The following is a 56,341-nucleotide window of genomic DNA, read 5'->3' on the forward strand; positions in this document are numbered from 1 at the left end:
CGTCCGCCATGCCGCCGGGCGCCTGCCATGCCGCTGGGCGCTCGTCCTAGCCATCGCCCGCCCGCCACGCCGCAGGGCGCGCGCCTCAGTCGCCGCCCGCCCGCCTCGGCTGTTGAAGCCGTGAAGCGCGCCTCAGCCTCTGAACGCCCGCCACGCCGCCGCCCGCCTCGGCTGTTGAAGCCGTGAAGCCCGCCCCAGCCCCGGGCGCCCGCCATGCCGCCGGGCCCCCGCCCCAACCCCCGGGCGCCCGCCCCCGCCTCATCCGCCCAACACCCGAGCGAACGCCCCCGCCTTCTGCTTCACCCCGCTGCAATCCGTCGCCGCGTCCTCCCGGGACGGGACGTCCTTCTCGCACTGCCGGTCGCGGAAGGTGGACCACATCGAGACCCAGGCGATGTGCTTCTCCTCGGCGAAGGAGCGCACCTGGGCCGCGTCCTCGAGCGTGAAGGTCTCGCCGGCGATGTCGTTGGCGCCGATCATCGAGGTGAGCGCCATTCCCTCCCAGGCGGCGGCGTTCGACAACCCGAAGACCTTCTTCAGCTGGGTGTGGGCGGCCTTCGCGGCGGTGAGGGCGTAGTCGCCCATGTCGCCGGTGTAGGACTCGGCGTAGTTCATCGTCATGAGGTTGACGGTCGAGACCTGCACGTCGTGCACGTTCGCGGACTCCAGCAGGGCCAGGCCGTGGGAGTCCAGCCCGGACGGCATGACGGGCAGCGTGAAGGACACCTCCAGGCCGGGGCGCTGCTTCTGAAGCCGCGCGATCGCCCGCGAGCGCAGGTCGACGGAGGCCGAGTCGGTCAGCGTACGGCCCTCGATGTCGAAGTCGGCCCGGGTCGAGCCCGCCGCGTCCAGGGCCTTCCCGTACGCGTCCGCCAGCGCGGAGGGGTTCTCGCAGGTCGTCGCCAGTTCCTTGCCGGAGGCCCCGCCGAAGGAGACGCGCACCGTGGCGCCCGACTTCCTCAGCTTCCCGATCCGGGACTTCACCTCCGCGTCGTCCATACCGAACATGCCGTCCCACTGAGGTGTGCAGTCACGGGCGCCGGAGATGACGAAGGCGAGGTTGTACGTCGCGGGCGAGCCCGCGGAGTCGGTGCCCGAAGCCGTCGTCGCGCTCACGTACGGGGCGTACGAGGTGCTGGACTCCGGGGCCTTGGGGGCCGCGTCCGAGGTGCCGTCGGACATCGAGGAGCAGCCCGTGGCGGCCAGGGCGAACAGGCAGGTGAGCCCGGCCACCGGCGTCAGGAAACTCCTCATTGCGCATGCACCAGCCCTCGTGATGTCCGTCCGGGAATCCAAACACGGCGGGATCCCGGTCCGGAGAGAGCCTGCCTCCGGACCGGGAACCGCGTTCCGAGCCTGCCATCGAAAGCCGCGTCGCCGGGGCACTTCCGTCAAGCGCCACCCCCGCCTGCCACAATGGGCCGGTGACCCGCGCATCCCTGGAGAAGCAGCCGCACGACGTCGCCTCGATGTTCGACGACGTGGCGGAACGGTACGACCTGACCAACGACGTGCTGTCCCTGGGGCAGGACCGGCGGTGGCGGAAGGAGGTCGCCAGGGCGGTCGACGCCCGGCCTGCGCAGAAGATCCTCGATCTCGCCGCCGGCACGGCCACCTCCTCGCTGCCCTTCACCCGCGCCGGCGCCTACGTCGTCCCCTGCGACTTCTCGCTCGGGATGCTCCAGGTCGGGAAGCGGCGGCACGCCTGGCTGCCGTTCACGGCGGGCGACGCGACGCGGCTGCCTTTCAAGGACGACACCTTCGACGCCGTCACCATCTCCTTCGGGCTGCGCAACGTGCAGGACACCGAGACGGCCCTGCGCGAGATGTACCGGGTGACCCGGCCCGGCGGCCGGGTGGTCATCTGCGAGTTCTCGCACCCCACCTGGGCGCCGTTCCGCACCGTCTACACCGAGTACCTGATGCGGGCCCTGCCGTCCGTGGCGCGCGCGGTGTCCTCCAACCCGGACGCGTACGTCTACCTCGCCGAGTCCATCCGGGCCTGGCCCGACCAGCCCGCGCTGGCCGGGCTGCTGCGGACGGCCGGCTGGTCGAAGGTGGCCTGGCGCAACCTCAGCGGCGGAATCGTCTCCCTGCACCGGGGTTTCAAGGGCTGACGGCCGCGCGGGCCGTCACACGGGACTGGCCGCGTACGGATCGCCCGGTTCGTCGAGTTCGCGCTGGAGGCCGCCCGTGGGCGGTCGCGGGACGCGCGGCTCGCGGACGCCTCCGCCGCCCTCGCCCGTGCCGAAGTCGAACCACACGTACACCAGGGAGTCCCGCGGCACCTCGGCACCGGGCTGCGGGTACTGGCGGACGACGTAGTCGACGACCGTGAGATGGAAGTCCGGGCGGTCCGGCGCGTTGAGGAACAGGCCCCGGGCACGGGCGGTCTCGCGCGCGTCCACGGCCATCAGCCCGACCAGGCGCGGCACGCGTACTTCGGGCGTCTTGGGTGTCATGTACACAGACGTCACCCCCAGCGGTACTGGCAGGGTAACCGGCCAGGGGTGCCACCCGGAAGCGTCAAGTGTCTTTCTGTGACACTCGATTACACACAGTAATCGGTCGCGGTCACAGCTCCAGCCGGTAGCAGTGCCCCTGCCGCTGCGACACCGGCGTCACGAAGGTCTGCGCCAGCCGCATGCCGAGGCGCTCGGTGACCGCGATGGACCGCTTGTTGCGGGAGTCGACCATGGCCACCACGCTCGTCAGGCCGGTCGCGCGCAGTCGCTCCAGGGTCATGTGGGCCGCCGCCGTGACGTATCCGCGGCCCCAGTGTTCGCGGCCGAGCCGCCAGCCGATCTCGATCTCGCCCGTGGGGCCCCAGTCCCGCTCCCACGGCTGGGCGCCGGTGAAGCCGATGACGCGGCCGGTCTCGTCGAGCATCGTCCACAGGCAGAAGCCGCGTTCGGCGTCGTGCCGCCGCTGACGGGCGGTGAGTTCCTCGTAGACGGAAAGCTCCGCGGGACTGCCGCCGTGGAACTCCATGACGTCCGGGTCGGCGAAGATCCGGTGCCAGGCCACGGCGTCCTCATCGGTGGGCACACGCAGACGTACGACGGGGAGAGCTCGGTTCACGGGGCAGCCCTTCAGCCGGGTGATCAATTCTGCTGCATAGACTGCCCATGTCCAGTGCCGGTCGGCACGCAGATTCCGAACCTTGGGGAGATCCCGCTGTGACCGTGACTGAGCCCCTCTCCGAGAACACCGCCGATGTGATCGTCGTGGGCGCGGGGCCGGCCGGGTCCACCACCGCCTACCACCTCGCCCGGGCCGGACTCGACGTACTCCTGCTGGAGAAGACCGAGTTCCCGCGGGAGAAGGTCTGCGGCGACGGCCTCACCCCGCGCGCCGTCAAGCAACTCGTCGCGATGGGCATCGACGTCTCCGAGGAGGCCGGCTGGCTGCGCAACAAGGGCCTGAGGATCATCGGCGGCGGCGTCCGCCTCCAGCTGGACTGGCCCGACCTCGCCTCCTTCCCCGACTACGGACTCGTGCGCAAGCGCGACGACTTCGACGAGCAGCTCGCCCGGCAGGCGCAGAAGGCGGGCGCGCGGCTGTTCGAGCGCTGCAACGTGTCCGCGCCCCTCATCGACGACCGCACCGGCCGCATCACCGGGGTCAAGGCCAAACTGGGTGAGGAGAAGCGCGAGGTCACCTTCCACGCGCCGCTCGTCGTCGCCGCCGACGGCAACTCCACCCGGCTGTCCCTGGCGATGGGCCTGCACCGCCGCGAGGACCGCCCGATGGGCGTCGCGGTGCGCACCTACTTCACCAGCCCGCGCCACGACGACGACTACCTGGAGTCCTGGCTGGAGCTGTGGGACCGGCGCGGCCCCCAGGACCGGCTGCTGCCCGGTTACGGCTGGATCTTCGGCATGGGCGACGGCACCTCCAACGTCGGCCTGGGCGTGCTCAACACCTCCGAGTCCTTCAAGGAACTGGACTGGCGCGAGGTGCTCAAGGCCTGGTGCGCGTCGATGCCCGAGGACTGGGGCTACACCCCGGACAACATGACCGGCCCGATCCGCGGCGCCGCCCTGCCCATGGCCTTCAACCGCCAGCCCCACTACACGCGGGGCCTGCTGCTCGTCGGCGACGCGGGCGGTCTGGTCAACCCCTTCAACGGCGAGGGCATCGCCTATGCGATGGAGTCCGGCCAGCTCGCCGCCGACGTCATCGTCCAGGCCCACTCCCGGGCCACCCCGGCCCAGCGCGAGCTCGCCCTGCGGCGCTACCCGCGCGTCCTGAAGGACACCTACGGCGGCTACTACACGCTGGGCCGCGCCTTCGTGAAGCTCATCGGCAACCCGAAGGTCATGCAGATCGCCGCCCAGCGCGGGCTGACCCACCCGCTGCTGATGAAGTTCACCCTCAAGCTCCTGGCCAACCTCACCGACCCGACGGGCGGCGACGCGATGGACCGCATCATCAACGGTCTGAGCAAGGTGGCCCCGAAGGCGTGAGCACACGCGGGGACGACGGTGGGGCCGGCTCGTTGGCGAGCCGGCCCCACCGTGTCATACGAGGGTGAAGCGGGCGAATCGGGAAAGCCGGAAGGGCCGCTGCCCCCGAGCGGCTGCGGCCCTTCAGTCCGTTACGGCTGTCCGCGGGTGTCCTCAGAGCACCCGGACCGCGCCGGACGGCGGGTCGTAGGACAGCGGGCGCTCGACGACGCCCGTGGACGGGTTCTGCGCACCGACGAACATACCGTTCCCGACGTAGACACCCACGTGGTACGCGCTGCCCGCGCCGCCCCAGTAGAGGATGTCGCCCACTTGGAGGTTGGACAGCGACACCTGGGTGCCGGCGGTCGACTGGTCCTGGGAGACACGCGGCAGGCTGATGCCCACCTGCTTGAAGGCGGTCTGCACCAGGCCGGAGCAGTCGTAGGCGGACGGGCCGGTGGCGCCGGAGACGTAGGCCTTGCCGACCTGGGACTTGACGAACGAGACCACGGCCGCGGCCGAACCGGTCGCCGTGGACACGCTCGCGGAGGTGCTGCCGACGCTCGCCGAGGCGCTGAGCGTCGGCCGCTCGGCCGTGCGCGAGGCACGCAGGGCGGCGGCCTCGGCGGCCTTCTTCCGGGCGGCCTCGGCGGCCTTCTTGCGGGCCTCCGCCTTCTTCTTGGCGTCGGCGAGGTCCGCCTTGGCCTGCTTCGCGGCGTTTGCGGCGGCCGCGTCGCGCTCGGCGCCGAGTCGGTAGTTGGCGGCGGCCTGCTCCGTGGCCTCCGCCGACTGGGCCACCTGGGCGGCCAGGTCGGAGGTCAGCGTGGGCAGTTCGAGCGTCTGGGTCACCGGCTCGGCGGCGTTCGCCGACGAGGCCGACGTGCCGGCCACTGCCAGGGTGCCGAGGACGCCGCCGGCAACACCGGCCCGCATCGCGACTCTCGACGCGTTACGGCGAGGCTTCCGGTGGCTGCGTATGTGAGCGGTGTGGGACATGGGAACAACCGGTACCAGGGGCTCCTTCATATCTTCAAGAAACGTGTGCTGCGCCACATTTGCTCAATGGGGCGGCCAAAACCCGGGGCCGAGTTTCCTTATTGACGCCGTAACGGACATTGCGGGCGTGCGTGATCATGCCTTTGATCATGGTCTTTCGCTGTTACGCCCGAATTGCCCTCGGCCTACCATCCGTGCGGATCGTTGGCCAAGCCCGACTCTCAGACTCCTCTCATGAACGTGACGGAGGTCACGGAACGGTCACCGCTCCGCGGCGCGTCCGCGCGGTGGACTCACTGGTCCCATTTGTCACTTGAGTCCCATTGGTGAAACTGCGCCCGAGCAGCCTCCCAGGTCGCACATCCGACTTGTGAACGGGTGAACGTGTCCACATCTCGCGTCGCCGTCCCCCTGATGTGTGAAAAGCAGGCCCATATCAAGGTCTTGACACCGTTCGCCACTTTGCGTCGGGCGCTGGGCATCTGATAGTGCACACCCCCTCCGACCTGCAAATACGAGGTAAAATGTGACCAGTAGTGATCACGCGGGTGCTTCGCGTGCGAAGATCACCGCTCATCCGACTTGATGATCGTTCGTCAGGTGGTGGAGATCACAAAGCTCATGCAATACCCCGTGTCGCAGATCACAGAGCGTCGGGCATAAGATGCGAGGCAGTTGGGCTTGTGACCTGCTTCACATGTTCTCGATCTTGGCCGGACGAGCCGGGAGCGGGGGACGGGTGAGGCGGCCGTGGGCCCGGCGACCGCCAGCAGTCAGTGCCGACTGAGAGGAGCGAGGAGCGGTGAACGCTTATGCGCCCATCCTCGTACTGGGAGCCCTCGGGGCAGGCTTTGCGATCTTCTCCGTGGTCATGGCCACGCTGATCGGACCGAAGCGGTACAACCGCGCCAAACTCGAGGCATACGAGTGCGGTATCGAGCCGACCCCCACGCCGGCCGGCGGCGGGCGCTTTCCCATCAAGTACTACCTGACGGCGATGCTCTTCATCGTCTTCGACATCGAGATCGTCTTCCTCTACCCGTGGGCCGTCAGCTTCGACGCCCTGGGTGTTTTCGGGCTCGTGGAGATGCTGCTCTTCGTGCTCACCGTCTTCGTCGCGTACGCGTACGTATGGCGGCGCGGCGGCCTGGAATGGGACTGAGGGGCCTTTAACGACATGGGACTCGAAGAAAAGCTGCCGAGCGGCTTCCTGCTGACCACCGTCGAGCAGGCCGCGGGCTGGGTGCGCAAGGCGTCCGTCTTCCCGGCCACCTTCGGCCTCGCCTGCTGCGCGATCGAGATGATGACCACCGGCGCCGGCCGCTACGACCTGGCGCGCTTCGGCATGGAGGTCTTCCGCGGTTCGCCCCGTCAGGCGGACCTGATGATCGTGGCCGGCCGGGTCAGCCAGAAGATGGCGCCGGTCCTCCGGCAGGTCTACGACCAGATGCCCAACCCCAAGTGGGTGATCTCGATGGGCGTCTGCGCCTCCTCGGGCGGCATGTTCAACAACTACGCGATCGTCCAGGGCGTCGACCACATCGTCCCGGTCGACATCTACCTGCCGGGCTGTCCGCCCCGGCCCGAGATGCTGATGGACGCGATCCTCAAGCTGCACCAGAAGATCCAGTCCACCAAGCTCGGCGTGAACGCCGAGGAGGCCGCCCGCGAGGCGGAGGAGGCCGCGCTCAAGGCCCTGCCCACGATCGAGATGAAGGGGCTGCTGCGATGAGCGACGGACACGGCAAGGACGTGAACGGGTCCGCGAACGGGGTGAACCCCGAGAAGGACCTGTCCGCCGACAACCTCCCCGGCCAGCGCGGCCAGGGCGGCGAGGAGATCCGCGTCCAGCGCGGCATGTTCGGCGCCAACAACGGCGGCGACACCTCCGGATACGGCGGCCTGGTCCGCTCGGTCCGGCTCCCGGGACCGGCGAGCCGTCCCTACGGCGGCCCCGGCGGAGCCTTCGACGAGATCGCCGACGAACTCGAGGGCGCGCTGGAGGAACAGGGCCTCCTCCCGGAGAACGCGATCGAGAAGACGGTCGTCGACCGCGGCGAACTGACCTTCCACATCGAGCGCGAGCACCTGGTGCGCGTCGCCCGCACCCTGCGCGACGACCCCGCCCTGCGCTTCGAGCTGTGCACCGGAGTCAGCGGCGTCCACTACCCGCACGACAAGGGCCGCGAGCTGCACGCCGTGTACCACCTGCGCTCGATCACCCACAACCGGCTGGTCCGCCTGGAGGTCAGCGCCCCCGACGCCGACCCGCACATCCCGTCGCTGGTCCCCGTCTACCCGACCAACGACTGGCACGAGCGCGAGACGTACGACTTCTTCGGGATCGTCTTCGACGGCCACCCGGCCCTGACGCGGATCATGATGCCGGACGACTGGCAGGGCCATCCGCAGCGCAAGGACTACCCCCTCGGCGGCATCCCCGTCGAGTACAAGGGCGCCCAGATCCCGGCTCCGGACCAGCGGAGGTCGTACTCATGAGCACGCACACCCCGTCGTCGGCCTCCGCGCGCGAGACCACCGAGGGCACGGTCTACACGGTCACCGGTGGCGACTGGGACGAGGTCGCCCGGTCCGCAGCCCGCGCCGACGACGAGCGCATCGTCGTCAACATGGGCCCCCAGCACCCGTCCACCCACGGAGTGCTCCGCCTGATCCTGGAGATCGACGGCGAGACGGTCACCGAGGCCCGCTGCGGCATCGGCTATCTGCACACCGGCATCGAGAAGAACCTCGAGTTCCGCACGTGGACGCAGGGCACCACCTTCGTCACGCGCATGGACTACCTGACGTCCTTCTTCAACGAGACCGCCTACTGCCTCGCCGTCGAGAAACTCCTCGGCATCGAGGACCAGATCACCGAACGCGCCAAGATCATCCGGGTGCTCCTGATGGAGCTGAACCGGCTCTCCTCCCACCTGGTGTGCATCGCCACCGGCGGCATGGAGCTGGGCGCCACCACGATCATGATCTACGGATTCCGCGATCGTGAAATGATTCTCGACCTCTACGAGCTCATCACGGGCCTGCGGATGAACCACGCGTACATCCGGCCCGGCGGACTCGCCCAGGACCTGCCGCCCGGCGCGGTGGACCAGATCCGCGAGTTCGTGAAGAAGATGACGAAGAACCTCCCGGAGTACGACAAGCTCGCCACCGGGAACCCCATCTTCAAGGCCCGTATGCAGGACGTCGGCTACCTCGACCTGGCCGGCTGCATGGCCCTCGGCGCCACCGGCCCGATCCTGCGCTCCACCGGCCTGCCGCACGACCTGCGCAAGACGCAGCCCTACTGCGGCTACGAGACGTACGACTTCGACATCCCGACCGCCGACACCTGCGACTCCTACGGCCGCTTCCTGATCCGCCTGGAGGAGATGCGCCAGTCGCTCAGGATCGTCGAGCAGTGCCTGGACCGGCTGGAGCCGGGCCCGGTCATGGTCGCCGACAAGAAGATCGCCTGGCCCGCGCAGCTCGCCCTGGGACCGGACGGACTCGGCAACTCCCTCGACCACATCAAGAAGATCATGGGCACCTCCATGGAGGCCCTGATCCACCACTTCAAGCTGGTCACCGAGGGCTTCCGCGTCCCGCCGGGACAGGCGTACGCGGCGGTCGAGTCGCCCAAGGGCGAACTCGGGGTGCACGTCGTCTCCGACGGCGGCACCCGCCCCTACCGGGTCCACTTCCGCGACCCGTCCTTCACCAACCTTCAGGCGATGGCGGCGATGTGCGAGGGCGGCCAGGTCGCCGACGTCATCGTCGCCGTCGCGTCCATCGACCCCGTGATGGGAGGCGTCGACCGGTGACCACCAGTTCTTCGGAGCAGGGCGTCAGCCTGGGCATGCCCGAACTGCCCGCGCCCGACTACCCGGACGACGTCCGCACCCGGCTCGAGCGGGACGCGCGCGAGATCATCGCCCGCTACCCGGACTCCCGGTCCGCACTCCTTCCGCTGCTGCACCTGGTGCAGTCGGAGGAGGGCCACGTCACGCGCACCGGAATGCGGTTCTGCGCGGACGTGCTCGGCCTGACCACGGCCGAGGTCACCGCGGTCGCCACCTTCTACACCATGTACCGGCGCAAGCCGTCCGGTGACTACCAGGTGGGCGTCTGCACCAACACCCTGTGCGCCGTGATGGGCGGCGACGCCATCTTCGAGGCCCTCCAGGAGCACCTCGGCGTCGGCAACGGCGAGACCACCGACGACGGCAAGGTCACCCTGGAGCACATCGAGTGCAACGCGGCCTGCGACTACGCGCCGGTCGTGATGGTCAACTGGGAGTTCTTCGACAACCAGAACCCGGCGAGCGTCAAGCGCCTGGTCGACGACCTGCGCGCGGGACGGCCGGTGACGCCCACGCGCGGCGCGCCCCTGTGCACGTTCAAGGAGACCGCCCGGATCCTGGCGGGCTTCCCCGACGAGCGCGAAGGGGCGACGGAGGCCGGCGGCAGCGCGGGACCCGCCTCGCTGGTGGGCCTCCGCCTGGCCAAGGGGGAGGCCGCACCCGCGCGCGTGGTCCACCCGCGCGATGGCCGGCCGCACGACGGCGGACCGCAGGACGCGGCCGTGCACCTGAGTTCGCACGACGCGCCGCAGGCCACATCGGCCTCCGATCCGTCCCATCCGCAGGGACCCGTCGGAGACGTCGGAGAGGAGGGGGAGGGATGACCTTGGCACCGGAAATCGACGAGAGCAGCCCCGAGAAGCTGCTCGTGCCCGTGCTGTCGGCCTTCTGGGACGAGGACAGGTCCTGGACGCTGGACGTGTACCGGAGGCACGAGGGGTACGAGGGACTCCGCAAGGCGCTCGCCATGTCGCCGGACGACGTGATCGCGTACGTCAAGGACTCCGGTCTGCGCGGCCGCGGCGGCGCGGGGTTCCCCACGGGAATGAAGTGGCAGTTCATTCCCCAGGGTGATGGCAAGCCGCACTATCTTGTTGTCAACGCCGACGAATCGGAGCCCGGGACCTGCAAGGACATCCCGCTCCTCTTCGCGAACCCGCACAGCCTCATCGAGGGCATCGTCATCGCGTGCTACGCCATCAGGTCGTCGCATGCCTTCATCTATCTGCGGGGTGAAGTCGTCCCCGTACTGCGGCGGTTGCACGAGGCCGTGCGCGAGGCCTACGCGGCCGGCTACCTCGGCGAGAACATCCTGGGCAGCGGCCTCGACCTCGAACTCACCGTGCACGCCGGCGCCGGCGCGTACATCTGCGGTGAGGAGACCGCGCTGCTGGACTCGCTCGAAGGCCGCCGTGGTCAACCGCGGCTGCGTCCTCCCTTCCCCGCCGTCGCGGGCCTCTACGCGTGCCCGACTGTGGTGAACAACGTCGAGTCCATCGCGTCGGTTCCCGCGATCCTGCACAACGGCAAGGAATGGTTCCGGTCGATGGGCAGCGAGAAGTCCCCCGGCTTCACGCTCTACTCGCTCAGCGGCCATGTCGCCAACCCCGGCCAGTACGAGGCCCCGCTCGGCATCACGCTGCGTCAGCTGCTCGACATGAGCGGCGGCATGCGCCCCGGGCACCGGCTGAAGTTCTGGACGCCGGGCGGCTCCTCGACGCCGATGTTCACCGACGAGCACCTCGACGTGCCGCTCGACTACGAGGGCGTGGGCGCCGCGGGCTCGATGCTCGGCACCAAGGCCCTCCAGTGCTTCGACGACACGACCTGCGTGGTGCGGGCGGTGACCCGGTGGACCGAGTTCTACGCCCACGAGTCCTGCGGCAAGTGCACGCCGTGCCGTGAAGGAACGTACTGGCTGGTGCAGCTGCTGCGGGACATCGAGGCCGGCAAGGGCGTCATGTCCGACCTCGACAAGCTGAACGACATCGCCGACAACATCAACGGCAAGTCCTTCTGCGCCCTCGGTGACGGTGCCGCCTCCCCGATCTTCTCCTCCCTGAAGTTCTTCCGCGAGGAGTACGAGCAGCACATCACGGGCCGGGGCTGCCCCTTCGACCCGGCCAAGTCCACGGCCTGGGCCGATCGCACGGAGGTGAAAGCATGACCGTGACCACCAACGCTCCCGCGGGCGGGGGAGAGGCGGCGGTCCCGCCGGAAGATCTCGTGACGCTGACGATCGACGGGGTCGAGATCAGCGTGCCCAAGGGCACCCTGGTCATCCGGGCCGCCGAACAGCTCGGCATCGAGATCCCCCGGTTCTGCGACCACCCCCTCCTCGACCCGGCCGGCGCCTGCCGCCAGTGCATCGTCGAGGTCGAGGGCCAGCGCAAGCCGATGGCCTCCTGCACGATCACCTGCACGGACGGGATGGTTGTCAAGACCCAGCTCACCTCCCCGGTCGCCGAGAAGGCCCAGCACGGCGTGATGGAGCTGCTGCTCATCAACCACCCGCTGGACTGCCCGGTCTGCGACAAGGGCGGCGAGTGCCCGCTGCAGAACCAGGCCATGTCGCACGGCAACGCCGAGTCCCGCTTCGAGGGGAAGAAGCGGACCTACGAGAAGCCCGTGCCGATCTCCACGCAGGTGCTGCTCGACCGGGAGCGGTGCGTGCTGTGCGCCCGCTGCACCCGGTTCTCCAACCAGATCGCCGGCGACCCGATGATCGAGCTGATCGAGCGGGGCGCGCTCCAGCAGGTCGGCACCGGCGAGGGCGACCCCTTCGAGTCGTACTTCTCCGGCAACACCATCCAGATCTGCCCCGTCGGGGCGCTCACCTCGGCGGCGTACCGCTTCCGCTCCCGCCCCTTCGACCTGGTCTCCTCGCCGTCGGTGTGCGAGCACTGCTCGGGCGGCTGCGCCACCCGCAGCGACCACCGGCGCGGCAAGGTCATGCGGCGGCTCGCCGCCAACGACCCCGAGGTCAACGAGGAGTGGATCTGCGACAAGGGGCGCTTCGCGTTCCGGTACGCGCAGATGAAGGACCGGCTGACCACGCCCCTGGTGCGCAACCCCGAGGGCGAGCTGGTGCCGGCGTCCTGGCCGGAGGCGCTGGAGATCGCCGCCCAGGGCCTGCTCGCCTCGCGCGGGCGGACCGGTGTCCTCACCGGCGGCCGGCTCACCGTCGAGGACGCCTACGCGTACAGCAAGTTCGCGCGCGTGGCGCTCGACACCAACGACATCGACTTCCGCGCGCGCGTGCACAGCGGCGAGGAGGCCGACTTCCTCGCCTCCCGGATCGCCGGCCGCGGCCGGGACCTCGACGGCAGCGGTGTCACGTACACCGCGCTGGAGAAGGCGCCCGCCGTGCTGCTCGTCGGGTTCGAGTCCGAGGAGGAGGCACCCGGCGTCTTCCTCCGGCTGCGCAAGGCCTGGCGGGGGCACGGGCAGAAGGTGTTCGCACTGGCCACGCACGCCACGCGGGGCCTGGAGAAGACGGGCGGCACCCTGCTGCCGGCCGCGCCGGGCACCGAGAACGAGTGGCTGGACGCGCTGGCGGGCGGCGTCGGACTGGAGGAAGACGGCACCCGGGCCGCCGAGGCCCTGCGGGCCGAGGGCTCGGTCATCGTCGTCGGCGAGCGGCTCGCCGGAGTGGCCGGCGGCCCGACCGCCGCCGTACGGGCCGCCGCAGCGACCGGCGCACAGCTGGTGTGGATCCCGCGCCGGGCCGGCGAGCGCGGCGCCGTCGAGGCCGGCGCGCTGCCGTCGCTGCTGCCGGGCGGGCGCCCGGCCACCGACCCGCGTGCGCGGGAGGAGGTCGCCGCGCTCTGGGGCGTCGCCGAACTCCCGCACCGCTACGGCCGCGACACCGGGCAGATCATCGAGGCCGTGACGGGAGGCCAGCTCCAGGCCCTGCTGGTCGCGGGCGTGGAGATCGCCGACCTGCCCGATCCGGCACGCGCGCGCGCGGCCCTGTCCGAGGCGGGCTTCGTGGTGTCGCTGGAACTGCGGCCCAGCGAGGTCACGGAACACGCGGACGTGGTCCTGCCCGTCGCCGCCGTCGCCGAGAAGGCCGGCACCTTCCTCAACTGGGAGGGCAGGATCCGCTCCTTCGAGGCCGCGCTCAAGCCGGAGCAGATGACCCGCACCCTGTCGCCCACCGACGCGCGCGTGCTGCAGATGCTGGCCGACGCCATGGACGTGCACCTGGGCCTGCCGGACCTGCGGACCGTGCGCGCGGAGCTCGACCGGCTCGGTGCCTGGACCGGACCGCGCGCCGACGACCCGGTGCACAGCGCTGGCGCGGCGCCGCGCCCGGCCGCCGGGGAGGCCCTGCTCGCGGGACACCGGCTGCTGCTCGACCAGGGTGTCCTCCAGGAGGGCGACGAGGCGCTCGCCGGGACCCGGCACGCCGCACGCGCACGCGTGTCGGCCGCCACGGCCGCCGAGGCGGGCGTCGCGGACTCCGCCGCGCTCGCCGTGACCGGTCCCGCCGGCACGGTCGAACTCCCGCTGGAGATCACCGAGATGCCCGACCGGGTGGTGTGGCTCCCGCTGAACTCCGTCGGCGGGGGTGTCGCCTCCGACACCGGGGCGCTGCCCGGCTCCCTGGTCCGTATCGGCCCGGCGACGTCCTCGACCGAGGCCCCCAAGGAGGTGGAGGCATGAGCCCGTACCTCGCCGCTGAGAACCTGTCGATGTTCGGCACCGATCCCTGGTGGCTGGTCGTCGTCAAGGCGGTGTTCTGCTTCGCCTTCCTGATGGTGACGGTGCTGTTCTCCATCGTCTGGGAGCGCAAGGTCGTCGCCTGGATGCAGCTGCGCATCGGCCCCAACCGGAACGGGCCCTGGGGCATGCTCCAGTCGCTCGCCGACGGCGTGAAGCTGATGCTCAAGGAGGACGTCGTCGTCAAGCGTGCGGACAAGGTGGTCTACGTCCTCGCGCCGATCGTCGCGGCCATCCCGGCCTTCATGGCGATCGCGGTGATCCCCTTCGGGCCGGCGAACAACGAGATCTCGATCTTCGGTCACCGCACCGCGATGCAGCTGACCGACCTGCCGATCGCGATGCTCTACATCCTCGCGGTCGCCTCCGTCGGCATCTACGGCATCGTGCTGGCGGGCTGGAGCTCCGGATCGACCTACCCGCTCCTGGGCGGACTGCGGTCCTGCGCGCAGATGATCTCCTACGAGATCGCCATGGGCGCCGCGTTCGCCTCGGTCTTCCTGTACTCGGGCTCGATGTCGACGTCGGCGATCGTCGAGCAGCAGCACGACCGCTGGTACATCCTGCTGCTGCCGGTCTCGTTCATCCTCTACATCGTGACGATGGTCGGGGAGACCAACCGCGCGCCGTTCGACATGCCGGAGTCCGAGGGCGACCTGGTCGGCGGCTTCAACACCGAATACTCGTCGATCAAGTTCGCGATGTTCATGCTCGCCGAGTACGTGAACATGGTGACGGTCTCCGCGGTGTCGACCACGCTCTTCCTGGGCGGCTGGCGGGCCCCCTGGCCGATCAGCACCTTCTGGGAGGGCGCCAACCACGGCTGGTGGCCGCTGCTCTGGTTCGTGATCAAGGTCCAGCTGCTGCTGTTCTTCTTCATCTGGCTGCGCGGCACGCTCCCGCGGGTCCGTTACGACCAGCTGATGAAGCTCGGCTGGAAGGTCCTCATCCCGGTCTCCGTGGCCTGGCTGATGCTCGTCGCGACCGTCCGGGTCCTGCGCAACGAGAACTACGGCTTCGCCGACATCGCCCTCTACGTCGCCGGTGCCGTGCTGGCCGTGCTGGTCCTGTCCTTCGTCGCCGACATGTTCCGCGAGCGGACGAAGAGCGCCGAGCAGCCCGAAGCCCAGCCGGCCGCCTTCGACGCGATGGCCGGCGGATTCCCCGTACCGCCGCTGCCGGGGCAGGAGCTGCCGCCGGTGCCGCGGCGCCGCTCGCGCCGCGAGCGGGAGTTGATTGTCAGTGGCGGGTCGGACACTGCCAGTGACGGACCTCTGGATGGAAAGGAGGCGTCCGATGGCTGAGGAGCCCAAGGAGACCAAACCCGGTTTCCAGAACCCCGTGGCCGGCTTCGGCGTGACCTTCAAGGCCATGTTCAAGAAGCGGCTGACCGAGCAGTACCCGGAGCAGCAGAAGACCACGGCTCCGCGCTTCCACGGACGGCACCAGCTCAACCGCCATCCGGACGGCCTGGAGAAGTGCGTCGGCTGCGAGCTGTGCGCCTGGGCCTGCCCCGCCGACGCCATCTACGTGGAGGGCGCCGACAACACCGACGAGGAACGCTACTCGCCGGGCGAGCGGTACGGCCGCGTCTACCAGATCAACTACGCCCGCTGCATCCTGTGCGGCCTGTGCATCGAGGCGTGCCCCACGCGCGCGCTGACGATGACCAACGAGTTCGAACTGGCCGACTCCAGCCGCGCCAACCTCATCTACACCAAGGAGCAGCTGCTCGCCGGTCTCGAAGAGGGCATGGTCGACACACCGCACGCCATCTACCCGGGGACGGACGAGCAGGACTACTACCGCGGCCTGGTGACGGAGGCCGCGCCGGGCACGGTGCGCCAGGTCGCCGTCTCCAAGGGAGAACAGGGTCACTTGGCAGGCCCTTCGAGCGCGGCCGAAGAACAGGGGGCTGACGCATGAGCGCGCAGCTCGCCGCCTACTCCACCTCCACCGGAGAGGCTTTCCAGTTCTGGGTACTCGGCACCGTCGCGGTGATCGGCGCCCTGTGCACCGTCTTCATGAAGAGGGCCGTGCACAGCGCGCTGTGCCTGGCCGCCACCATGATCGTCCTGGCGGTGTTCTACCTCACCAACGGCGCCTACTTCCTGGGCATCGTGCAGATCGTCGTCTACACCGGCGCGATCATGATGCTGTTCCTGTTCGTGGTGATGCTCGTCGGCGTGACCGCGGCGGACTCCCTGAAGGAGACCATCAAGGGCCAGCGCTGGCTGGCCCTGCTGTGCGGGCTCGGCTTCGGCGTCCTGCTCGTCGCGGGCATCGCCAACGCCTCCCTGAAGGAGTTCAACGGCACCGGCAGGGCCAACGCGGGCGGCAACGTGGAGGGCCTGGCCTCCCTCCTCTTCACCCGGTACGTCTTCGCCTTCGAGCTCACCGGCGCGCTGCTGATCACGGCCACCGTCGGCGCCATGGTGCTCACCCACCGGGAGCGCACCGAGCGGGCCAAGACCCAGCGCGAGCTGGCCGAGCAGCGCGTGCGCGAGGGACGGCACGTACCGCCGCTGCCCGCGCCCGGCGTCTACGCCCGGCACAACGCCGTGGACATCGCCGGACTGCTGCCCGACGGCACCCCGTCCGAGCTCACCGTCAGCAAGACGCTGCGCGAGCGCGGGCAGATCCGTGACGTCTCGGCCGAGGCCCTCAACGACCTCAAGGCCCTGGAGCAGCGCGCCGCGGAACGCCTGGAGCGCACCGCGATCGAGCCGACGGCCTTCAAGCGGCCCGAGGAGGCGTCGAAGTGAACCCTGTGAACTACCTCTATCTCGCCGCCCTGTTGTTCACGATCGGCGCCACCGGCGTGCTGATCCGGCGCAACGCCATCGTGGTCTTCATGTGCATCGAGTTGATGCTGAACGCCTGCAACCTCGCGCTCGTCACCTTCTCGCGGATGCACGGCAACCTCGACGGCCAGATCATCGCGTTCTTCACGATGGTCGTCGCCGCGGCGGAGGTCGTGGTCGGGCTCGCGATCATCGTGTCGGTGTTCCGTTCCCGTCACTCGGCCTCGGTCGACGACGCCAGCCTGATGAAGCTGTAAGGGGTCGGAAGAATCGTGGAGAACCTGATTGCGCTGCTGATCGCGGCGCCCCTGCTCGGAGCGGCCGTCCTCCTGGTCGGCGGGCGGCGACTCGACGCTGTCGGCCACTGGCTCGGCACCCTGCTCGCGGCCGTCTCCTTCGTGATCGGCCTGGTCCTCTTCGCCGACCTGCTCGGCAGAAGCGCCGACCAACGGACCCTGACCCAGCACCTGTTCAGCTGGATCCCGGTGTCCGGCTTCCAGGCGGACGTCACGTTCCGTCTCGACCAGCTGTCGATGACGTTCGTCCTGCTGATCACCGGTGTCGGCTCGCTGATCCACCTGTACTCGGTCGCGTACATGGAGCACGACGAGCGGCGCCGCCGCTTCTTCGGCTACCTCAACCTGTTCCTCGCGGCGATGCTGGTGCTCGTCCTCGCCGACAACTACCTGCTGCTGTACGTCGGCTGGGAGGGCGTCGGTCTCGCCTCCTACCTGCTGATCGGCTTCTGGCAGCACAAGCCCAGCGCGGCGACCGCGGCGAAGAAGGCCTTCCTGGTCAACCGGGTCGGCGACATGGGCCTGTCCATCGCGATCATGCTGATGTTCGCGACGTTCGGCACCTTCGCCTTCGGACCGCTGCTCGGCACCCACGCCGAACCCGGTCTCGTGGGCGGCGCCACCGAGGGCAAGCTCACCGCGATCGCGCTGATGCTGCTGCTCGCCGCGTGCGGCAAGTCCGCCCAGGTGCCGCTGCAGTCCTGGCTCGGGGACGCGATGGAGGGCCCGACCCCGGTCTCGGCCCTCATCCACGCCGCGACCATGGTGACGGCGGGCGTCTACCTCATCGTCCGCTCCGCGGCGATCTTCAACGCGGCGCCCGACGCGCAGCTGGTGGTCACCGTCGTCGGCGCGGTCACGCTGCTGTTCGGTGCGATCGTCGGTTGCGCGAAGGACGACATCAAGAAGGCGCTGGCCGGCTCGACCATGTCGCAGATCGGCTACATGGTGCTGGCCGCGGGCCTCGGCCCCATCGGCTACGTCTTCGCGATCATGCACCTGGTGACGCACGGCTTCTTCAAGGCCGGGCTGTTCCTCGGCGCCGGTTCGGTCATGCACGGCATGAACGACGAGGTGGACATGCGCAAGTACGGCGGGCTGCGCGCGTACATGCCGGTCACCTTCATCACCTTCGGCCTCGGCTACCTCGCCATCATCGGCTTCCCGGGCCTGTCCGGCTTCTTCTCCAAGGACAAGATCATCGAGGCGGCCTTCGCCAAGGGCGGCACCGAGGGCTGGATCCTCGGCGGCGCGGCCCTGCTGGGCGCGGCCATCACGGCGTTCTACATGACGCGCGTGATGCTGATGACGTTCTTCGGCGAGAAGCGCTGGCAGCCCGACGAGAACGGCAACGAGCCGCACCCGCACGAGTCGCCGAAGGCCATGACGATCCCGATGATCGTGCTCGCCGTCGGCTCGGTCCTGGGCGGCGCGTTCTTCAGCATCGGCGACCGCTTCCTGCACTGGCTGGAGCCGGTCACCGGGCACAGCGAGGGCAACTCGCCGCTCAGCGCGTGGACGGTCACCGGCGCGACGATGGTGTGCCTGGTCGTCGGCGTGGCCATCGCCTGGGCCCAGTACGGCCGCAAGCCGGTCCCGGTCGTCGCCCCGCGCGGCTCGCTGCTCACCCGGGCCGCCCGGCGGGACCTGCTCCAGGACGACTTCAACCACATCGTCCTGGTCCGCGGCGGCGAGCACCTCACGCGGTCCCTGGTCTACGTCGACCACACCCTGGTCGACGGAGTCGTCAACGGCACGGCGGCCTCGGTCGGCGGCCTGTCCGGGCGGATGCGCCGGCTGCAGAACGGCTTCGCGCGCTCCTACGCGGTCTCGATGTTCGGCGGTGCGGCACTGCTGGTCGCCGCGACCCTGCTGATGAGGGCGGTCTGATACCGATGTCCTTTCCTCTGCTGACAGCGACGGCGGTGCTCCCGGCTCTCGGGGCCATCGCCACGGCCGCCGTGCCGGCCGCCCGGCGCACCGCCGCGAAGTGGCTCGCGCTGGTCGCCTCGCTGGCCACGCTCGCGCTGGCCGTCACCGTCCTGGTCCGCTTCGATCCGGGCGGCGCCCGTTACCAGCTCACCGAGTCCCATTCCTGGATCTCGTCCTTCGGCGTCAGGTACGAGCTGGGCGTGGACGGCATCGGGGTGGCGCTGATCGGGCTGACCGCCCTGCTCATCCCGTTCGTGATCCTGGCCGGCTGGCACGACGCCGACCCGCTGGAGACCGGAAGCCGCCGCTGGCGGCCGACGCAGGGCTTCTTCGCCCTGATCCTGGCCGTCGAGGCGATGGTGATCATCTCCTTCGAGGCCACCGACGTCTTCCTCTTCTACATCTTCTTCGAAGCCATGCTGATCCCGATGTACTTCCTCATCGGCGGCTTCGGGGACCGTGCCCATGAGCACGGCGAGGAGACGGCGTCGACCCAGCGGTCGTACGCGGCGGTGAAGTTCCTGCTCTACAACCTGACCGGTGGTCTGATCATGCTGGCCGCGGTGATCGGGCTGTACGTGGTCGCCGGGAGCTTCTCGCTCACCGAGATCGCGCAGGCCCGCGCCAACGGCTCGCTGCACATGGCGACCGACGTCGAACGCTGGCTGTTCCTCGGCTTCTTCTTCGCCTTCGCGGTGAAGGCGCCGCTGTGGCCGCTGCACACCTGGCTGCCCAACGCGATGCAGGAGTCGACCGCTCCGGTCGCCGTCCTCATCACCGCGGTCGTGGACAAGGTGGGCACCTTCGCGATGCTCCGCTTCTGCCTCCAGCTGTTCCCGGAGGCGAGCAAGTGGGCCACGCCGGCCATCCTCGTCCTCGCCCTGATCAGCATCATCTACGGGGCGCTGCTCGCGGTGGGCCAGCGGGACATCAAGCGCCTGATCGCGTACGCGTCGATCTCGCACTTCGGCTTCATCATCATGGGCATCTTCGCGATGACCAGCCAGGGCCAGTCCGGAGCGACGCTCTACATGGTCAACCACGGTCTGTCGACGGCCGTGCTCATGCTGATCGCCGGCTTCCTGATCTCCCGGCGCGGTTCCCGGCTCATCTCCGACTACGGGGGTGTGCAGAAGGTCGCTCCGGTGCTCGCCGGCACGTTCCTGATCGGCAGCCTCGCCACCCTGTCCCTGCCGGGACTGGCGCCCTTCGTCAGTGAGTTCCTGGTGCTGGTCGGCACGTTCACGCGCTATCCGGCGATCGGCATCGTCGCCACCTTCGGCATCGTGCTCGCCGCGCTGTACACGCTCGTCCTGTACCAGCGGACGATGACCGGCCCCGTGAAGCCGGAGGTCTCGGCGATGCCGGACCTGCGGGTGCGGGAACTGGTGGTCGTGGCACCGCTGGTGGTGCTGCTGATCTTCCTGGGTGTCTATCCGAAGCCTGTCACGGACATCGTCAACCCGGCGGTCCAGCAGACCATGTCCGACGTACACAAGACCGACCCGAAGCCCGCAGTGGAGGCGGCCAAGTGAGCGGAGCAGCCGTCCACAGCCTGTGGACAACCGCGGCCGACCCGATCTCGAAGATCGAGGCGCCGAAGATCGAATACGGGCAGTTGTCGCCCACCCTGATCGTCGTGGGCGCGGCGATCGTCGGAATGCTCATCGAGGCGTTCGTCCCGCGCAGGTCGCGCTACTACGCGCAGGTGTTCGTGTCCGTCGTCGCGCTCGCCGCCGCGTTCGCCGCGGTCGTCGCGCTCGCGGCGGACGGATACGGCACCACCAAGGCGCACATCGCGGCCATGGGGGCCATCTCCGTCGACGGACCCTCGCTCTTCCTCCAGGGCACGATCCTGCTGGCGAGCCTGGTCTCCCTGTTCACCTTCGCCGAGCGGCGACTGGATCCGGCGGCGCACGGCAACCGCGTCGACTCCTTCGCCGCGCAGGCGGCGGCGGTACCGGGCGGCGAGAGCGAGAAGGCCGCGGTCAAGGCCGGTTTCACCACCACCGAGGTCTTCCCGCTCCTGCTCTTCGCGGTCGCCGGCATGCTGGTGTTCCCCTCGGCCAACGACCTGCTGACCCTGTTCGTGGCCCTGGAGGTCTTCTCCCTGCCGCTGTACCTCCTGTGCGCGCTGGCCCGCCGCAAGCGGCTCATGTCGCAGGAGGCCGCGGTCAAGTACTTCCTGCTGGGCGCCTTCGCCTCCGCGTTCACCCTCTTCGGCATCGCGCTGCTGTACGGGTACGCGGGCTCGGTGTCCTACGCCCGGATCGCGCAGGTCGTCGACGGCAACGTGCCGAACGTCGACCCGGCACTCGCCAACACCATGGGCAACGACGCGCTGCTGCTCATCGGCGCCGCGATGGTCGTGATGGGTCTGCTGTTCAAGGTGGGCGCGGTCCCGTTCCACATGTGGACGCCGGACGTCTACCAGGGCGCTCCGACCCCGGTCACCGGGTTCATGGCGGCGGCCACCAAGGTGGCGGCCTTCGGCGCGCTGCTGCGGCTGCTGTACGTCGTCCTGCCGGGCATGCGGTGGGACTGGCGGCCGGTCATGTGGGGGGTCGCGATCGTCACCATGCTGGGCGGTGCGATCGTCGCGATCACGCAGACCGACATCAAGCGGCTGCTCGCGTACTCGTCGATCGCGCACGCGGGCTTCATCCTCGCCGGTGTCATCGCGACCTCGAAGGACGGCGTCTCGTCCGTCCTGTTCTACCTGGCCGCGTACTCCTTCGTGACGATCGGCGCGTTCGCCGTGGTCACGCTGGTGCGCGACGCGGGCGGCGAGGCGACGCACCTGTCCAAGTGGGCGGGGCTGGGCCGGCGTTCCCCGCTGGTGGCGGCCGTGTTCGCGGTGTTCCTGCTGGCCTTCGCGGGCATTCCGCTGACCTCCGGCTTCGCCGGGAAGTTCGCGGTGTTCAAGGCGGCGGCCGAGGGTGGCGCGGTGCCGCTGGTCGTGATCGGTGTGATCTCGTCGGCGATCGCGGCCTTCTTCTACATCCGCGTCATCGTGCTCATGTTCTTCAGCGATCCCCACCCGGAGGGTCCGACGGTGGCGGTGCCGTCCCCGCTGACGATGACCGCGATCGGCGTGGGCGTGGCGGTCACGGTGGTACTCGGCGTGGCCCCGCAGTACTTCCTGGACCTGGCCGACCAGGCGGGAGTGTTCGTGCGCTGAGGCAGCGCGGAACGCGGTGTCCCGGCCCCCTGACGGGGCCGGGACACCGCGTTTCAGCGTGCTCGGACCTACTCGCCCTTGCCGTGGCGCGTCCTGATCCCGGTGAGGTCCAGGTCCACGGAGAACGGGGCGTCCACCTTCATCCGCCCCCTGAAGATGCCGACGCTGGTGTAGGAGCCGGTCGTGGGTTCCAGTTCGAAGACATGCACCGCGGCGCGGCCGCCCTCGTTCTCTACCCGCCAGTAGTGGGGGATCTTGGCCCGCGCGTACTTCAGCGGCTCGGTCTCACGATCCCGGGAGACGGAGTCCGGTCCGACGACCTCGACGACCAGTACGACAGCTGTCGCGGGGACTCGGGTCCGTTCGTGGCTGCCCAGGGCGTCGCTCCGTACGACGGCCACATCCGGTTCGGGTCTGTTCTGCCGGTCGATGTCGACGGTGAACCTGCAGAACGCCTCGAGCTCGGGCGGCGCGGCGCTGTCGAAGTGCCGGGCGAAGAAGCTCATCGCGCGCTCGTGAAAGACCGAGTGCGGGCACGGAAAAACCGGACTCGCGTCGATCAGCTGGGTATGTGCCGGCAGGTTCGGGAGGCCGTCCAGATCATCAGCGGTCCATCCACCCTCAGGGGGGACCGGCCAGGCGGGCTCGGCGGCATGCGGTGCGGCGTTCATCGCTCCCGCAGGAGGCAGTCTCGCCGGTTCATTCACACCGGCGGGCGGATACGGACGAGTCTCCCGCGTACGTGTGAACGACTGTCGTGCCGGTGACCGGGGGTGATGGGGCCGGCCTGTGGACAAGTCCGGGGGTGTCCGTGCGGGCCCCTATCGTGGAGGCAGTGGTCGAGGAGCGAGGTGTGGGGGACGAGGCGATGGGTGGGACGGATGGTGTCATCGACATGTCAGTGACGGAGAGCGAGGCGCTGGCGACGCTGCGCCGGGTCTTCGGGTACGAGGACTTCCGGGGCGAGCAGGAAGCGGTCGTCGAGCATGTGGTGGCGGGCGGCGACGCCGTCGTGCTCATGCCCACCGGTGGCGGCAAGTCGCTGTGCTACCAGCTTCCGTCCCTGGTCAGGCCCGGTACGGGCGTCGTGGTGTCGCCGCTCATCGCGCTGATGCAGGACCAGGTGGACGCGCTGCGGGCGCTGGGCGTGCGCGCCGGGTTCATGAACTCCACGCAGGACTTCGACGAGCGCCGGGTGGTCGAGGCGGAGTTCCTGGCCGGCGAGCTCGACCTGCTCTACCTGGCACCGGAGCGGCTGCGCCTGGACACCACACTCGACCTGCTCTCCCGCGGCAAGATCTCCGTCTTCGCCATCGACGAGGCGCACTGCGTGTCCCAGTGGGGCCACGACTTCCGCCCCGACTACCTGGCGCTGTCACTGCTGGGCGAGCGCTGGCCGGACGTGCCGCGGATCGCGCTCACCGCGACGGCCACCCACGCCACGCATCAGGAGATCACCCAGCGGCTGAACATGCCGGGGGCCCGGCACTTCGTGGCCAGCTTCGACCGGCCCAACATCCAGTACCGGATCGTCCCCAAGGCCGACGCCAAGAAGCAGCTGCTGACCTTCCTTCGCCAGGAGTACCCGGGCGACGCGGGCATCGTGTACTGCCTGTCGCGCAACTCGGTGGAGAAGACGGCCGAGTTCCTCACCCGCAACGGCGTCGAGGCGGTGCCGTACCACGCGGGCCTGGACGCGGGCACCCGCGCGGCGCACCAGTCCCGCTTCCTGCGCGAGGACGGCCTGGTCGTGGTCGCCACCATCGCCTTCGGCATGGGTATCGACAAGCCCGACGTCCGGTTCGTCGCCCACCTGGACCTTCCCAAGTCCGTGGAGGGCTACTACCAGGAGACGGGCCGCGCGGGCCGGGACGGCCTGCCGTCGACGGCCTGGATGGCCTACGGCCTGAACGACGTCGTACAGCAGCGCAAGCTCATCCAGTCCGGTGAGGGCGACGAGGCGTTCCGCCGCCGGGCCCAGGCCCACCTGGACGCGATGCTCGCCCTGTGCGAGACGGCCCGGTGCCGCCGCGGCCAGCTCCTCGCCTACTTCGGCCAGGAACCGGGCGCGGCCGGCTGCGGCAACTGCGACACCTGCCTGACCCCGCCCGAGACCTGGGACGGCACGATCGCGGCCCAGAAGGTGCTGTCGACGGTGGTGCGGCTGAAGCGGGAGCGGGGGCAGAAGTTCGGCGCGGGCCAGATCATCGACATCCTGCTCGGCAAGCGCACCGGCAAGGTGATCCAGTTCGACCACGACCAGCTGTCCGTGTTCGGCATCGGCGACGAGCTGACCGAGGGCGAATGGCGGGGTGTCGTACGGCAGCTGCTGGCACAGGGGCTGCTCGCCGTCGAGGGCGAGTACGGCACGCTGGTGCTGACCGACAGCAGCGGGTCGGTGCTGCGGAGGGAGCGGGAGGTGCCGCTGCGCAAGGAGCCGAAGAAGCCGGCCGCGTCGCGGGCTTCGGCCGCCCGGGACGACCGCAAGCCCAGGGCGACGGCGGCCGAGCTGCCCGAGGAACTGCTTCCCGCCTTCGAGGCCCTGCGCGCCTGGCGCGCCGAACAGGCCCGCGAGCAGGGCGTCCCGGCGTACGTCATCTTCCACGACGCCACGCTCCGGGAGATCGTCACGATCTGGCCGACGTCCGTGGCACAGCTCGGCACGGTCGGCGGCGTCGGCGAGAAGAAGCTGGCGACGTACGGGGAGGGCGTGCTCGCGGTGCTGGAGTCGCTGGCCGGCCCGTCCGGCGACTCCGCCGCGGTCGGCACGGGGACGGCCGGATCAGGAACGGCCGGGACAGGGACGGCCGGCGTGGGCGAGCCGGAACCGGTGGAGGGCCTGCCCGAGCCGGAACCGGACGACTGGATATAGCCGCGCCGCGCCGGTCACGGCGAGGGGCCGCTGCTCAGCCCAGTGCCGTCAGGCCGGGGGCGAACGTGATCAGGAGCGGGAGCAGCGGCACCAGGGCCGCGACCGCCGTGGTCAGCGCCCGGCGCCTGCGGTCCAGCCGCGGCGGGGGCTCCAGCAGGCGGTCCACCCGCTCGCTCAGCAGCCGGTTGCTGGAGGCGCAGGACAGTACCCCGCGGTGCTGGTTGAGCTCGATCAGGGCGAGGGCCGTGGTGAGGTGGCCGTGGCGGCGGGAGGCCGAGTCGTCGGCGGCCAGTTCGACCAGGCGGTGGGTCTGCTCGCAGAACTGCGTGAACAGCGGGATGTGCGGGAAGCCGGTCGCCAGCGCGGTCGACAGGTGCAGCAGCCAGTCGTGGTGGGCGCGGGCGTGGCCGCGCTCGTGCGCGAGGACGGCGTCGAGCTGGTGGCCGGTGAGCCGGTGCAGGGCGCCGGTGGTGACGACGAGCTGGGGCGGGTGACCGGGCATCCACCAGGCGTCGGGGTACTCGTCCTCCAGCACCAGCAGCGGTCCGCGGGCCGACGGAAGGCCCGCGGGCAGATCGGGGGCGCGTTCGCGCAGGTGCGCGAGGGCCAGGCCGCGCCGGCGGCGGGCCTCGACGAGCTCGCGGGCGAGCATCGCGGTGGTCCAGGCGGCGCCGCCGGCCAGCAGCAGGGTGAGGCCGGCGGCCCAGACCGGCGCCACCGAAAGGTCGTAGGCGGCCGTCACGGCCGGCGGCGCGGGGGCGAAGACCCGGTCGTGAACGGTGCCGAAGACGGCCGCGGTGCCCAGCACGAGCCCCGCGAGGCAGCACAGCAGGACGGTGGCGACCAGGCACTGCCACACCCACAGCGCGACGACGGGCTCCCGTTCGGGCCACCCCGCCCGGGCCAGTGTGCGGGGGACCGGCACGGCGAGCGTCAGTGCGACGGCGCTCAGCAGGAGCAGGCAGGCGGTCATGCCTCGGACTCCGGATCCTCGTCGGAGGTGGGCGGGTGTCGGGGTCGTGCGGTGGAGCGGTGCTGTGCGGCCGGCCGGCGCGCCGGGCGCGCACGGCCTGCCGCCAGTATGACGGCCACGGGCACCGGGAGTCAGGGGTCCGCCACCACCAAATCCCCGGCGTGGGAAGGGCCGCAGGGCTCCTCTCAGCCCGAGACGATCCGCCCCGTCACCTCCCCGAGCCCCACCCGCGTGCCGTCCGCGCCCGGTGCCCAGGCCGAGAGCGTCACCACGTCGCCGTCCTCCAGGAACGCCCGCTTGCCGTCGGGGAGCTCCAACGGCTCCCGGCCGTTCCAGGTCAGCTCCAGCAGCGAGCCGCGCTCGTGCTCGGCGGGTCCGCTCACCGTGCCCGAGCCGTACAGGTCGCCCGTGCGCAGGGACGCGCCGTTGACCGTCATGTGGGCGAGCTGCTGTGCGGCCGTCCAGTACATGGTGGAGAAGGGCGGCTCGGACACCACGTGGCCGTTGATCGCGACGGAGATCCGCAGGTCGTAACCGCCGGGCTCGTCCGCGGAGTCGTCGAGGTAGGGCAGCAGCGGGTGCGTCCGCCGCGGCGGGGCCACCCGCGCCTCCTCCAGTGCGTCCAGCGGAGTGATCCACGCCGACACCGACGTGGCGAAGGACTTGCCGAGGAAGGGCCCGAGCGGGACGTACTCCCAGGCCTGGATGTCGCGCGCCGACCAGTCGTTCAGCAGGCACAGCCCGAAGACGTGCTCGCGGAAGTCGCCGAGCGCGACCGGCTGCCCCATCCGCGAGGGCGCGCCCACCACGAAGCCGACCTCCGCCTCGATGTCCAGCCGGACCGAGGGGCCGAACACCGGCGCGGGATCCGTGGGAGCCTTCCGCTGGCCCGACGGGCGCAGCACGTCCGTGCCGGAGACCACCACCGTGCCGGAGCGGCCGTGGTAGCCGATCGGCAGGTGCTTCCAGTTGGGCGTCAGCGAGTCCTCGGCGTCCGGGCGGAAGATCTGCCCCACGTTCCGGGCGTGGTTCTCCGAGGCGTAGAAGTCGACGTAGTCCGCGACCTCGAAGGGGAGGTGCAGGGTCACCGAGGACAGCGGGTGCAGGAAGGGCGCGACGGTCTCCTGGTGGGCCGGCACCGTCACCCACGACGTCAGCGCGCGCCGCACGTCGGACCACGCGGTGCGGCCCGCGGCCAGCAGTGGGTTCAGGGTCGGCCGCGCGAGCAGGCCGGCGTACGGCGAACCGAGTGCCCGCGCCGCCGCCCCCGCGTCGAGCACGTGGTCGCCGAGCCGGACGCCCACGGTCCTCTCCGATGACCCGGCGCGGGAGAAGACGCCGTAGGGAAGGTTGTGCGGACCGAAGGGGTCGCCCTCGGGGACCTCGAAGGGGGGCATGGGTACTGCCTTCCTTTCCGGAATTCCATGTGATCGGGCCACACGTTACGGGGGCGTCGCATGTCTTGGGCAGTGTCTAAAGAGTTTGCAATGTCCGAATTGGCCTTGTGGGAGGGGGCAATTCCGGCTTAGCGTCCTCTGGGGACGCGGACGGGGTGGGTCCGCTCCATAGGGGGGACACGTGGGGGGACCCGTGGCCAGGAATGCCGTCAGTGTGCCTTTCCGGGCCGACCGTGAGGTCCCGGGCCTGATCGTGAAGTTCGGCGACTACCCGCTGCACCACGGCGGGGTGGGCGCGATCCGCAGCCTCGGCCGTCTGGGCGTGCCGATGTACGCGATCACCGAGGACGCCTACACACCGGCGGCCTCGTCCCGTTATCTCAAACGCGCGTTCGTCTGGCCGACCAGGGGCACGGAGGGCGCGGACCGTCTGGTGGAGGGCCTGCTGCGGATCGGCCGCCGCATCGGCCGGCCCACCGTCCTGGTGCCCACCGACGAGGAGGCCGCCGTCCTGATCGCCGAGCACCAGGGCGAACTCGAAGGCCACTTCCTCTTCCCGCCCGTCGCCCCCGGTCTGCCGCGGCGCCTGGCCAGCAAGCAGGGCCTGCACGAACTGTGCGTGGAGCACGGCATTCCGAGCCCCACGGCCGCCTTCCCGCAGTCGTACGACGACATCGTGGCGTTCGCCGAGAAGGCCCGCTTCCCGGTGGTGGCCAAGAACCGCGAGGCGTTCGTCCGGCGCAGCAGCCCCGCGGTGAACGGCACCACGAGGATCAACAGCCGCGAGGGCCTGCTGGCCCTGGCCCGGGACTGGGGCGAGCGGCCGGGCGTGATCCTCCAGGAGTATCTGCCGCGGGAGGAGGCCGAGGACTGGATCGTGCACGCCTACTTCGACCGGAACTCGGTCCCGCTCGCGATGTTCACCGGCGTCAAGGTCCGCTCCTGGCCGCCGCACGCGGGCATGACGGCGAACGCGTACGTCGTCGACAACCCGGAACTCGCCGACCTCGCCGCGCGGTTCATCAAGCAGATCGGCTTCACCGGCATCGTCGACCTCGACCTGCGTTTCGACCGGCGCGACGGGCAGTACAAGCTCCTCGACTTCAATCCGCGCATGGGCGCGCAGTTCCGCCTCTTCGAGAGCGAGTCGGGCGTGGACGTCGTCCGTGCCATGCACCTCGACCTGACCGGGCGGCCCGTCCCGGAGGGCGAGCAGCGCGTCGGCCACCGGTACGTCGTGGAGAACATCGACCTGCCCGCCCTGCTCGCCTACCGCCGCAGCGGCTACACCACGCCGCACGCGCCGGCGAGGGCGAGCGGCACGGAGCTGGCCTGGCTCGCGGGCGACGACCCGCTGCCGTTCCTCACGATGCTCGCCCGCTTCGTGCGGCCGGGCGCCCGGCATCTCTATCAGCTGTGGCGGACCAACCGCCGCGGCGGCACGACCGGTTAGGGCGGAGCACGACCGTGTGCGGGCGGCCCGTCCCGCCGCCCGAGCCGGCCCACGAAGTGACGTGAGTGCGTCCTGGGGAGGGACTTCGTGAACCAACCGGTGGCAGTCATCGGTGCCGGGCCGTTCGGCCTGTCCACCGCCGCCCATCTGCGCGCCCGGGGCATCCCGGTCCGCGTCTTCGGAGAGCCCATGGTCGCCTGGCGCGACCACATGCCCGCCGGGATGCTGCTGAAGTCGACCCCGGCCGCCTCCGGCATCGACTGCCCGCAGCGCGGCCACACCCTCGCCGACTACTGCGCCGCGGCCGGCATCGGACCGCTGGTGACCGACGAGGACATCATCCCGGTGGAGACCTTCATCGCCTACGGCGAGTGGTTCCAGCGCAGGCTGGTGCCCGAGCTGGAGGGGGTGCGGGTGGTGTCGGTCGACCGGCGGCCGGGCGGCGGCTTCGAGCTGAAGCCGGACTCCGGGGAGCAGTTCACCGCCCGAGCGGTCGTGGTGGCGACGGGCTTGTCGGGCCTGTCCCATCTGCCGCCGGAGCTGGCCGCGGCGGTGCCGGACGGCCCCACGCCCACCGGGCCGCTCTCGCACAGCTCCCAGCACCACGACCTCGGCCGGTTCGCCGGGAAGGAGCTGATCGTCGTCGGCGCCGGCCAGTCCGCGCTGGAGACGGCGGTGCTCGCGGCGGAGGCCGGCGCGCGGGTGCGGGTGGTGGCGCGGGGCCGAGGCGCGGTCGCCTTCGGCGCCCCGCCCTGGGAGCAGCCGAGGTTCCGGCCCGAGTCGCCGTTCGGCCGCGCCTGGTCGCTGTGGGCGCTGAGCTACCACCCGCAGCCCTTCCGGTACCTCCCGGCCGGGGTCCGCCACCATCTGGTCCGCCGGGTCCTCGGCCCGCTCGGCGCCTGGTGGCTGCGCGAACGCTTCGAGTCGGCGGTACCGGTCCACGAGGTGAGCGGCATCGTGCGCGCCGAGGTCACGGGCGGGCGTCCGGTACTGACGGTGCGCACCCTCGCGGGCGAGAGCCGGGAACTGGAGGCGGACCACGTCATGGCGGCCACCGGCTACCGCGTCGACATCGCCGCGATGGGCTTCCTCGGCCACGAGCTGCGCACCGGACTCGCGGTCAGCCGTGGCGCCCCGAGGCTCGGCGCAGGCTACGTCTCCTCGGTACCCGGCCTCTACTTCACGGGGTTGCCGGCGGCGGCCTCGTACGGGCCGGTGATGCGGTTCGTGTGCGGCACGGAGTACGCCTCGCCGCGGCTGGCCGCACACCTTGCGGTGGCGCACGGTTGAGGGCCACCTCGTCCGCGGTGCCGAAGCTCCCTCATCGGTAAGGGAGTTGAATGAAGGGAGCCGGGAGCACGGTGGCCGTCGCGGTCGTCCGGCTCCGGTCGAGTCGGCGGGCCGGGGCATCCGTATTCTCTGATCATGGCCGCCCTCGCATATGCCCTCATCGCCACCGACCTGGACGGGACGCTGCTGCGCGGCGACCACACCGTGTCCGAACGGTCCCTCGCCGCGCTCGCGGGGGCGGCGGCCGCCGGTGCCAGGCACCTCGTGGTGACCGGCCGGCCGGCACCGAGAGTGCGGGAACTGCTCGACGTCCTCGGCACCACGGGGCTCGCGGTGTGCGGGCAGGGCGCACAGCTCTACGACGCCGGCAGCGACCGCCTGCTGTGGTCGGTCACCCTGGACCGGGAGGAGGCCGAGACCGCGCTCGGCAAGATCGAGGCCGAGGTGGGGGAGGTGTACGCCGCGGTCGACCAGGACGGGGTCGAGGGGCTCACCCTCATCGAGCCGGGGTATCTCATGCCGCACCTGGCGCTGCCCGCCGTACGGGTCGATCGGCGCGACGACCTGTGGCGCGCGCCCATCAGCAAGGTGCTGCTGCGTCACCCGGTGCTGTCCGACGACGAGCTGGCGGAGGCGGCCCGCGGCGCGGTGGGTTCCCTCGCCACGGTCACCATGTCGGGCCCCGGGACCGTCGAACTCCAGCCATGCGGCATCACCAAGGCGACCGGACTGGCACTGGCCGCCGGACACCTGGGACTGGGCCGCGAGAGCGCCCTCGCCTTCGGCGACATGCCGAACGACATCCCGATGTTCCAGTGGGCCGCCCGCGGGGTCGCGATGGCCAACGCCCACCCCGAGCTCAAGGCGGTGGCCGACGAGGTCACGACGTCGAACGAGGACGACGGCATCGCCGTCGTCCTCGAACGACTGTTTGTCTAGTGCTGTGACCCGAAAGGTTCACCGGCTCGCGACGCCCGGCACGGCTCCCCCAAGCTCTTCGAGCAGGGGGACCCCCAGCCGCGTTGTCGCATCACCCGAGTACGTCCAGTACCGCGGGTCATGCTCCGCTGTGCGATGCTCCCCCACTGCCCGAACGGCGTGGGAGGTGCCCCCAGCACCGGACGCCGCGAGCTTCCCGGCAAACCTTTCCGGTCACAGCACTAGCCGGTCTGTGCGCCGGCCGCGGTCCGGTCAGTACGCGCCGAAGACGTTGTCGATGGAGCCGTACCGCTTGGCCGCGTAGTTGCAGGCGGCGGTGATGTTGGCGACCGGGTCGTAGATGTCCCAGGACGTGCCGTTCACGTGGTAGGCCCGGAAGGTCGGGTCGATGACCTGGAGCAGCCCCTTGGAAGGGATGCCCTTCTTGGCGTTGGAGTCCCAGAGGTTGATGGCGCGCGGGTTGCCGGAGGACTCGCGGATGATGTTGCGGTGGATCCCGTTGTAGGAGCCCGGGATGCCCTTCTCCGCCATGATCGCCAGGGAGGCCCGGATCCAGCCGTCGAGGTTGTTCGAGTAGCCGAAGCTCGCGGCCGTCCGGACGGTGGCCGGGGTCGCCGCGGACGCGGTCGTGGCGCCGAGCAGCGGCACGGCGAGGACGGCTGCGCCCGTGCCGGTGACGGCGAGGGCGCGGACGAGGCGGGCGGTGCGGGAAGAGCGGCGCTGACCGTTTGCAGGCATGGGGGAATTCCTCTCCGTCGCCTGCGAGGTGAGCTGTCGGGTTCGGGCTGGGAGGTGCCCGGCCGCGCCTTGAAGGGCGCGGCTTCACCCCTAGCCGTTCCGGTGCGGTGTACGCGGTACGTACGACGCCCGGCCCGGCGACTTACCTGGGTCCCCCGCTCCTGCCGTGGTTCATTGGGTCGTTGGGATTACGGGCGGCGGCAGGATTCGGCGTCCGCCCGTCGGTGCCGGGAACGTATGCGAGAGCACATGTCCCGAACAAGTGCCGGAATCACACATCGTCCTGTTTGACCTTGGTCTGGGGGGTATGTGGTGCTTGATCCTTTGCACCTGCCAAGGCTCAACTCGGCTGGGCGTAAAGGAAATGTGGAGGAATGTGAGAGATGGTGCGGACGGAAGGGGGTGTGTCCCAAGTCACGGCTCGGTCGACCGAAGAGCAAATACCACTAAAGAGAATTGAAACCCCAATAGGGGTGAATCGGACTTCATGTGTGAGTGTGCGTGGGCCATGTGGCCGACACGTGATGGTGGTCACGTCGGGTGAAGTGGCCTGGCCCGTATAGGTGGGCGATATCGGTGATCGAAACGTGACCGGATACGCTGACTTGAGTGAGGGCAGCGACCTATCGACAAACCGTGTAATCCCCAGCAGACACCAGCAGACAGGAGACCCCTCGTGACCGTCGTCGGGCCATTCGGGCTGAGCGTGCGGGACCAGGCTCTCGAAGCCGATGTCCAGGCCGGATTGGCGGCTGTCGAGGAAGGGCTGCTCGAAGCCACCAAGAGTGAGGTCCCGTTCATCACGGGCGCCGCCCAGCATCTCGTCAGGGCGGGCGGGAAGCGGTTCCGGCCACTGCTCGTGATGCTCGCGTCCCGGTTCGGGGATCCGTACGCGCCGGGGATCGTGCCCTCGGCCGTGGTGGTGGAGCTGACCCACCTGGCGACGCTGTACCACGACGACGTGATGGACGAGGCCGCCGTGCGCCGCGGGGTGGCCAGTGCCAACACCCGCTGGGGCAACTCGGTCGCGGTCCTGACCGGCGACTTCCTCTTCGCCCGCGCCTCGCAGATCCTCGCCGACCTCGGCCCGGAGGCCGTGCGGGTGCAGGCCGTGGCGTTCGAGCGGCTGGTCACCGGGCAGATCCTGGAGACGGCGGGCCCGCAGGACGGCCGGGACCCGGTCGACCACTACCTGGACGTGCTGGGCGGCAAGACCGGGTCGCTGGTGGCGGTGTCGTGCCGGTTCGGCGCGATGATGTCCGGCGCCGACGAGACGGTCGTGGACGTGCTGACGCAGTACGGCGAGCGGCTGGGCGTCGCCTTCCAGCTGGCGGACGACGTCCTGGACATCGCCTCCGACTCGCACGAGTCGGGCAAGACGCCCGGCACCGATCTGCGCGAGGGCATCGCCACCCTGCCGGTGCTGCGGCTGCGCGAGCGCGCGGCCCGGCTGGGGCTGGCCGAGGACATCGCCCTGTGCGAGCTGCTGGACTCCGACCTGAGCGACGACGCGCGGCACGCGGAGGCGCTGGCGGCACTGCGGGCGCACCCGGCGCTGGAGCAGGCCCGCCGGGACACCGTGCGCTACGCCGAGGAGGCGCGGGCCGCGCTGGCGCCGCTGCGGGAGTGCGAGGCGAAGGCCGCACTGCTTCAGCTGTGCGACGCGGTGGTGCACCGGGCCGGCTGACGCCCGTCCGGTTCCGCGACCTCACCGGCCGCCCCCGCCGGGCGGCCCCTTCGAGCGGCGCTCCCCACGTCTACCCCTACGGGGTGGGGGAGGCGTCGCCCTTTGTGTGTCATACCGCAGGCGTACACGGAGTTGGCTCCGGGGTCTGACGCTTCCGCCCCGCCGATTTGGTCAGATGGAAACCACGGACCACACCACTCCTCACCGATCTGGGTGAGAATGGCGGCTGAGGGTGACACCCCAGTGCAGAAGGACAGCCGCCGCCGATGACGGAGGTAGGGCACACATGGCACCGAACGAATCCGAAGCCGACGACCTGAGCACGGGGCGCCGCAAGGCCGCGCGCTACGTCGTCCCGGTCACGGTGGTGGGGGTGGCGGCGGCGACCATCGGGCTCGTCCCCGCGCTCGCCGCGTCCGGCGACCCCGACCTGCCGAAGATCACCGCACAGCAACTCATCGAGAAGATCGCCAAGTCGGACGTCCAGCAGCTGTCCGGCACGGTCAAGGTCAGCACCGACCTGGGCCTGCCGAACCTCGGCGGCCTGGAGAGCGGCCTGGCCTCCGGCGCGGTTGGGGGTGGTGACGGTTCGTCGGCAGACCCGACGTCAAAGTTGCCCGAACTGGCCTCCGGAACGCACACCCTGCGCGTCGCCGCCGACGGCGAGGACCGGCAGAAGGTCTCGCTGATCGAGAGCGCCGCCGAGTACAGCCTCATCCACAACGGCAAGGACGTCTGGGGCTACGACAGCAAGTCGAACGAGGTCTTCCACGGCACCGCGGCCGACGGCGGCGAGAAGCACCGGGACGAGGTCCCCGCCACGCCCAAGGACTTCGCCGACGAGGCCCTGAAGGCGGTCGACGACACCACCTCGGTGAAGGTCGACGGCACCGCGCAAGTCGCCGGCCGCGACGCCTACAAGCTGGTCATCGAGCCGAAGCACGCCTCCGGCACCACGGTCGGTGCGATCAGCATCGCGGTGGACGCCAGGACCGGGCTGCCGCTGAAGTTCACGCTCACCCCGGCGAGCGGCGGCGCCGCCGTGGTGGACGCGGGCTTCACCCAGGTCAGCTTCGCCAAGCCGGCCGCCTCGACCTTCGACTTCACGCCCCCCAAGGGCGCGAAGGTCACCGAGGAGAAGGACGCCGCGAAGGACGCCGGGCAGGGCGCCGAGCGGAAGGCCGGCCCGGACCGGCAGTTCCACGAGCCCGGCGCGTCGCACAAGGACCCGGCCGAGAACGGCCCGAAGGTCCTCGGCAAGGGCTGGAACTCCATCGCCGTGATCGACACCGGCAACAAGGGCGGCATCCCGTCGTCCTCCGGCAAGGGCGACCTGAGCGGGTTCCTCGGCTCGCTCGGCGACCAGGTCAACGGCAAGTTCGGCAAGGGCACGGTCTTCTCCACCCGCCTGGTCAACGCGCTGATCACGGACGACGGCAAGGTGTACGTCGGCGCCGTCACCAAGGACACACTGGTGAAGGCGGCGAACACCGGGCAGTAAGGACACGACGGGCACGAGGAATCGAGGGAGCCGATGGACGAGGGGGATGACAGCGTCATCCACACGCGCGGGCTCACCAAGCGCTACCGCGGCGGACAGCTCGCCGTCGACGGTCTCGACCTGACCGTCCCGGCGGGCAGCGTCTTCGGCTTCCTCGGCCCGAACGGCTCGGGCAAGACCACCACCATCCGCATGCTGATGGGGCTCATCGAGCCCACCTCCGGCACGGCGCGCGTGCTGGGGCGCCCCATGCCCCGGTCCTCGCGCACCGTGCTCCCGCAGGTCGGCGCGCTCATCGAGGGCCCGGCCCTGTACGGCTTCCTGTCCGGCCGGGACAACCTGCTGCGCTACGACGCCGCCGACCCGACCGCCGACCCCCGCACGCGGCGCGCCCGGGTCGCCGCCGCCCTGGACCGGGTGGGCCTGACGGCCGCGGCGGGCAAGAAGGCCAAGGCCTACTCCCTGGGCATGAAACAGCGCCTGGGGCTGGCAGCCGCGCTGCTCCAGCCGCGCAGACTGCTCGTCCTGGACGAGCCGACCAACGGTCTCGACCCGCAGGGCATGCGCGAGATCCGCTCCCTGGTCCGGGAGTTGGCCTCCGACGGCACGACCGTCTTCCTCTCCTCCCATCTGCTGGACGAGATCGAGCAGGTGTGCACCCACGCGGCGGTCATGGCGCGGGGGCGGCTGATCACCCAGGGAGCCGTGGCGGAACTGGCCGCCGGAGCGCGCGGCCGGCTGGTGGTGATCACGCCCGACACGGGGGAGGCGGCCCGGGTGCTGAAGGAACAGGGCGCCGGCGACGTCGTCGCGGGCGAGGACCGGGTGTCCGGCGACCCACCGCAGCGCGACCTCGCCGACGTGAACGCCGCACTGGTGACGGCGGGCGTCCGCGTACGAGGTTTCGGGGTCGAACGGGCCTCGCTGGAGGACGCGTTCGTGGCACTCACGGGGGAGGGCTTCGATGTCGCGGGCTGAGGTGTCGCCGAGGCAGGCCGCGGACGTGGGCGTGCGCGCCCCGCGCGGGCTGTGGACCTTCGGGCTGCTGCGCAGCGAGCTGGTGACCACCTTCCGGCGCTGGCGCACCCTCGCGCTGCTGGGCGTGCTGGCCGGTGTGCCGGTCCTGGTCGGGGTGGCCGTCAGGATCGAGACGAGGGACGGCTCGTCCGTCGGCGGCGGGGGCGGCGAGGGTCCGGCGTTCATCGCGCAGGTCACCAACAACGGGCTGTTCCTGGTCTTCACCGCGCTGGCCGCCACCCTGCCGTTCTTCCTGCCGATGGCCGTGGGCGTGATCGCCGGCGACGCCGTCGCCGGGGAGGCGAACGCGGGCACCCTGCGCTATCTGCTGGTCGCCCCCGCCGGCCGCACTCGCCTGCTGCTCGCCAAATACGCCACGACGATGGCCTTCTGTCTGGTCGCCACCCTCGTGGTCGCCGTCTCGGCGCTCATCGTGGGCGCCCTGCTGTTCCCGCTCGGCGATCTGACGACCATCTCGGGCACGCGGATCAGCTTCGCCGACGGACTCGGCCGGGCGCTGCTGATCGCCCTCGTCGTCGCCGCGTCCCTGATCGGACTCGCCGCCCTCGGCCTGTTCGTCTCGACACTGACCAACAGCGGGATCGCCGCGATGGCCACGACCGTGGGCCTGCTGATCACCGTTCAGATCGTCGACCAGATCCCCCAGCTGCACGCGATCCAGCCGTACCTCTTCCCCCACTACTGGCTGTCCTTCGCCGACCTCATGCGCGAGCCGGTCTACTGGGACGGCCTGGTGAAGAACCTGGAGTTGCAGGCCCTGTACGCGGCGGTGTTCGGCTCGGCGGCCTGGGCACGGTTCACGGCGAAGGACATCACGGCGTAGGGACCGACCGCGCGCTCCCCGCCCCGGTGAGACGGGCCAGCGGTTCACTCTCCCGCGGCGGCGTTCCGCTCAGGTCGCCCAGCCGCCAGGCCTCCACCCACGGGACGCGGTAGACGTCGATCACGGACTCGATCGGCTTCACCCGCTGGGCGAGCCGCCGCGGCAGCCGGCCCGGCGCGTCCGCGACGAGCACCACGGCGTCCAGGTCGAGTCCGGCGGGCGCCTCGCCCCCGCGGAACACCTCGAGGGCCCGGGTGACGGCGTCCAGCCCGGCCGCGTGGGTCCTGGCGACCAGCAGCACCGACTCCGGAGCGCCGGGCCCCGGCCAGGCGCGTCCGCAGTCGTGACCGCCGTAGACGGCCGCGAGCGTGGTCGTGCCCGCGCCGCCGTGGGTGGCCAGCCAGGAGAACCGGCGGGGCGTGACGGGTCGGCCGGCGGGCCGTTCCGGCCCGCTCTCCCACCCACCCTCGGCGCGGGCGTCGGTCACCGGCCCGCGGACCCAGATCTCCGGTCCCTGTCGTACGTCTGTCCGCATGGCTGTCCCCCTCCCGCGTCATCCCGACGATCCTTGCCCGCGAAACGTTACCCGCGTCACAGGAGTGCGGTTCCTGGTGCGAGTCTGTGACGTCGTGGTGACGCGGGGAGGGCAGGCGGGCGGAGAGACTCGAATGTACGCGAACGACCGGATGGCACTCATCCGAGTGAGGGAGCCGATGTCTCGACTGAGCCGCGGGAAGAAACGGGAACACGAGCGCGCCGCGCGGCCGGCGGCACCCGTGGCGACGCCGGTCGCCGTCCATGTGCCGGCGGACGGCTCCGGGGCCTCGGTCGGCGGCGTACCGGTCCACCCGGCTCCCGGCGAGGAGATCCAGCAGGCCGTCCTGAGCCACCTCCACCGCATCGCCCTCGCCTCCGGCCACCCCGTCCTCGCCACGGTCACCGACGAGCGCATCGGCTACGTCGTCCCCCTCCAGGTCCACACCGACGGCTCCAGCACGTTCGCCGCGGAACCCCTGCGCACGGCACCGCCGGACCCACCGGCCGACGCACCCCGGCCGGGCCCGGCCCCGCGATCGGAGGACGACAGGGGGACGCACGTACTGAGGCAGGCCCCGGACCCTGCCCGCGAGCCCGACACGGTGCCGCCCTCCCTGCCGCCCGCCCCCGCGTTCCCACCGCCCGCGCCGCACAGCGAGCCCAGGACCGGCGGCGGTACGCCGTACGGCGAGAGTGCGCCTGTTTTCCCGATGTGTGGGGTTCCGGAGTTGTCGGCGCCGTCCGCTGAGGGGGGTCCTGTGTTTCCTGCGGGGGAGTTGCCGGGGTCCGGGTCGGATGGTGGGCCTCGGGTCGGTGGCGGTACGTCGTACGGCGAGAGTGCGCCTGTTTTCCCGATGTGTGGGGTTCCGGAGTTGTCGGCGCCGTCCGCTGAGGGGGGTCCTGTGTTTCCTGCGCGGGAGTTGCCGGGGTCCGGGTTGGACGGTGGGCCTCGGGTCGGTGGCGGTACGCCGTACGGCGAGCGCGCGCCCACTTTCCCGATGCGGGCGGTTCCCGAGCCGCAGGTGCCGTCCGCCGAGGCGGCGCCGACGTTCGTGCTGCGGGCGCTGCCGGAACCGGCGGGTGACACGCCCCTCGGTACGGCCGTCGCGCCCACGGGGGTGTTCGGCCCGCCACCGGTGATGGACGCGAGCCCGGCCGACGTCGACGCGCGGCCGGAACCGGCCGCGCCCGGCGACCACGCCCCCGCGCCCGGCGCCCCCGCGTCCGCCGCGACTCCGTACCGGCATCAGCGCCGGCGCCAGCGCCCGGCCCCCGACGCGGCCGACCTCGACCTGGACGAATCCGATCCCAGGCCCACCCCCACCCCCGCCCGCGGGTTCGACGCCGTGGCCGAGGCGGTGCTCGGGGAGGATCCCAGGACCGCGGCCGGTGAAGCGGGCGCCGTCCTGCTCGCGGAACCCCTGGCGCGGGTCAACGAGGCCGTGAAGGAGGGCCGGATCGAGGAGGCGGCGGCCCTGGCCGAACGCACCGTCGCGGACGCGTCCGGCACGCTCGGCCCGGAGCACCCCGAGGTGCTGCGGGCGCGCGAACTCACCGCGTACATCGCCTACTTGGCGGGCGATCCGCTCCGTTCCTTCGATATCTCCCTCGGCCTCGCCCGCATCCGCCGCCGCGCCGGCGACGCGGCGGCGGCCTACGGCGACGTGCAGAGCGCGGCCGCCGCCTGGCGCGCGGTCCGCGACCCCGAGCGGGGCCTGCGGCTCGGCCGCGACCTGATCGACCTGTGGACCGAACTCACCGCCGACGAGGGCCCCGCCGTCGACGACATCGAGCAACTGGAGTCCGCCCGCGCCCGCATGGGCCGCCTGGCCGAACGGGCCCGTGACGCGTCCCCGCCACCCCCGAGCTGACCCGGCGCCCTACGCCACGCAGAACACGTTGCCCTCCGGATCCTCCATCACCACCCACTCCCCGGCGGGCTCCCGCACATGCCGCAGCACGCGCGCCCCGAGCCCCTTCAGCCGCTCCGTCTCGTCCGCGCGCCGGCCCTCGCCGGGATGCAGGTCGAGGTGGAGCCGGTTCTTGCCGGACTTGGCCTCGGGCACCCGCTGGAACAGCAGCCGCCGCCCCAGGCCGGTGCCGCGTTCCTCGTCGTACGGGTCGTCGGGGTGCCGTACGCCGATCAGATCCCGGAAGGCCGGGCGGCCGTGGAACTCGACGGTGGCCTCGCCCGGCAGCGCCCCGAGCTCCAGCAGCCGTTCGACCAACGCGCTGTTGTCCTCGACCTCGTAGTGCAGCGCGGCGGCCCAGAAGTCGGCCTGTGCGTGCGGGTCGGCGGCGTCGATGACGAGCTTCCAGTGCAGTGGGGCGGGCGCGGCGCCCGTGGGTGTCCGAGTCATGCAACCAGTTATATTCGCGCGCTCGCCCCGGGGCTGGAACTTCAAAGGAAGAAGGTGCGGGCACACCGCGCCCGCACCACCCGCGGCAGCGGCTACGCGTCCACCGGGTCGGCCTTCGCCGCCGTCGCGGTCCTGGGGGCGGCGAGCCGGGCCCTGAGCCGTGCCGCCCGCCGGGCCGTGCGCAGCCCGTCCCAGGTCAGCAGGGTCAGGGCCAGCCAGACCAGGGCGAAGCCGGCCCAGCGCTCGGCCGGCATGGACTCGTGGAAGTAGGCGACGCCGAGCAGGAACTGGAGGACCGGGGCCATGTACTGGAGCAGGCCCAGGGTGGACAGCGGCACGCGTATCGCGGCCGCCCCGAAGCAGACCAACGGCAGCGCGGTGACGATGCCGGTGGAGGCGAGCAGGGCGGCGTGCCCGGCGCCCTCGGCGGCGAACGTCGAGGTGCCGTGGGCGCCCAGCCACAGCAGATAGCCCAGAGCGGGAAGGAACTGGACCGCGGTCTCGGCGGTCAGCGACTCGATGCCGCCCAGGTTGACCTTCTTCTTCACCAGGCCGTAGGTGGCGAAGGAGAAGGCGAGGCAGAGGGAGATCCACGGCGGGCGGCCGTAGCCGATGGTGAGCACGACGACGGCGGCGGCGCCGGTGCCGACCGCCGCCCACTGCACGGGCCGCAGCCGCTCCTTGAGGAGCAGCACGCCCATCGCGATGGTGACCAGCGGGTTGATGAAGTAGCCGAGGGAGGCCTCCACCACGTGCCCGCTGTTGACGGACCAGATGTAGACGCCCCAGTTGACGGTGATCACCGCGGCTGCGATCACGACGAGGGCCAGCCTGCGCGGCTGGCGCAGCAGTTCGCCGACCCAGGCCCAGCGGCGTACGACGAGCAGGGCGACGGCGACGAAGGCGAGGGACCACACCATGCGGTGGGCGAGGATCTCGACCGCCCCGGCGGGTTTGAGCAGCGGCCAGAAGATGGGGACGAGGCCCCACATCCCGTAGGCGGCGATACCGTTCAGCAGTCCTGTGCGCCGCTCACCCCTCGGCTGCTCGCTCACTGGTTCCTCCTTCGTGCCCGGCCGCGTGACGTGCGGCGGGCATCAAAGAAGGTAGCGCCACGCGCCCCCGCCTGTCATGTCCGTATGGTCAAACGGTCATGACGGGCGGGTGACGGTTTCCCCGGTGTCGCTCAGGCCCCGAGCGCGGCGGCGATCGCCTCCGAGACCGGGCTGGTGGGGCGCCCGATCAGGCGGGAGAGATCGCCGGAGGTGATGACCAGCTCGCCCTTCTCGATGGAGGCGTCCACGCCCGCCAGGATCGTGGCGAGCGGCCCGGGGAGCCCGGCGCCGGTCAGGATGCCCGCGTACTCCTCGACGGTGACCGGGTTGGACGTGATCCGCCTGCCGGTCTGCCTGCTCAGCTCGGCGGCGTACTCGGCGAGGCTCCACGCCTCGTCCCCGCCCAGCTCGTACGTCTTGTTCTCGTGGCCCTCGCCGGTCAGCACGGCGACGGCGGCGGCCGCGTACTCGGCGCGCGGGGCGGAGGAGATACGGCCCTCGCCGGCGGCGTGGACGACGGCGCCGTGCTCCAGGACGGGGGCGAGCTGCTCGGTGTAGTTCTCGTGGTACCAGCCGTTGCGCAGCAGCACGTAGGGCACCCCGGAGGCCAGCAGGGCCTCCTCGGTGCCGTGGTGGTCGTCGGCGAGGGCGGCCTTCAGGGTGCCGGGGGCGCTGGTGTAGGCGAGCAGCGCGACACCGGCGGCACGGGCCGCGTCGATGACGACCCGGTGCTGCTGGACCCGGCCCTTGTCGAACTCGTTGCCGGAGATCAGCAGGACCTTGTCGCCGGCCGAGAACAGGCCGTCGAAGGTCTCGGGCGCGTTGTAGTCGGCGACCGCGATCCGCACCCCGCGCTCGGCGAGGCCGGCGGCCTTCTCCGGGGTGCGTACGACGGCGGTGACCTGGTCGGCCGGGACCTTCTCCAGCAGTTGTTCCACGACGTGGAGGCCGAGGTGTCCGGTGGCTCCGGTGACGACGATGCTCATGACGGAAGTCTCCTTGTGGGGTGCCTGTGCACTAACGCTAGGAGATGCGCTAACTCTTGGAAAGTACCCACTTTGAAGTAAGGTACTGGCATGGCAGTAAGCGCTGGAGGAGGGGCAAGGGACGTCGTCGCCGACGCGGCGATGTGTCCGTACCGCCTGGTCCTGGAGCACGTCACCAGCCGGTGGGGCGTCCTCGTCCTGATCGAGCTGCTGGAGCGGCCCTACCGCTTCAGCGAACTGCGTCGCGCCGTCGGCCGGGTCAGCGAACGAGGCGTCAGCGAGAAGATGCTCGCCCAGACGCTGCAGACCCTGGAGCGCGACGGGCTGGTCCACCGCGACGCGAAGCCCGTGATCCCGCCCCGGGTCGACTACTCTCTCACCGGCCTCGGCCGGGAGGCCGCCGAACAGGTACGGGCGCTCGCTCTGTGGACCCAGGAGCGCATGGCGGACGTGGAGCAGGCCCGGCGGACGTACGACGAGGCCCGGCGGACACAAGACGAGGCCCGGCGGACACAAGACGAGGCCGGGCGGACACAAGACGAGGCCCGGGCCGCACGGACCTGGGCCTCGTGAGACGGAGCAGGCCGCTCAGCCGACGACCGTCCAGGTGTCCCCGCCGGCCAGCAGCGCGGCCAGGTCGCCCTTGCCCCGCTGCTCGATCGCCTCGTCGAGCTGGTCGGCCATCGCGATGTCGTAGACCGGGCGGTCGACGGACCGGAAGACGCCGATCGGGGTGTGGTGGAGGGTGTCGGGGTCGGCCAGCCGGGACAGCGCGAACGCCGTGGTCGGGGAGGCCGCGTGGGCGTCGTGGACGAGGATCTCGGACTCGTTGGCCGGGGTGACGTCCACGACGGACAGGTCGCCGGTGCGCGCGTCCCTGACGACACCGCGCTCGCCGTCGGCGCCGAAGCGGATCGGCTGCCCGTGCTCCAGCCGGATCAGAGCCTCCTGGGCCTGCTGGCGGTCCTTGAGGGCGTCGAAGGCGCCGTCGTTGAAGATGTTGCAGTTCTGGTAGATCTCGATCAGCGCGGTGCCCGGGTGGGCGGCGGCCTGGCGCAGCACCTCGGTGAGGTGCTTGCGGTCGGAGTCGATGGTGCGGGCCACGAACGACGCCTCGGCTCCGATCGCGAGGGAGACCGGGTTGAAGGGGGCGTCGAGGGAGCCCATCGGCGTCGACTTGGTGATCTTGCCGATCTCGGAGGTCGGGCTGTACTGCCCCTTCGTCAGGCCGTAGATCCGGTTGTTGAACAGAAGGATCTTGAGGTTGACATTGCGGCGCAGGGCGTGGATGAGGTGGTTGCCGCCGATGGACAGCGCGTCGCCGTCACCGGTGACGACCCACACGCTCAGGTCGCGCCGCGAGGTGGCCAGGCCGGTGGCGATGGCGGGGGCGCGGCCGTGGATGGAGTGCATCCCGTAGGTGTTCATGTAGTACGGGAAGCGGGAGGAGCAGCCGATGCCGGAGACGAAGACGATGTTCTCCCTGGCCAGCCCCAGCTCCGGCATGAAGCCCTGGACGGCCGCGAGGATCGCGTAGTCCCCGCAGCCGGGGCACCAGCGCACTTCCTGGTCGGACTTGAACTCCTTCATGGACTGCCGGGCCTGGGCCTTCGGCACCAGGGAGAGCGCCTCGGCCGTGCCCGTGCCTTCCGTGGACGTCTCAGCCATCGATGGCCTCCTTGAGAGCCGCGGCGAGCTGTTCCGCCTTGAACGGCATGCCGTTGACCTGGTTGTACGAGTGCGCGTCCACCAGGTACTTCGCCCGGACCAGGGTGGCGAGCTGGCCGAGGTTCATCTCGGGGATCACCACCTTGTCGTAACGCTTCACGACCGTCCCGAGGTTCTTCGGGAAGGGGTTGAGGTGGCGCAGGTGGGCCTGCGCGATGGACTCCCCGGCCGCGCGCAGCCGGCGCACGGCCGCCGTGATGGGTCCGTAGGTGGAGCCCCAGCCCAGGACGAGGGTGCATGCTCCGTTCGGGTCGTCGACCTCGACGTCGGGGACCTCGATGCCGTCGACCTTGGCCTGCCGGGTGCGGACCATGAAGTCGTGGTTGGCCGGGTCGTAGGAGATGTTGCCGGTGCCGTCCTGCTTCTCGATGCCGCCGACGCGGTGCTCCAGGCCGGGCGTGCCCGGGATCGCCCACGGGCGGGCCAGGGTCTTGGGGTCGCGCTTGTAGGGCCAGAACACCTCGGTGCCGTCGGCCGTCGTGTGGTTGGGGCCCTGCGCGAACTGCACGCTCAGGTCGGGCAGTTCGTCCAGATCGGGGATGCGCCAGGGCTCGGAGCCGTTGGCGAGGTAGCCGTCGGAGAGCAGGAACACCGGGGTGCGGTAGGTCAGCGCGATCCGGGCCGCCTCCAGGGCTGCGTCGAAGCAGTCCGCCGGGGTGCGCGGGGCGACGACCGGGACCGGCGCCTCGCCGTTGCGGCCGTACATCGCCTGCAACAGGTCCGCCTGCTCGGTCTTGGTCGGCAGGCCGGTGGACGGCCCGCCGCGCTGGATGTCCACCACCACCAGCGGCAGCTCCAGCGACACCGCCAGACCGATCGTCTCCGACTTCAGGGCCACACCAGGTCCGGACGTCGTCGTCACCGCGAGCGACCCGCCGAAGGCGGCCCCGAGAGCGGCGCCGATGCCGGCGATCTCGTCCTCGGCCTGGAAGGTCCGCACACCGAAGTTCTTGTGCTTGGACAGCTCGTGCAGGATGTCCGAGGCCGGGGTGATCGGGTACGAGCCCAGGAACAGCGGCAGGTCCGCCTGACGGGACGCCGCCACCAGGCCGTAGGCCAGGGCCAGGTTCCCGGAGATGTTGCGGTACGTGCCGACCGGGAAGGCCTTGGAGGCCGGGGCGACCTCGTAGGAGACCGCGAAGTCCTCCGTCGTCTCACCGAAGTTCCAGCCCGCCCGGAACGCGGCGATGTTCGCCGCGGCGATGTCCGGCTTCCGGGCGAACTTCGTCCGCAGGAACTTCTCCGTGCCCTCCGTGGGCCGGTGGTACATCCAGCTCAGCAGGCCCAGCGCGAACATGTTCTTGCTGCGCTCGGCCTCCTTGCGGGACAGGTCGAACTCTTTGAGGGCCTCGACCGTCAGGGTGGTCAGCGGCACCGGGTGCAGGTGGTAGCCGTCCAGCGAGCCGTCCTCCAGCGGGGAGGCGTCGTAGCCGACCTTCTGCATCGCGCGCTTGGTGAACTCGTCGGTGTTGACGATGATCTCCGCGCCGCGCGGCAGGTCGCCGACGTTCGCCTTCAGCGCGGCCGGGTTCATCGCGACCAGCACGTTCGGCGCGTCCCCGGGGGTGAGGATGTCGTGGTCGGCGAAGTGCAGCTGGAAGGAGGACACACCCGGCAGGGTTCCTGCGGGGGCCCGGATCTCGGCCGGGAAGTTCGGCAGCGTCGACAGATCGTTCCCGAAAGACGCCGTCTCCGAGGTGAAGCGGTCACCGGTGAGTTGCATACCGTCACCCGAGTCACCCGCGAACCGGATGATCACCCGGTCCAAGCGGCGGACGTCCTTCGTCCCGGCCGCCCTGCGCTGCTCTCCTACGACGGCTCCGTCGGCCTGCTCCGCTGGACTGCTGACCTGGCTGGTCACTGAACTGGACCTCCTTCGAGGCTGCTGTGTGGGAGCGGCCTTCCCGAAGACCTTCCCGGCTTCAACCCTACGACCGTGAGGGTCGCCTTCCCTGCATCGTTCGCATGCTGGACGCACCGATGAGACGGTTCGCACGGTCCGACACAGTGTCGGACGATCACGAGTTCAGATAGGTGAGCACGGCCAGAACACGCCGGTGATCCCCATCACTTTGGGACAGTCCGAGCTTGAGGAAGATGTTGCTGACGTGCTTCTCGACCGCGCCGTCGCTCACCACCAGCTGCCGGGCGATCGCCGAGTTCGTCCGCCCCTCGGCCATCAGCCCCAGCACCTCCCGCTCCCGCGGGGTGAGCCCGGCCAGCACGTCCTGCTTGCGGCTGCGGCCGAGCAGCTGGGCGACGACCTCCGGGTCCAGGGCCGTACCGCCCTCGGCCACCCGCACCACCGCGTCCACGAACTCGCGCACCTCGGCCACGCGGTCCTTGAGCAGATAGCCGACCCCGCGGCTGGAACCGGCCAGCAGCTCGGTGGCGTACCGCTCCTCCACGTACTGCGAGAGCACGAGCACGCCCAGCGCCGGGTGCGCCTTGCGCAGCTGCACCGCGGCCCGGACCCCCTCGTCGGTGTGCGTCGGCGGCATCCGCACGTCCGCCACGACGACGTCCGGCAGCGCCTGCTGGTCGTGCAGCTCCGTGATGGTCTTGATCAGCGCCTGGGCGTCCCCGACACCCGCCACGACCTCGTGTCCGCGGTCGGTCAGCAGCCGGGTCAGGCCTTCCCTGAGCAGCACTGAATCCTCGGCGATGACCACCCGCACCTTGTCCTCCACGATCCTCGGCCCCCCACAGCCTCGCCCCACGGCCTTCCGCACGACATGGTCCAGCATTCCAGTATTCGGACCGCGCCGCGCCCGGGCCAGGGGAAGTGTAGGGAGGCGACCACATGTTTCGGCCTGCCGCCGCGACCGGTGTGGCCGCGGCCGGCAGGCCGTCATCAGTGGATTCCGGGCGCGCTCAGCGCCGCCAGGGCAGCTCCGCCGTCACCCGGGTGGGTCCCCCGGACGGCGAGTCCACGATCAGGATCCCGTCCACCGCGTCCAGCCGCTCGGCCAGCCCGGCGAGGCCCGACCCCTTGGACACGTCCGCGTCGCCGACCCCGTCGTCCTCGACCTGGAGCATCAGCCGGTCCTCCACCCGCCAGACGTCCACCGAGGCGGACCGCGCCCCGCTGTGCTTGCTGACGTTCTGGAGCAGCTCGGAGACCGTGAAGTACGCGATCCCCTCGATGGCCGCCGCCGGCCGCTCGGCCAGATCGACCTCCACCCGCACCGGGACCGTGCAGCGCGAGGCCACCGCCGACAGGGCCGCGTCCAGGCCGCGGTCCGTCAGCACCGCCGGGTGGATTCCCCGCGCCAGGTCCCGCAGCTCCTGCAACGCGGTCTTCACCTCGCCGTGCGCCTCGTCCACCATCCGCGCCGCCGCCTGCGGATCCTCCGCCAGCTTCTCCTTCGCCAGCCCCAGATCCATCGCCAGCGCCACCAGCCGGGCCTGCGCCCCGTCGTGCAGGTCCCGCTCGATGCGCCGCAGATCCGCGGCGGCCGTGTCGACCACGACCCCCCGGTCCGACTCCAGCTCCACCACCCGCGCCGACAGCCGCGACGGCCCCAGCAGCCCGTACACCAGCACCCGGTCCACCATCGTCAGCGCCCGCACGATCCACGGCGTGGCCAGCGTGAACAGCAGCCCCACCAGCGCGGTCACCGTGATCTCGAACGGATTGTCCAGATAGATGCCGTGCCGGCCGTCGCCGTAGAGCTGGAGCCCGCCCTGGCCGGCCCACATCGGGAACACCCAGAACCACAGCGGATACGTCAGCAGGCTCCAGCCCAGCGTCCAGAAGACCAGCGAGACCGTGAAGGAGAACACCGCCCACGGGAAGTGCAGGATCGCGTAGAGCAGGGCCCGCCAGGAGGCGCCGCTCTTCAGCAGGGCTCCCGTCCAGGCCAGGACGCCCGGCTTCGTCGTCCGCAGCGGTTGCGGCTCGGCGACCTCCAGGCCGAGCAGACGGCGCGCCCGCGCCCGCTCCAGCACACCGAACAGGCGGCAGCCGCCCAGCGCCGCCGCCAGCACCGGGACGCCCAGGAATGTCACCAGCAGGCCCGCGCCCAGCGACACCATCGTCACCGTGTACGTGAACAGCATGATGCCGATCGGCAGGTTCAGCAGTACGTACCCGAACTCGCGCCAGCTGCGGGCCTCGAACGGCGCCCGCAGCCCGGCCGGCAGCAGGTGCCGTTCCCGGCCGGTGCCACCGTCGTGGAACCCGCCGCCCGCGCTGTAGGGCCCGTACCCCGGTGCGTCCTGCGATCGGTACTGGGTGGCCATCGGCGTCGTCCCGTCCCCTCGTTCCGTGTGTCCTACGGCTGTCCCGCCGTACTCCCAGAGTGCTCGGCCGCGGATGGCGGGACCATGGAGCACGTCGGCCTCTTGGGCGGGGGGTTTTCCCTACCTCGTGCCGGGGGTGCCCCGACCGGAGGCGGCCACGCCGGACCCGGCCGGACCGGCGCCGTCCGTGCGGTCCCGCCACGGCAGCTCCGCCGTGATGGCCGTCGGGCCGCCCGGCGGCGACTCGACGACGAACAGGCCGTCGACCGCGTCCAGCCGCTCGGCCAGACCGCGCATGCCCGTTCCGCCGTCCAGCCGGGCGCCGCCGTGGCCGTCGTCCCCCACCTGGATCAGCAGCCGGCCGTCGGTCCGCCAGACCTCGACGGAGGCGGACCGCGCCCCGCTGTGCTTGCTGACGTTCTGGAGCAGCTCGGAGACCGTGAAATAGGCGATGCCCTCGATGGCCGCGGCCGGACGCGACTCCAGGTCGACCGTCACCTGCACCGGCACCGTGCACCGCGAGGCCACCGCCGACAGGGCCGCGTCCAGACCGCGGTCGGTCAGCACGGCGGGATGGATGCCGCGGGCCAGGTCGCGCAGCTCCTGGAGCGCGAGCTTCACCTCGCCGTGCGCCTCCTCGACCATCGCGGCGACATGCTCGTCGGACCGGCCCTCCAGCAGCTTCTCCTTGGCCAGGCCCAGACCCATGGCCAGATTGACCAGCCGGGCCTGTGCCCCGTCGTGCAGGTCCCGCTCGATGCGCCGCAGATCCGCGGCGGCCGTGTCCACCACGACCCCGCGGTCCGACTCCAGCTCCGCGATCCGCCGCTCCAGCTCGTCGGACGGCGACAGCAGGCCGCGCACCATCGCCCGGTCCACGTTCGCCAGGCCCCGCGCGAGGAAGGGCAGCACCGGCCAGAGCACGAAGAGCGAGGTCAACGTCACCGTGAAGGTGAACACGCCCCAGGGCAGCCGTATGAAGTGGTACAGCGCCGAACGCCAGCCCACCGGGTCCTTCAGCGCCGCCCAGATCCGGCCGAGCAGTCCCTTCGAGCCGTGCAGCGACAGCGGGCTCGGCTCGTCGATCCGCACCCCGAGCAGCGCCCGTGCCCGCGCCCGCTCCAGCCGGCCCAGCAGCCGCGAGCCCATCAGCCCGAGCGCCAGCAGCGGGAAGCCGATCACGTTGAGCGTCAGCGCGCTGGCGGTCAGCAGCACCGTCACCACGTAGACGAAGCCGAACAGCGATACTGGGAGGTTCACCAGTAGATGCGTGATCTCCTTCCAGGTGGGCAGGTCGTAGGCGAAGCGGGCCGGGGGCAGCCGGTCCTCGGTGCCTGCAGCCGCGGGATCGGCGGCGGAGATGCGAGCGGTCATAGGGGTCAGCGTGCCGTGCGGCGGCCGACGGCGCCATGAGGTGGGCCGCCCTCACCCACTGGGGAAAACCCCACCTTCGCGTCCCAGGGTGTGACGGGCTGCTTACCCGCCCTTTATCAGGGCCTAGACTCCCGTGCGTACAGATCGTCGAACAGCCGAACAGCACGGGGCCGGGAAAACAGGTCCGACAGGGCCAGGGAGTGAGGAACGGACGGTGCGGGAGACGTTGCGGGGGTCGACCGCCGTCGTCGCGGCGGACTACTTCCAGTCCTATTCGGTCGTCGGACTGCTCGCCCTCGTCGGCGTGCTGTTCGTCGCCGTCGCCTTCGGTGCGGGACGCCTGCTGCGCCCGGTGGTCCCCACCCCGGAGAAACTGCTGACGTACGAGTGCGGCGTCGACCCCGTGGGCGAGGGCTGGGCGCACACCCAGGTCCGCTACTACGTCTACGCGTTCCTGTACGTGATCTTCGCCGTCGACTCGATCTTCCTGTTCCCCTGGGCGACGGTCTTCGCCGCCCCCGGCTACGGCGCGACGACGCTCGTGGAGATGTTCATCTTCCTCGGCTTCCTGGCCGTGGGCCTGCTGTACGCATACAAGAAGGGCGTCCTGGCATGGACGTGACCCCCATCACCCCCGAACCGGTACCGCTGCCGGAGCCGAAGCGGCTGGGCGCGCTCGCCCGGCTCGCCCCGGAGCCGATGAAGATCGTCCTGAACTGGGGCCGGCGCTACTCGCTCTGGGTCTTCAACTTCGGCCTCGCCTGCTGCGCGATCGAGTTCATCGCCGCGTCGATGGCCCGGCACGACTTCATCCGCCTCGGCGTGATCCCGTTCGCGCCCGGGCCCCGCCAGGCCGACCTGATGGTGGTGTCCGGCACGGTCACGGACAAGATGGCGCCGGCGATCAAGCGACTGTACGAGCAGATGCCCGAGCCCAAGTACGTCATCTCCTTCGGCGCCTGCTCCAACTGCGGCGGCCCGTACTGGGACTCGTACTCCGTCACCAAGGGCGTCGACCAGATCATCCCGGTGGACGTCTACGTTCCCGGCTGCCCGCCGCGCCCCGAGGCGCTGCTCCAGGGGATCCTGAAACTCCAGGAGAAGATCGCGCGCGAGTCGCTGGGGGAGCGGTACGCGACCGGGCCGGCCCGTCCTTCGACGGCGGCGCTGCAGAGCGGGCTCGTACGGCCGCCGGCCGTCGCGACCACCGGCGAGGGGGACCCGCGATGAGTGGGGCCGGCTGGCTGCCCGCGCCCGTCGACGAACTCTTCGGGACCGGGGCCACGGCGCAGGAGTCCTACGAGGTCCTGACGGTGGACGTGCCGCCGGACACGTGGATCTCCGCGCTGCTGACCGCCCGCGACGAGCTGGGCTGCACGTATTTCGACTGGCTGAGCGCCGTCGACGAGCCGGGCACGGGCTTCCGCGTCTCGGCCCACGTCGTCGCCCTCGCCCCGGTACGGCGCCTGCTGGTGCGTACGACGGTTCCGCACGAGGCGCCCGTCCTGCCCACCGCGGTGGACGTCTACGCGGGCGCGGCCTGGCACGAACGGGAGACGCACGAGATGTTCGGCGTCTCCTTCCAGGACCACCCCGGCCTGGACCACCTCCTCCTGCCGGAGACCTTCGAGGGCCACCCCCTCCGCAAGGACTTCGTCCTCGCGGCCCGCGTCGCCAAGGCCTGGCCGGGGGCCAAGGAGCCGGGCGACTCGGACCACGGCGGGCCCAAGCGCCGCCAGATGCTGCCGCCGGGCGTGCCCGACCCCAACGAGTGGGGCCCCCAGAAGGGCCAGCTCCCGCCCGCCCCGTCCCGTCCGGCGCGAGGCGCGGCCCGGGCGGCGGGCGACCGCCCGGCACGCCGCACGCGCACGGCGGCGGAAGGCTCGTCCGGTCAGACGGAGACGACCGCTCCCGGAACCGAGCAGCCCGCGGCCCCCGCCGCCCGGCCCCGCCGGATGCGCAGCGCGAGCGACGGCTCGGCGAGCCAGACGGCTCACCACGACGAGGGCACGACGTCGGGGTCCGCGGCTGCGTCTGAGGGTGCGGCGTCGGGGTCCGCGGCTGCGTCTGAGGGTGCGACTGCCGGGTCCGGGGTTGGCGCCGAGGGCGCGGCTCGGAACGCCGGCGGGCGGCGTGCGGAGGCCGAAGGCTCGGTGCCGCGGCGTGAGAGCCGGGCGGCGGGGCGGACCGGGAGCGCGGCGTCGGGGTCTGCGGCTGAAGGTGCGGCCGCGGAGGCCGGGGTGACGGCCGAGAGCGCCGCGACCGCGCCGCAGGCTGCGGAGCCGAAGGTTGCGACGACCGCCGAGGGCACGCCTGGAGCCGGCGGGCCGGGGCCGGAGGCCGAGGGCACGGCGAGGCGGCGCGGAAGTGGGACGGCAGAACGCACGGAAGGTCCGGCGGCTGAGTCCGGGGCCGCGCCCAAGGGTGCGGCGGCCGGCGCCGAGGGCGCGCCTGGGCGGGACGGTGCCGTAGTCGGAGAGAGTGCCGCTGAGGGTACTGGGGCCGGGGCTGAGGGTGCGTCTGAAGGCGCCGGGGCCGAGGGTGCGGTGGCGCGGGAGCAGGCTGGGCGGGCTCGGGGCGCGAGCCGGGAGGCATGCGGCGGCGGGGGTGCCGAGGCGGAGGTTTCGGGCGGTGCCGACGGCGCGTCCGGGCGGGACGGTGCCGTAGCCGGCGAGAGTGCCGCTGAGGGTACTGGGGCCGGGGCCGAAAGCACGGCCGCACAGGCCCCGGGGGCCGAAGGGCCGGCCGCGGGAGGCCGGCGGGCGCGGAGTGCGGCCGATGGGCCGGCGTCGCAGCGCGCGGAGGCCGCGGGGCCTCGCCGTGCGCGGAGTGCGAGCGAGGGCTCGGCGTCCCAGCGCGGGCAGGCGGCGGCCCCGAAGCCGCCCACGGCACCGCGCAGCTCGGACGCCCCCTGGCACCACGCCCGCCCCGCGTTCGACGAACCCGAACCGAAACCGGGGCCCGCCCCCGAGAACGACGACCCCGACGCCACGACCCCCCCCACCACCCCCGACGACCCGGAAGGAGGCACGCGGTGAACGACACCGTCGACGTCGCCCTGCGACTCGTGATCGTCTTCGCGGTGTTCCTGACCTTCCCCCTGATCGTGGGTCAGACAGAGCACAAGGTGATGGCGCACATGCAGGGCCGTCTCGGCCCCATGTACGCCGGCGGCTTCCACGGCTGGGCCCAACTCGTCGCGGACGGTGTGAAGTTCGCGCAGAAGGAGGACGTGGTCCCGGCCGGTGCCGACCGCCGTGTCTTCCAGCTCGCCCCCGCCGTGGCCCTGCTGCCCTACCTCCTCGTGCTGCTCGCCATCCCGATCGGCCCCGGTGAGGGCGCCGTCGGCCAGGTCCTCGACGCGGGCATCTTCTTCGTGCTCGCGATCATGGCCATCGGCGTCCTCGGCTCGCTCATGGCCGGCTGGGCCTCCGCCAACAAGTTCTCCCTCCTCGGCGGTCTGCGCACCGCCGCCCAGCTCCTCGCCTACGAACTGCCGATGCTGCTCGCCGCCGCCTCCGTGGCGATGGCGGCCGGCACGGTCTCCCTGCCCGGCATCGTCCACGCCTTCCACTGGTGGTGGCTGCCCTGGCAGATCGTCGGCGCGATCGTCTTCTTCGTCGCCGGCCTCGCCGAACTGCAACGCCCGCCGTTCGACATGCCCGTCGCCGACTCGGAGATCATCTTCGGCGCGTACACCGAGTACACCGGTCTGCGCTTCGCCCTGTTCCTCCTCGCCGAGTACGCCGGGATCGTCGTCCTGTGCGGCCTGACCACCGTCCTCTTCCTGGGCGGCTGGCACGGCCCGTGGGGAGCCGACGGCCTCGGCTGGGTCTGGACCCTGCTGAAGACGGCGGTCCTCGCCTTCGTGGTCATCTGGCTCCGCGTCACCTACCCGCGGCTGCGCGAGGACCAGCTCCAGAAGTTCTCCTGGACCCTCCTCGTCCCCCTTTCCCTCGCCCAGATCGCCCTCACCGGCATCGTCAAGGTGGTGATCCAGTAGCCATGGCCCCCATCCCCGGCAGCGGCCTGGCCAAGGGCCTGGCCGTCACCCTCCGCACGATGACGAAGAAGACCGTCACCGCGCAGTACCCCGACGTCCAGCCCGACCTCCCGCCGCGCACCCGCGGCGTCATCGGCCTGTTCGAGGAGAACTGCACCGTCTGCATGCTGTGCGCCCGAGAGTGCCCGGACTGGTGCATCTACATCGACTCCCACAAGGAGACGGTCCCCGCGGCGACCCCCGGCGGCCGCGAACGTAGCCGCAACGTCCTCGACCGCTTCGCCATCGACTTCTCCCTGTGCATGTACTGCGGTATCTGCATCGAGGTCTGTCCTTTCGACGCCCTGTTCTGGTCCCCGGAGTTCGAGTACGCCGAGACCGACATCCGCGAGCTCACCCACGAGCGCGACAAGCTGCGCGAGTGGATGTGGACCGTGCCCGCGCCGCCCGCCCTCGACCCCGGCGCGGAGGAACCCAAGGAGATCGCCGCCGCCCGCAAGACCGCCGAGAAGCTGGCGGCCGCGCAGGCCGAACCGCGGGAGGGGGACACGTGAGTATCGCCGCCGCAAGCCACGGCTTCCTCTCCCCGACCGGCGTCGAGATCGCCTTCCTCCTCGTCGGCCTGGTCACCTTCGGCGCCGCCCTCGTCACCGTCACCACCCGGCAGCTCGTGCACGCCGCCCTGTGGCTGGTGGTGACCCTCGGCGGCCTCGCCGTGGAGTACCTGCTGCTCACCGCCGAGTTCATCGCCTGGGTGCAGGTCCTCATCTACGTGGGTTCCGTCGTCGTCCTCCTCCTGTTCGGCCTGATGCTCACCAAGGCGCCCATCGGCCGCTCCCCGGACGCCGACTCCGGCAACCGCTGGGCCGCCCTGACCGTCGCCGTCGCCGCCGCGGCCGCCCTGGTCTGGGTGGTCGTCGACGCCTTCCGCACCACCTGGATCGACCTGGACGGCGCCGCCGCCGGATCGACGAAGGTCACCGGCGAGAGCCTGTTCCAGAACTGGGTCCTGCCCTTCGAGGCCCTCTCCGTCCTGCTCCTGGCCGCGCTGGTCGGCGCGATCGTCCTGTCCCGCAAGGCGAAGGCGGCCGCGGCCGTCCCCCAGGCCTCTGCCGCCACCCAGGCCCCGCGGACCCACGGCGACCCGGGCGCGAAGGAAGGTGTCCGCTGATGCACCTCGCCTATCCCGCCGTGCTCTCCGCCCTCCTGTTCTGCACCGGCCTGTACGGCGTCCTCGCCCGCCGCAACGCGATCCTGGTCCTGATGTCCGTCGAGCTCATGCTCAACGCCGTCAACCTCAACCTGGTCGCCTTCGACGTCTGGCTCAGCAGGGCCGCGATCGAGACCCTGCACTCCGGGCAGGCCCTGACCCTGTTCACCATCGCCATCGCCGCCGCCGAGATCGGCATCGGCCTGGCGATCGTCCTGGCCGTCCACCGCAACCGCGGCACCTCGGACATCGACCGGCTCCGCGACTCCGCCGAGGGCCCCGACGACTCCGACGACGGCCCCCACGGGGGCGCCGCCGCGGCCGCGCAGGCCGCCGAGAAGGCTGAGGCCACCGCGTGACCACGACCACCCTCGCCGTCCTCGTTCCGCTCCTTCCGTTCCTCGGCGCCGTGGCCGGCCTGCTGCTCGGCCGCACCGCGCCCGGCTTCGTCCGCCCGCTCGCCGTCCTGCCGGCCCTCGCCTCCCTGGTCCTGGCCGTGCTGGTCGCCGCGGACCAGGGCGGCGGGCGGGCCGTCGACGCCGCCACCGAGCTCACCCCCACCGGCTCGGTGCCCATCGAACTCGCCCTGCACATCGACGGCTTCGCCGCGCTCGTCGCCGTCCTGGTCGGCGTCGTCGCCACCTGCGTGCAGATCTACTCCATGGGCTACCTGCGCGACGACCCGCGCTACCCCTCGTACGCCGCCCTCGTCTCCCTGTTCACCTCCGCGATGCTGCTCGTCGTCTACTCCGGCGACCTGATCGTGCTGCTGGTCGGCTGGGAAGTCATGGGCATCTGTTCCTACTTCCTGGTCGGCCACTACTGGGAGACCCCCGAGGCCCGCGCCGCCTCCATCAAGGCCTTCCTGGTCACCAAGCTCGGCGACGTGCCCTTCCTGATCGGCCTGTTCGCGCTCGGCACCGACGCGGGGTCCTTCCGGATCACCCAGGTCCTCGGCACCGTCGCGAGCGGCGGACTGCACCACCCGACCCTGATCGCCCTGCTGCTCCTCGCCGGTGTGGCGGGCAAGTCGGCGCAGTTCCCGCTGCACACCTGGCTCCCCGACGCCATGGCGGGCCCGACGCCCGTCTCCGCGCTGATCCACGCCGCGACGATGGTCGCCGCCGGTGTCTACTTCGTCGCCCGGCTCCTCCCCGTCTTCCAGGCCTCCTCGGCCGCGATGGTCGTCCTCGCCGTCATGGCCGCCGTGACGATGGCCGGCTCGGCGCTCGCCGCGCTCGCCCAGGACGACATCAAACGCGTCCTCGCCTACTCGACGATCGGCCAGCTCGGCTACATGACCGGTGCGCTCGCCGTCGGCGACCGCGGCGCGGCCGTCTTCCACCTCCTGTCGCACGGCGCCTTCAAGGCGCTGCTGTTCCTCGCGGCCGGCGTGATCATCCACGCCGCCGGCACCAACTCGCTGGCCGCCATGTCCCGCATGAGCAACCTGCGGGACCGCGTCCCGGACGCCTACTGGACGATGACCGTGGCGCTCCTCGCGCTCGCCGCGGTCCCTCCCTTCAGCGGCTTCTTCTCCAAGGAGTCCGTCCTCGGCGCCGCCGAACACGCGGCCACCGGGCACACCGGCCACGCCCCCGTGGCGGCAGGCTGGACCGTCCTCGTGGCCGGCCTCCTCACGGCCCTGCTCACCGGCGCCTACGCCATGCGCCTGTGGCTGCTGGCCTTCCGCGGCCGGGGTGCCGAGGCCCCCGACCACGGCAGGCAGCCCCTCGTCATGAACGCCGTGCTCTGGGTGCTCGCCCTCCCGTCCCTCGCCTTCGGCGGCCTGGCCTTCCGCGTCCTGCCCGGATGGTTCGACGGCCGGGACCTGACCCCCACGCTCATCACCTCCGTCCTCGGCACCGGTGTGGCCCTGGT

51 protein-coding genes and 1 riboswitch (1 of these 52 running past the window's edge) are annotated in these 56,341 nt (G+C 71.1%); of the genes, 34 read left to right on the forward strand and 17 right to left on the reverse strand.

Features of this window, described 5'->3' with window-relative positions; translation table 11 throughout:
• Positions 1-258 precede the first annotated feature (258 nt).
• On the reverse strand, positions 259-1,254 hold the full coding sequence (locus tag ACFY3J_RS15665; protein ID WP_390841053.1) for a chitinase: 996 nt from the start codon (positions 1,252-1,254) through the stop codon (positions 259-261).
• A gap of 170 nt (positions 1,255-1,424) precedes the next feature.
• Between ACFY3J_RS15665 and ACFY3J_RS15670 the strand changes: the two genes are divergently transcribed.
• Entirely contained in the window at positions 1,425-2,117 is a 693-nt protein-coding gene (locus ACFY3J_RS15670; protein ID WP_384176114.1) for a demethylmenaquinone methyltransferase, read from the forward strand.
• Positions 2,118-2,132: 15 nt separating this feature from the next.
• Here the strand turns inward: ACFY3J_RS15670 and ACFY3J_RS15675 are convergent, their stop codons facing one another.
• The gene (locus tag ACFY3J_RS15675; protein WP_390841054.1) at positions 2,133-2,462 is read right to left on the reverse strand and encodes a PASTA domain-containing protein; all 330 of its coding nucleotides are present in this window, start codon (positions 2,460-2,462) and stop codon (positions 2,133-2,135) included.
• 112 nt (positions 2,463-2,574) lie between these two features.
• Positions 2,575-3,081 carry a GNAT family N-acetyltransferase gene (locus ACFY3J_RS15680; RefSeq protein WP_384176110.1) on the reverse strand — a complete coding sequence of 169 codons (507 nt, stop codon included), beginning with the start codon at positions 3,079-3,081 and terminating at the stop codon, positions 2,575-2,577.
• A gap of 47 nt (positions 3,082-3,128) precedes the next feature.
• On the opposite strand from ACFY3J_RS15680, the gene ACFY3J_RS15685 reads away from it, so the two are divergent.
• Positions 3,129-4,469, forward strand: a complete 1,341-nt coding sequence (locus ACFY3J_RS15685; RefSeq protein ID WP_390841055.1) for a geranylgeranyl reductase family protein — start codon at positions 3,129-3,131, stop codon at positions 4,467-4,469.
• A gap of 153 nt (positions 4,470-4,622) precedes the next feature.
• On the opposite strand, the gene ACFY3J_RS15690 is transcribed toward ACFY3J_RS15685, so the two are convergent.
• Positions 4,623-5,447: a C40 family peptidase gene (locus ACFY3J_RS15690; RefSeq protein WP_384176106.1), complete on the reverse strand. Its 825-nt coding sequence runs from the start codon at positions 5,445-5,447 to the stop codon at positions 4,623-4,625.
• 802 nt (positions 5,448-6,249) lie between these two features.
• On the opposite strand from ACFY3J_RS15690, the gene ACFY3J_RS15695 reads away from it, so the two are divergent.
• Genes ACFY3J_RS15695 through nuoN form a run of 14 tightly spaced genes read left to right on the forward strand, consistent with a single transcriptional unit; the run spans position 6,250 to position 22,251 of the window.
• On the forward strand, positions 6,250-6,609 hold the full coding sequence (locus ACFY3J_RS15695) for an NADH-quinone oxidoreductase subunit A (RefSeq protein ID WP_100569667.1): 360 nt from the start codon (positions 6,250-6,252) through the stop codon (positions 6,607-6,609).
• 15 nt (positions 6,610-6,624) lie between these two features.
• Entirely contained in the window at positions 6,625-7,179 is a 555-nt protein-coding gene (locus ACFY3J_RS15700; RefSeq protein WP_009190037.1) for an NADH-quinone oxidoreductase subunit B family protein, read from the forward strand.
• Positions 7,176-7,946, forward strand: a complete 771-nt coding sequence (locus ACFY3J_RS15705; RefSeq protein WP_384176103.1) for an NADH-quinone oxidoreductase subunit C — start codon at positions 7,176-7,178, stop codon at positions 7,944-7,946. The genes ACFY3J_RS15700 and ACFY3J_RS15705 overlap by 4 nt, the downstream gene beginning before the upstream one ends.
• Positions 7,943-9,274 carry an NADH-quinone oxidoreductase subunit D gene (locus tag ACFY3J_RS15710; RefSeq protein ID WP_141359462.1) on the forward strand — a complete coding sequence of 444 codons (1,332 nt, stop codon included), beginning with the start codon at positions 7,943-7,945 and terminating at the stop codon, positions 9,272-9,274. Before ACFY3J_RS15705 ends, ACFY3J_RS15710 begins: the two co-directional genes overlap by 4 nt.
• Positions 9,271-10,137, forward strand: coding sequence for an NADH-quinone oxidoreductase subunit NuoE (gene nuoE, locus ACFY3J_RS15715; protein WP_384176100.1), 867 nt, complete (start codon positions 9,271-9,273; stop codon positions 10,135-10,137). The genes ACFY3J_RS15710 and nuoE overlap by 4 nt, the downstream gene beginning before the upstream one ends.
• Positions 10,134-11,480 carry an NADH-quinone oxidoreductase subunit NuoF gene (gene nuoF, locus ACFY3J_RS15720; protein WP_384176098.1) on the forward strand — a complete coding sequence of 449 codons (1,347 nt, stop codon included), beginning with the start codon at positions 10,134-10,136 and terminating at the stop codon, positions 11,478-11,480. Before nuoE ends, nuoF begins: the two co-directional genes overlap by 4 nt.
• Complete coding sequence (locus tag ACFY3J_RS15725) at positions 11,477-13,981, forward strand: NADH-quinone oxidoreductase subunit G (protein WP_390841056.1); 2,505 nt, start codon at positions 11,477-11,479, stop codon at positions 13,979-13,981. The genes nuoF and ACFY3J_RS15725 overlap by 4 nt, the downstream gene beginning before the upstream one ends.
• Complete coding sequence (nuoH, locus tag ACFY3J_RS15730; RefSeq protein ID WP_384176094.1) at positions 13,978-15,342, forward strand: NADH-quinone oxidoreductase subunit NuoH; 1,365 nt, start codon at positions 13,978-13,980, stop codon at positions 15,340-15,342. Before ACFY3J_RS15725 ends, nuoH begins: the two co-directional genes overlap by 4 nt.
• On the forward strand, positions 15,335-15,964 hold the full coding sequence (gene nuoI, locus ACFY3J_RS15735; RefSeq protein WP_384176092.1) for an NADH-quinone oxidoreductase subunit NuoI: 630 nt from the start codon (positions 15,335-15,337) through the stop codon (positions 15,962-15,964). The genes nuoH and nuoI overlap by 8 nt, the downstream gene beginning before the upstream one ends.
• Positions 15,961-16,803: an NADH-quinone oxidoreductase subunit J gene (locus tag ACFY3J_RS15740; RefSeq protein WP_141359456.1), complete on the forward strand. Its 843-nt coding sequence runs from the start codon at positions 15,961-15,963 to the stop codon at positions 16,801-16,803. The genes nuoI and ACFY3J_RS15740 overlap by 4 nt, the downstream gene beginning before the upstream one ends.
• The gene (nuoK, locus tag ACFY3J_RS15745; protein WP_100569676.1) at positions 16,800-17,099 is read left to right on the forward strand and encodes an NADH-quinone oxidoreductase subunit NuoK; all 300 of its coding nucleotides are present in this window, start codon (positions 16,800-16,802) and stop codon (positions 17,097-17,099) included. Before ACFY3J_RS15740 ends, nuoK (ACFY3J_RS15745) begins: the two co-directional genes overlap by 4 nt.
• A gap of 15 nt (positions 17,100-17,114) precedes the next feature.
• The gene (nuoL, locus tag ACFY3J_RS15750) at positions 17,115-19,028 is read left to right on the forward strand and encodes an NADH-quinone oxidoreductase subunit L (protein ID WP_384176089.1); all 1,914 of its coding nucleotides are present in this window, start codon (positions 17,115-17,117) and stop codon (positions 19,026-19,028) included.
• A gap of 5 nt (positions 19,029-19,033) precedes the next feature.
• A complete protein-coding gene (locus tag ACFY3J_RS15755; RefSeq protein WP_384176087.1) occupies positions 19,034-20,605 on the forward strand; it encodes an NADH-quinone oxidoreductase subunit M in 1,572 nt (523 codons plus the stop codon).
• Entirely contained in the window at positions 20,602-22,251 is a 1,650-nt protein-coding gene (gene nuoN, locus ACFY3J_RS15760; RefSeq protein ID WP_390841057.1) for an NADH-quinone oxidoreductase subunit NuoN, read from the forward strand. Before ACFY3J_RS15755 ends, nuoN begins: the two co-directional genes overlap by 4 nt.
• A 68-nt stretch (positions 22,252-22,319) precedes the next feature.
• Here the strand turns inward: nuoN and ACFY3J_RS15765 are convergent, their stop codons facing one another.
• Complete coding sequence (locus tag ACFY3J_RS15765; protein ID WP_384176083.1) at positions 22,320-22,922, reverse strand: Uma2 family endonuclease; 603 nt, start codon at positions 22,920-22,922, stop codon at positions 22,320-22,322.
• Between the two features lie 224 nt (positions 22,923-23,146).
• Here ACFY3J_RS15765 and recQ point away from each other — a divergent pair, with 224 nt between their 5' ends.
• Positions 23,147-25,123, forward strand: coding sequence for a DNA helicase RecQ (gene recQ / locus ACFY3J_RS15770; RefSeq protein WP_384176081.1), 1,977 nt, complete (start codon positions 23,147-23,149; stop codon positions 25,121-25,123).
• A gap of 34 nt (positions 25,124-25,157) precedes the next feature.
• Here recQ and ACFY3J_RS15775 read toward each other — a convergent pair whose 3' ends face one another.
• Both ACFY3J_RS15775 and fahA read right to left on the reverse strand, forming a co-directional pair.
• Positions 25,158-26,096: a M56 family metallopeptidase gene (locus ACFY3J_RS15775; RefSeq protein ID WP_384176079.1), complete on the reverse strand. Its 939-nt coding sequence runs from the start codon at positions 26,094-26,096 to the stop codon at positions 25,158-25,160.
• Between the two features lie 185 nt (positions 26,097-26,281).
• Complete coding sequence (fahA, locus tag ACFY3J_RS15780; RefSeq protein ID WP_384176077.1) at positions 26,282-27,493, reverse strand: fumarylacetoacetase; 1,212 nt, start codon at positions 27,491-27,493, stop codon at positions 26,282-26,284.
• 214 nt (positions 27,494-27,707) lie between these two features.
• Between fahA and ACFY3J_RS15785 the strand changes: the two genes are divergently transcribed.
• From ACFY3J_RS15785 to ACFY3J_RS15795, 3 genes are all read left to right on the forward strand, one after another.
• Positions 27,708-28,946, forward strand: a complete 1,239-nt coding sequence (locus ACFY3J_RS15785; protein WP_390841058.1) for an ATP-grasp domain-containing protein — start codon at positions 27,708-27,710, stop codon at positions 28,944-28,946.
• 87 nt (positions 28,947-29,033) lie between these two features.
• Entirely contained in the window at positions 29,034-30,236 is a 1,203-nt protein-coding gene (locus tag ACFY3J_RS15790; RefSeq protein WP_390841059.1) for an FAD-dependent oxidoreductase, read from the forward strand.
• 132 nt (positions 30,237-30,368) lie between these two features.
• Positions 30,369-31,175: an HAD family hydrolase gene (locus ACFY3J_RS15795; RefSeq protein WP_390841082.1), complete on the forward strand. Its 807-nt coding sequence runs from the start codon at positions 30,369-30,371 to the stop codon at positions 31,173-31,175.
• A gap of 252 nt (positions 31,176-31,427) precedes the next feature.
• On the opposite strand, the gene ACFY3J_RS15800 is transcribed toward ACFY3J_RS15795, so the two are convergent.
• On the reverse strand, positions 31,428-31,913 hold the full coding sequence (locus tag ACFY3J_RS15800; RefSeq protein ID WP_384176071.1) for a transglycosylase SLT domain-containing protein: 486 nt from the start codon (positions 31,911-31,913) through the stop codon (positions 31,428-31,430).
• 5 nt (positions 31,914-31,918) lie between these two features.
• Positions 31,919-32,104, reverse strand: a riboswitch (cyclic di-AMP (ydaO/yuaA leader).
• Between the two features lie 485 nt (positions 32,105-32,589).
• Here ACFY3J_RS15800 and ACFY3J_RS15805 point away from each other — a divergent pair.
• From ACFY3J_RS15805 to ACFY3J_RS15820, 4 genes are all read left to right on the forward strand, one after another.
• Positions 32,590-33,600 carry a polyprenyl synthetase family protein gene (locus ACFY3J_RS15805; RefSeq protein WP_384176069.1) on the forward strand — a complete coding sequence of 337 codons (1,011 nt, stop codon included), beginning with the start codon at positions 32,590-32,592 and terminating at the stop codon, positions 33,598-33,600.
• Between the two features lie 286 nt (positions 33,601-33,886).
• On the forward strand, positions 33,887-35,101 hold the full coding sequence (locus tag ACFY3J_RS15810) for an outer membrane lipoprotein carrier protein LolA (RefSeq protein WP_384176067.1): 1,215 nt from the start codon (positions 33,887-33,889) through the stop codon (positions 35,099-35,101).
• 33 nt (positions 35,102-35,134) lie between these two features.
• Positions 35,135-36,079 carry an ABC transporter ATP-binding protein gene (locus ACFY3J_RS15815; protein WP_384176065.1) on the forward strand — a complete coding sequence of 315 codons (945 nt, stop codon included), beginning with the start codon at positions 35,135-35,137 and terminating at the stop codon, positions 36,077-36,079.
• Entirely contained in the window at positions 36,066-36,962 is an 897-nt protein-coding gene (locus tag ACFY3J_RS15820; protein ID WP_390841060.1) for an ABC transporter permease, read from the forward strand. The genes ACFY3J_RS15815 and ACFY3J_RS15820 overlap by 14 nt, the downstream gene beginning before the upstream one ends.
• Here ACFY3J_RS15820 and ACFY3J_RS15825 read toward each other — a convergent pair.
• Positions 36,952-37,497 (reverse strand): DUF6668 family protein, encoded by a 546-nt coding sequence (locus ACFY3J_RS15825; protein ID WP_390841061.1) that lies wholly within the window; start codon positions 37,495-37,497, stop codon positions 36,952-36,954. The two genes, ACFY3J_RS15820 and ACFY3J_RS15825, sit on opposite strands and share 11 nt — an antisense overlap.
• A 1,000-nt stretch (positions 37,498-38,497) precedes the next feature.
• Here ACFY3J_RS15825 and ACFY3J_RS15830 point away from each other — a divergent pair.
• The gene (locus tag ACFY3J_RS15830; protein WP_390841062.1) at positions 38,498-39,370 is read left to right on the forward strand and encodes a hypothetical protein; all 873 of its coding nucleotides are present in this window, start codon (positions 38,498-38,500) and stop codon (positions 39,368-39,370) included.
• A 9-nt stretch (positions 39,371-39,379) separates the two neighbouring features.
• Here the strand turns inward: ACFY3J_RS15830 and ACFY3J_RS15835 are convergent, their stop codons facing one another.
• The 3 genes from ACFY3J_RS15835 to ACFY3J_RS15845 form a co-directional block, all read right to left on the reverse strand.
• Entirely contained in the window at positions 39,380-39,859 is a 480-nt protein-coding gene (locus ACFY3J_RS15835) for a VOC family protein (RefSeq protein WP_384176057.1), read from the reverse strand.
• Positions 39,860-39,951: 92 nt separating this feature from the next.
• Complete coding sequence (rarD, locus tag ACFY3J_RS15840; protein WP_384176339.1) at positions 39,952-40,851, reverse strand: EamA family transporter RarD; 900 nt, start codon at positions 40,849-40,851, stop codon at positions 39,952-39,954.
• Positions 40,852-41,045: 194 nt separating this feature from the next.
• The gene (locus ACFY3J_RS15845) at positions 41,046-41,900 is read right to left on the reverse strand and encodes an SDR family oxidoreductase (protein ID WP_384176055.1); all 855 of its coding nucleotides are present in this window, start codon (positions 41,898-41,900) and stop codon (positions 41,046-41,048) included.
• Between the two features lie 90 nt (positions 41,901-41,990).
• On the opposite strand from ACFY3J_RS15845, the gene ACFY3J_RS15850 reads away from it, so the two are divergent.
• Complete coding sequence (locus ACFY3J_RS15850) at positions 41,991-42,473, forward strand: winged helix-turn-helix transcriptional regulator (protein ID WP_384176053.1); 483 nt, start codon at positions 41,991-41,993, stop codon at positions 42,471-42,473.
• 15 nt (positions 42,474-42,488) lie between these two features.
• Here the strand turns inward: ACFY3J_RS15850 and ACFY3J_RS15855 are convergent, their stop codons facing one another.
• From ACFY3J_RS15855 to ACFY3J_RS15875, 5 genes are all read right to left on the reverse strand, one after another.
• Positions 42,489-43,568 carry a 2-oxoacid:ferredoxin oxidoreductase subunit beta gene (locus tag ACFY3J_RS15855; protein ID WP_384176051.1) on the reverse strand — a complete coding sequence of 360 codons (1,080 nt, stop codon included), beginning with the start codon at positions 43,566-43,568 and terminating at the stop codon, positions 42,489-42,491.
• Entirely contained in the window at positions 43,561-45,489 is a 1,929-nt protein-coding gene (locus ACFY3J_RS15860; RefSeq protein ID WP_384176049.1) for a 2-oxoacid:acceptor oxidoreductase subunit alpha, read from the reverse strand. The genes ACFY3J_RS15855 and ACFY3J_RS15860 overlap by 8 nt, the downstream gene beginning before the upstream one ends.
• 157 nt (positions 45,490-45,646) lie before the next feature.
• Positions 45,647-46,306 (reverse strand): response regulator transcription factor, encoded by a 660-nt coding sequence (locus ACFY3J_RS15865; protein ID WP_301184424.1) that lies wholly within the window; start codon positions 46,304-46,306, stop codon positions 45,647-45,649.
• Between the two features lie 196 nt (positions 46,307-46,502).
• Positions 46,503-47,873, reverse strand: a complete 1,371-nt coding sequence (locus ACFY3J_RS15870) for a sensor histidine kinase (protein WP_390841063.1) — start codon at positions 47,871-47,873, stop codon at positions 46,503-46,505.
• 120 nt (positions 47,874-47,993) lie between these two features.
• Positions 47,994-49,247: a sensor histidine kinase gene (locus tag ACFY3J_RS15875; RefSeq protein WP_384176045.1), complete on the reverse strand. Its 1,254-nt coding sequence runs from the start codon at positions 49,245-49,247 to the stop codon at positions 47,994-47,996.
• Positions 49,248-49,461: 214 nt separating this feature from the next.
• Between ACFY3J_RS15875 and ACFY3J_RS15880 the strand changes: the two genes are divergently transcribed.
• The 8 genes in view from ACFY3J_RS15880 to ACFY3J_RS15915 are tightly spaced (at most 2 nt apart) and all read left to right on the forward strand, a layout consistent with a single transcriptional unit that may run on beyond the window.
• Positions 49,462-49,869 (forward strand): NADH-quinone oxidoreductase subunit A, encoded by a 408-nt coding sequence (locus ACFY3J_RS15880; protein WP_141359431.1) that lies wholly within the window; start codon positions 49,462-49,464, stop codon positions 49,867-49,869.
• Entirely contained in the window at positions 49,860-50,477 is a 618-nt protein-coding gene (locus tag ACFY3J_RS15885; RefSeq protein WP_384176042.1) for an NADH-quinone oxidoreductase subunit B, read from the forward strand. The genes ACFY3J_RS15880 and ACFY3J_RS15885 overlap by 10 nt, the downstream gene beginning before the upstream one ends.
• Positions 50,474-52,285 (forward strand): NADH-quinone oxidoreductase subunit C, encoded by a 1,812-nt coding sequence (locus tag ACFY3J_RS15890; protein ID WP_384176040.1) that lies wholly within the window; start codon positions 50,474-50,476, stop codon positions 52,283-52,285. The genes ACFY3J_RS15885 and ACFY3J_RS15890 overlap by 4 nt, the downstream gene beginning before the upstream one ends.
• On the forward strand, positions 52,282-53,250 hold the full coding sequence (locus ACFY3J_RS15895) for an NADH-quinone oxidoreductase subunit H (protein WP_384176038.1): 969 nt from the start codon (positions 52,282-52,284) through the stop codon (positions 53,248-53,250). Before ACFY3J_RS15890 ends, ACFY3J_RS15895 begins: the two co-directional genes overlap by 4 nt.
• A gap of 2 nt (positions 53,251-53,252) precedes the next feature.
• Positions 53,253-53,804 (forward strand): NuoI/complex I 23 kDa subunit family protein, encoded by a 552-nt coding sequence (locus ACFY3J_RS15900; RefSeq protein WP_384176036.1) that lies wholly within the window; start codon positions 53,253-53,255, stop codon positions 53,802-53,804.
• A complete protein-coding gene (locus tag ACFY3J_RS15905; protein WP_384176034.1) occupies positions 53,801-54,421 on the forward strand; it encodes an NADH-quinone oxidoreductase subunit J in 621 nt (206 codons plus the stop codon). The genes ACFY3J_RS15900 and ACFY3J_RS15905 overlap by 4 nt, the downstream gene beginning before the upstream one ends.
• Positions 54,421-54,819 (forward strand): NADH-quinone oxidoreductase subunit NuoK, encoded by a 399-nt coding sequence (gene nuoK / locus ACFY3J_RS15910; protein WP_384176032.1) that lies wholly within the window; start codon positions 54,421-54,423, stop codon positions 54,817-54,819. The genes ACFY3J_RS15905 and nuoK (ACFY3J_RS15910) overlap by 1 nt, the downstream gene beginning before the upstream one ends.
• Positions 54,816-56,341, forward strand: partial view of an NADH-quinone oxidoreductase subunit L gene (locus ACFY3J_RS15915; RefSeq protein ID WP_384176030.1) — the 5' portion only. Its footprint extends 469 nt past the window's final position; only the first 1,526 of its 1,995 coding nucleotides appear in the window; the start codon lies at positions 54,816-54,818; its stop codon lies off the right edge, out of view. The genes nuoK (ACFY3J_RS15910) and ACFY3J_RS15915 overlap by 4 nt, the downstream gene beginning before the upstream one ends.

The organism is Streptomyces sp. NPDC001231, assembly GCF_042896885.1.
Taxonomy (GTDB): domain Bacteria; phylum Actinomycetota; class Actinomycetes; order Streptomycetales; family Streptomycetaceae; genus Streptomyces.

What these genes read in the sequence shown, in the direction of transcription:
- ACFY3J_RS15665 (WP_390841053.1), bottom strand. Translation starts at nt 1,254, where the DNA reads ATGAGGAGTTTCCTGACGCCGGTGGCCGGGCTCACCTGCCTGTTCGCC.
- ACFY3J_RS15675 (WP_390841054.1), bottom strand. Translation starts at nt 2,462, where the DNA reads ATGACACCCAAGACGCCCGAAGTACGCGTGCCGCGCCTGGTCGGGCTG.
- ACFY3J_RS15685 (WP_390841055.1), top strand. Translation starts at nt 3,129, where the DNA reads ATGTCCAGTGCCGGTCGGCACGCAGATTCCGAACCTTGGGGAGATCCC.
- ACFY3J_RS15690 (WP_384176106.1), bottom strand. Translation starts at nt 5,447, where the DNA reads ATGTCCCACACCGCTCACATACGCAGCCACCGGAAGCCTCGCCGTAAC.
- ACFY3J_RS15700 (WP_009190037.1), top strand. Translation starts at nt 6,625, where the DNA reads ATGGGACTCGAAGAAAAGCTGCCGAGCGGCTTCCTGCTGACCACCGTC.
- ACFY3J_RS15705 (WP_384176103.1), top strand. Translation starts at nt 7,176, where the DNA reads ATGAGCGACGGACACGGCAAGGACGTGAACGGGTCCGCGAACGGGGTG.
- ACFY3J_RS15710 (WP_141359462.1), top strand. Translation starts at nt 7,943, where the DNA reads ATGAGCACGCACACCCCGTCGTCGGCCTCCGCGCGCGAGACCACCGAG.
- nuoF (WP_384176098.1), top strand. Translation starts at nt 10,134, where the DNA reads ATGACCTTGGCACCGGAAATCGACGAGAGCAGCCCCGAGAAGCTGCTC.
- ACFY3J_RS15725 (WP_390841056.1), top strand. Translation starts at nt 11,477, where the DNA reads ATGACCGTGACCACCAACGCTCCCGCGGGCGGGGGAGAGGCGGCGGTC.
- nuoH (WP_384176094.1), top strand. Translation starts at nt 13,978, where the DNA reads ATGAGCCCGTACCTCGCCGCTGAGAACCTGTCGATGTTCGGCACCGAT.
- nuoI (WP_384176092.1), top strand. Translation starts at nt 15,335, where the DNA reads ATGGCTGAGGAGCCCAAGGAGACCAAACCCGGTTTCCAGAACCCCGTG.
- ACFY3J_RS15740 (WP_141359456.1), top strand. Translation starts at nt 15,961, where the DNA reads ATGAGCGCGCAGCTCGCCGCCTACTCCACCTCCACCGGAGAGGCTTTC.
- ACFY3J_RS15755 (WP_384176087.1), top strand. Translation starts at nt 19,034, where the DNA reads ATGTCCTTTCCTCTGCTGACAGCGACGGCGGTGCTCCCGGCTCTCGGG.
- ACFY3J_RS15765 (WP_384176083.1), bottom strand. Translation starts at nt 22,922, where the DNA reads ATGAACGCCGCACCGCATGCCGCCGAGCCCGCCTGGCCGGTCCCCCCT.
- recQ (WP_384176081.1), top strand. Translation starts at nt 23,147, where the DNA reads ATGTCAGTGACGGAGAGCGAGGCGCTGGCGACGCTGCGCCGGGTCTTC.
- ACFY3J_RS15775 (WP_384176079.1), bottom strand. Translation starts at nt 26,096, where the DNA reads ATGACCGCCTGCCTGCTCCTGCTGAGCGCCGTCGCACTGACGCTCGCC.
- fahA (WP_384176077.1), bottom strand. Translation starts at nt 27,493, where the DNA reads ATGCCCCCCTTCGAGGTCCCCGAGGGCGACCCCTTCGGTCCGCACAAC.
- ACFY3J_RS15800 (WP_384176071.1), bottom strand. Translation starts at nt 31,913, where the DNA reads ATGCCTGCAAACGGTCAGCGCCGCTCTTCCCGCACCGCCCGCCTCGTC.
- ACFY3J_RS15810 (WP_384176067.1), top strand. Translation starts at nt 33,887, where the DNA reads ATGGCACCGAACGAATCCGAAGCCGACGACCTGAGCACGGGGCGCCGC.
- ACFY3J_RS15815 (WP_384176065.1), top strand. Translation starts at nt 35,135, where the DNA reads ATGGACGAGGGGGATGACAGCGTCATCCACACGCGCGGGCTCACCAAG.
- ACFY3J_RS15820 (WP_390841060.1), top strand. Translation starts at nt 36,066, where the DNA reads ATGTCGCGGGCTGAGGTGTCGCCGAGGCAGGCCGCGGACGTGGGCGTG.
- ACFY3J_RS15825 (WP_390841061.1), bottom strand. Translation starts at nt 37,497, where the DNA reads ATGCGGACAGACGTACGACAGGGACCGGAGATCTGGGTCCGCGGGCCG.
- ACFY3J_RS15830 (WP_390841062.1), top strand. Translation starts at nt 38,498, where the DNA reads ATGCGGGCGGTTCCCGAGCCGCAGGTGCCGTCCGCCGAGGCGGCGCCG.
- ACFY3J_RS15835 (WP_384176057.1), bottom strand. Translation starts at nt 39,859, where the DNA reads ATGACTCGGACACCCACGGGCGCCGCGCCCGCCCCACTGCACTGGAAG.
- rarD (WP_384176339.1), bottom strand. Translation starts at nt 40,851, where the DNA reads ATGTGGGGCCTCGTCCCCATCTTCTGGCCGCTGCTCAAACCCGCCGGG.
- ACFY3J_RS15845 (WP_384176055.1), bottom strand. Translation starts at nt 41,900, where the DNA reads ATGAGCATCGTCGTCACCGGAGCCACCGGACACCTCGGCCTCCACGTC.
- ACFY3J_RS15850 (WP_384176053.1), top strand. Translation starts at nt 41,991, where the DNA reads ATGGCAGTAAGCGCTGGAGGAGGGGCAAGGGACGTCGTCGCCGACGCG.
- ACFY3J_RS15855 (WP_384176051.1), bottom strand. Translation starts at nt 43,568, where the DNA reads ATGGCTGAGACGTCCACGGAAGGCACGGGCACGGCCGAGGCGCTCTCC.
- ACFY3J_RS15870 (WP_390841063.1), bottom strand. Translation starts at nt 47,873, where the DNA reads ATGGCCACCCAGTACCGATCGCAGGACGCACCGGGGTACGGGCCCTAC.
- ACFY3J_RS15875 (WP_384176045.1), bottom strand. Translation starts at nt 49,247, where the DNA reads ATGACCGCTCGCATCTCCGCCGCCGATCCCGCGGCTGCAGGCACCGAG.
- ACFY3J_RS15885 (WP_384176042.1), top strand. Translation starts at nt 49,860, where the DNA reads ATGGACGTGACCCCCATCACCCCCGAACCGGTACCGCTGCCGGAGCCG.
- ACFY3J_RS15890 (WP_384176040.1), top strand. Translation starts at nt 50,474, where the DNA reads ATGAGTGGGGCCGGCTGGCTGCCCGCGCCCGTCGACGAACTCTTCGGG.
- ACFY3J_RS15900 (WP_384176036.1), top strand. Translation starts at nt 53,253, where the DNA reads ATGGCCCCCATCCCCGGCAGCGGCCTGGCCAAGGGCCTGGCCGTCACC.
- nuoK (WP_384176032.1), top strand. Translation starts at nt 54,421, where the DNA reads ATGCACCTCGCCTATCCCGCCGTGCTCTCCGCCCTCCTGTTCTGCACC.